Genomic DNA, 57,671 nt, shown 5'->3' on the forward strand with positions numbered 1-57,671 from the left:
GCATGTCGAAAAAGAATTCACTGACTGTTCGCCGTGTGTTAGCACTGTTCCTTACCTACATCACTTTGTGTGTTGCAGGAGGTATTGCAGCAAGTATTATGTTTGTTCCTGGCGTAATGAGCGTGAATAGTGTAGTGAAAACAGTAGTGCCTTCACTTCGCGTTGACGGCATCGATTTTGATGTTACCGCGTTGCCGCAAAAATCGCGACTTTACGCTTCTGATGGCAAAACTATTATTGCAACTTTTTATGCTCAAAATCGCACTGTAGTACCGCTTCGACGCATATCGCAATATATGCAGCGAGCAATGGTTGCTCGTGAAGACCGTCGATTCTTTGAGCATTCCGGCGTAGATATGCAAGGTGTTATTCGCGCATTCGTGCAAACATTCGTTAAAAAGGGAGATATGCAAGGTGGCTCTTCCTTAACTCAGCAATATGTAAAAAATGTGCTTATGATTAAAGCTCGCGAAAATAACGATCCTTTAGCTGAGTATCACGCTTCTGAAGGCACTATTGCACGTAAATTACGCGAAATGCTTATTGCAATTCAAATGGAGAAAAAATACTCTAAACTTGAGATTTTGCAGGGATATTTAAATATTGCGCAGTTCGGTAGCAATAATATTTACGGCGTAGAAACTGCAGCTCATCGCTACTTCAATACGAGCGCTGCAAAACTTAATCTTGTGCAATCAGCAACTATTGCTGCAATTACAAAGAATCCTTCGCGTTATGATCCTTCTATTGAAACAAATCAGCCTGAAGCGCAAAAGCAGCGCAATATTGTACTTGATTTAATGCTTCGTCAAGGTTTTATTACTAAGAGCGAGCATGATTCCGCTGTTGCTATTCCTCTTAAAAGCACTCTTAACATACAGAGGGAAGTTTCTAAAATTGGATGTCAAGCTGCAGGCGACGCAGCATTCTTCTGCGATTATGTGACGAAGAAAATTTTGCACTCTCGCGAGTTTGGTAAAACTGCTGCCATGCGCGAAAAGTTGCTTACTGAGGGTGGTCTTGATATTTACACAACTATGGATTTGCGTGCTAGTAAGGCTGCTATGAAAGCTGCTAGGGATACGATTCCTGTAAATGATAAGAGCGGTTTTGAGGTTTCAATTGCGGCAATTAAGCCTGGAACTGGTGAAGTTTTGGCGTTTGGTAGCAATCGTATTTATGATGCTACGGATGCTGCAAAATCAGATCCTACGCATACGGCTTTGAACTACGCTGTCGATGAACGAGATGGTGGCGGTCTCGGTTGGCAAATTGGTTCTACTTGGAAGCCAATTAATATGGTTGCGTGGATGCTTGCTGGAAAGTCAATTAATCAGCCTCTTCGCACTTCTATGCTTTATAATAATGCTGATTTTAATTGCAGCAAATTCCGCGGAGTTGGTAGTTGGTCAGTTCAAAACTCTGGTGGTGGCACAACTAATCCGGAAACTCCTTTGCAAGGTCTTGTGCGCTCGCATAACACCACTCAGGCTTCTATGGCTCAGCAAATTAAGCTGTGTTCAATCGCGGATGCTGCTCGCATACTTGGCTACCACAATTCGCCTCTTGGTCAGGAAAGCGTGTATTCTGCTAACTCGCTTAATCCGCCTATGACGATTGGTTCTGTGCAAGCTTCGCCTTTAACTGTGGCGAATGTGTATGCAACTATTGGTGCTGATGGCGTGGCATGTGATCCTATTGCTATTAAGCGAGTTGTTGACAAAAACGGTAAGCGTTTGAAAGTTCCTAGTGCGCATTGCCATCAAGCAATTCCAAAGGGAATCGCTCAAACTGCTGCTTATGCGCTGAATCAGGGTGTTGTGCAACCTGGTGGCGAGGCTTCAACTACACAACTTGATGGCGGTCGCAAGACTTTCGCAAAAACTGGTACTAACGAGCAGTACTACATGACTACAGCTGGTTTTGTGCCGTATCAAGTTGCTTCGTTTGTGGCAGTTGGTAACGCTGAATCACAGAAAAGCTTTAATGGCATGACTATTAACGGTCGCACAATGGCAGCTTGGTACGGTATGTATATTGCAACCCCAGCGTGGAAACAGTTTATGAACGACTATTTGAAAGCTGCTAACATTCCTGTTGACAACGATTATGGCAAGCCTGATCCAAAGTATACTGCCGGTGGAACTCTGCCCGGCACGCCTAAAAATACTGTTAAAACTGATCAGCAGAAGCGAGATGAAGACGCCAGAAAGCAGGCAGCACAAGAACAGCAGGAAGAAGCTAAGACGCAAAAGAACACGCAAGATCAGTACGGCACTGCTCGCCGCGACGACTATGGTGATTCAGAAACTGATAATTACTAAATGGTATTTGTTAACTCGTAATTGCTAGTTAACTTACTAAATACTAAGTTGTTTTGTGCTGTTCCTTATACAAATAAACCCTTACTTATGCTACTTGATTGTGAGCAAAGTAAGGGTCATTTTTAGCGCAAATACGCACTGTGCTAGTTCAAATCCGCACCAACTGCGTCTGCAACATGCTCAAAGCCGTCGCGCTTCAAAAGATCCGCAAGTCCGCGTTTCAGCGTCGTAATTTGTTGCGGTCCTCTGTACATAAGTGACGTAATAAACATAACCAAGTCAGCGCCTGAGCGAATCTTCTCATATGCTTGCTCTGGCGTAAATACTCCGCCAATGCCTGCAATAGCAAAACGTTCACCAAAAGCTTTGCGCGTGCGTCGAATAAGCTCGTTGCTTGCGCTGTAGGTAGGACCTCCAGAAAGTGCTCCTTGCCAATCTTCCGGAACATCAAGTCCTGCGCGATTCTTTTGCAAGTTTGCAATACTTACTCCGTCAACTTTATGTTCTGCAAGTACGTCAAGCAAAGACTTGAACTGTTCCCAACCGCCGTGTAAATTAAGCGGCATCTTAACTAACGTTGGCTGAGGTCGCTTAATAGTGTCAAGATCAGTGAATAATTTGTCAAGTGCTTCCGGCTGACTAAATGGTTCACCCACACGCGTGTTCGGGCATGAAATATTTACTTCAATTATTGAGCTTTTTCCGGCTGCACGTTCCATAGAAATATGGTAGTCTTCAATTCCTTCTTCCAAGTCGCCAACTAAGTCGTCGTTTGTGCGCGCAATAGAAATAGACATATTCATAGATTTTGCATGCGTCCAAGCTTTCTCGGCTCGTGCAACAACGGCTTCGCTGCCATCGTTTGCTAGTCCTGCGTGTACAAGAATAGAGTCATATTCTGGAAGGCGATGATACCAAGGTTTTTGATTTCCTTCGCATGGTCGGCTTGTGGTAGAGCCAACTGTTTCAAATCCAAAGCCGGCGTTGTCTAACACGGTTGCCATTTGGCAATTTTTATCTAGTCCTGCACTTAAGCCAAACGGGTTTGCAAAATCCACACCCATGACATTAGTTTCTAGCACCGGGTCTGTGTAGTTAAGCATTTCGCGAAGAAGCCACATTAACCCAGGAGTGCGTTCGCTAAATTTGCAAAAATTAATCATGCGATCATGCGCTTCGTCTGGAGGAATGTTAAAAACAAAATGCGGTTTAATAATGTGTTTGTATGAGAATGTAAAAAGGTCTGTCGTTGCTTTATTGACGACATTGTGCAATGAGTGTTCAGAAACGTAATACATACTTATATAGTAGGGCATTATTGTTATATGCGCTATTACTTAGTGTATTTTGTGCGTTTCCTTACTTAGCGTGCGTTCGTTTTTGTGCGATTTTTCATAAAACTTGCTTTGCTTGACAACAAAATGTGCGTTCTTTTCGTTTTAATGCCCTGAAACGCTCAATTACGTTTGTTTTTTGCGTTTACGTGTGCGATAATGTTCGTATGATTTCTTCACAGCGTCAACATTTGATTTTAAGCCGTCTCCGTACGCGCGGTGCTGTTCGCATTACTGCGCTTTCTAAAGAGCTGAACGTTTCTGCTATGACGGTTCGCAGGGATATTGCCGAGCTTTCGGATCGTGGGCTTTTAAAGCGCGTTCACGGCGGTGCTGTAACGACTAATACTCTGCTTTCGGAGCCGCTGTTTTCTGTAAAGTCGCAGATGGACATTGGTTTGAAGGATGCAATTGCGCGTTTGGCTGTGGACTATGTTTCTCCTGGGGATGTGATTGCTATTGGCGGCGGTACCACTGCTTATGTGTTTGCGCAGCATTTGCTCGAGTCTCGCAGGGCTTCTGGCATTACGATTTTGACTAATTCGATTCCTGTTGCGGAGCTTGTGCAAGCTTTAGAGTCGAAGGATGTCGAGGTTATTGTTACCGGCGGCGTGATTACGCGTTCCAATTCGCTTGTTGGGCCTATTGCAGATAAAGTTGTTGCTTCTCTTCGTGTGAATACCGTTTTTCTTGGCACGCATTCTGTGTCTCTTCCTCGCGGATTCCTTATGCCAAATTCTCTGGAAGCTGCTACGGATATGGCTTTAATGGATATTGCGGATCGCACGATTATTTTGACGGATCATACTAAATGGAGTTGTACGTCGCTTTCGCTGTTTGCTCGTTTTGATCAGGTTGATACTGTTATTACCGACGATGGTTTGGATGCTGATTCTCAGCTTCGCACGCGTGAGCTTGTAAAGGATTTGGTTTTGGCACCTGTTATTGATGAGCGAGATGTTCTTGATGCGTCTAATGCTGACGATTTAGTGAGTTCTGGAGATTCTGACGATTTGCTTGATTAGTATTTTTGCAAATATTTTTGCAAAGTTTAATTTTGCGCGCTGATGATTTTAATGCCCGAGTGAGTTGTTTACGCGGGCATTTTTGGTTTTTTCTGTTTGGTTTTGCTTCAAGTGTGTCGATGTTTAAACAAATTTCGCCGATAGTTAAATATTGCGTTTTTTGTTGTTTTATAAGGCAGTTAGAGAAATCACAAAACTCAAACCTTAAAGAAAGCTGAAAAAATGTTAAAAAAATCCAGTATATGGTGTGTCGTGTAATTTTTATCAAAAAATACAGAAAAATGCCGTAAATATTTCTGCTTTTTAATGAATATAACGAATATTTATCAAGATTTTTGTATTTTTGATGCTGAGAAACCTGAATTTTAGTGTTGAGTTTTCTGAGAGCTTGCGGTAAGTTTTAACTCAGTTACCTGTTGAATCCCTAGTTCACTGGTACGAGCGGGAAACCGCAAATGGCAAATTTTTCTTCGCATACCCTAGTGCGAAGGAGAAGAAGAAAGGAAAATGTTATGTTGAATAAGAAGACTATCGCCGCATTCGCTGCTGGCGCCACCCTCCTCTCCGGTTTCGCTTTTGCTGTCCCAGCAATGGCTGAGGCTCCTGCAGCTCCTGCAGCTCCTGCAGCTCCTGCAGCTCCTGCAGCTCCTGCAGCTCCTGCAGCTCCTGCAGCTCCTGCTGAACCTACTTATAATAAGTCATTCTATAAGACTGAGACCTTTGAAGAGCTTGATGCTCGTTTGGCTAAGGAGAAGGCAGAGAAGGAAGCTAAGGCTAAGGCTGAAGACGAGAATGATAAGTATGAGCATTCTCCATTTGGCAATAAGGACATGGATTACGCGAAGTGTGTGAAGCTTTACGGTAAGGATTCTCTCGAGTGCAAGGCTGTCGCTGACTACCTCAAGCGTCATGGTCAGAAGGTTGATGACAAGGCTAACGACAAGAAGTCTGATAAGAAGTCTGAAGCTAAGAAGGCTGCTCCATTGGCTAAGACCGGTGCTGCTGTAGCTTTGGCTGCTGTTGCTGCTTCTGTGCTTGCTGGCATGGGTGCTGCTCTTCGCAAGATCCGTCACTAAGCTGAAATCTGATTCAGTGATGAATCATTTGGGCTTTAGCTTATTGGTTGATTGTTGAGTCGGTTTTTCTGTGAATTACTTAGTCTAGTGTGCTAAAAGGTGCGCTAGACTAAGTTTTTTTTATGACAATTTTGTGCTCTGTACGCTCGTGTTCACGTCTTCGTCCTCTTTTTACGCAACTGTAAAGTTTCTGTCGTTATTTGCTGGTTTCGCGGCTTTTTCTTTACGCTGCTGTAAAGTTTCTGCCGCCTGACACCATCGTTTAAGCGCGTAACTCTCGTCGTCACGAGCGTGCTGTAAAATAGCAAAGTTGTGTGCGGTTTTGGTGCTTATCATCAAACATATCGCGCATATTTTGCAAACACACTCCTGCTGTGGAAGGTCCACAGCCGATAGTCCGAAGGAGGTGGGTGATGTCTGCACATAAGTATGAACTGATGTTCATTGCAAATCCTGAGCTGGATGAGCACGGTCTTAAGAAGTTGACCGAGCAGTATCTTGAGCTTGTCACCAACGAGGGCGGTTCCGTTGACGGCACCGATTACTGGGGTCGCCGCAAGTTTGCCTACGAAATTGAAGGCAAAACCGAAGGTAACTACGTTGTGGTGAACTACACTGCCGAGCCATCTGTAAGTGACGAACTTGACCGTGTTTTGAACCTTAATGAATCTGTAATCCGCACGAAGATTCTTCGCAAGGACGCTAAGTAAAAACTAGCAAAACTAAGTAAGCTCTAGTGAATTAAATAAAAACTAGTTAAGCTAAATAAATACGTAAACAACCGCGCATAAGTTGCGCACAAAATTGCCAGTAATCACTGATATGTGATTACGAGTAAAGCGAGAAAGAAAAGGCACGATATGGCAGGTGAAACAATTATTACCGTCGTGGGAAATCTCACTTCGGATCCTGAATTAAGGGCACTTTCCAACGGTGCTTCTGTTGCGAGCTTTACCATTGCATCCACACCTAGAACGTTTAATCGTAATACGAATCAGTTCGAGGATGGGCCTGCATTATTTATGCGTTGCTCAGCGTGGAGAGACTTGGCAGAACATTGTGCAAACAGCCTTTCTAAAGGCACGCGCGTGATTGCTCAAGGCAGGTTGTCGCAGCGTTCGTATCAAGCGCAAGACGGCTCGAATCGCACAGTTGTTGAACTTACGGTTGACGAAATTGGTCCATCTTTGCGTTATGCAACTGCGCAAGTTAACCGCCAAAGCTCTTCAACAGGTTTTGCTGGTGGCTCGCGCGCATCAAATGCTGCTGGCGCAGGTTATGCTGGCGGAGCAAATTATGCTGCTAGCCAGGCTGCTTCTCAGCATGCCGCAAATTCTTCAGCGGCTGATCCGTGGAGTGCTGCTGCGCCAACAAACGATAGTTTTTCAACTTTCGGTGCCAATTCTGATTTTGGCGGCGATTCTGAAGAACCTGAGTTCTAGCGTTTTAGTTGAGCTATAGATAGCGTATTTATTTGTTTATTTATGCACTTATTTACGCGCTTACTTAATCCTTATAAATACATCATCAGTTACATGTTATGCAAAAAGCATAACGGATTTGAGAGAGGACATCTTATGTCACGCAAAAGGCCGCAACCACCGGTCAAGCCTTTCAAGAAGAAGCCAAATCCTTTGAAGGCTGCCAAGATTACTGAAATTGATTATAAAGACGTTGCTTTGCTGCGCAAGTTCGTTTCTGACCGCGGCAAGATTCGTTCCCGTCGTATCACCGGCGTAACCGTGCAGGAACAGCGCAAGATCGCGAAGGCAGTGAAGAATGCTCGCGAAATGGCTTTGCTTCCTTACGCCACTACCGGTCGCTGATTGAGAGGATAGGAATATGGCTGAAACCAAGGTTATTCTTACCAAGACTGTTGCCAACCTCGGTCACTCTGGTGACGTTGTTGAAGTTAAGGCTGGCTATGCTCGCAACTACCTGATTCCTCAGGGTCTTGCTTTTGCATGGAACAAGGGTGCTGCTTCCCAGATTGAAGCAATGCGTCGCGCTCGTCTTGCCAAGGCTGTTGCCACTCGTGAAGAGGCAGTTGCAGCTAAGGCTCAGATTGAAGGCACCGTTGTGGAGCTTTCTGCTAAGGTTTCCGAATCCGGCAAGCTTTTCGGTGGCATTTCTGCCGAGAAGATTGCTGCCGCTTTGGCTTCCAAGGCTCAAGTTGAGGCTCGCGCAATTAAGGTTGCTACTATTAAGACCACTGGTGAGTTCCCAGCAACCGTAACATTGCATCCGGAAATCACCGCTTCCTTCACTGTTAAGGTTGTGGCTGAGTAAGTAGCTTTGTGAATTTTACAAAACATGTTGTAGCAAGCAGATTCTTGCTTTTAGTGGTTTTCTGCTTGTAATACATGTGGATTGAACTTAAGCATTAGCTCTGCGTTTGCGTTGTATTGAGTTTTCTCATTGCGATGCTGCGCAGAGTTTTTTTATGCTGCAATATTTTGAAAATGTGAATGTGTTGTAAGTGTCACGTGCGTAACGTAGTTTTTTAAGTTCTACTCGACTAAATTAGAACAGTTGGAAAATTACGAAATTATCAAGGAGATGCAAACTGTGCTGGAAAGCAAATATGAACTGGCCGACGAGTTTAGTATGAACGCAAAAGCGCAAGATGCCAGCATATCTGCTATTCGCAATGACGAAGAGTATGCTTGTAAAAATTCCGCAATTACACCTTCCGCAATTACGAATCTCGAAAACGCAATAAAATACAGCAATCACAAAGGATACGGCGAAACTTGCGCGAAGGTTATTCTTTTTGGCGAACATTCCGTGGTTTATGGTCATTCTGCAATAGCTTTGCCGCTTAAAAACTTGCGTATGCGCGCTGTCGTAACTAATTGCAATGAATCTTTAGTACCTGTATCGTGTAAATCTTTATCTTCTGCTTCGTGTGAATCTTTAGCATCTGCATCACGCGAATCTTTAGCATCTACGACGAATCTCGATTCACATATAACTCTTTCGTGCCTTGACTTTACTGGCAAACTTTCCGAAATTCCTACGCGCTTTAATAGCATACGAACAGCAATTCGCGCGTCGCTAGAGTTTGCAGGGTGGAGCGGTGAGAATTTGCACATTTTTACCGAGTCTGATTTTCCAGCAGAACGAGGTCTTGGCTCGTCTGCGGCTGCTGCTGGTGCTATAATTCGTGCGATTCTTGACTATTATGGCGTTTCAGCTAGCGATGATGAGATTTTTAAGTTGACGCAGACTGCTGAGTGCGTGGCTCACGGACGTTCTTCAGGCTTGGATGCCACTGCAACCGCTGCTTCCTGGCCTGTGCGTTTTAGTCGTGGCTGTTTTGATCGCATGGAAATTAACATGCGTGCGTGGCTTGTTTTGGCGGATTCTGGATGCAAAGGAATGACTCGCGAAACAGTTGAAGCTTTGCATTCTCGTTTAGAATCGAATCCTGTTGAAGTTGGAGCGCAGCTCAATAAATTGGGGGAGATTGCGGCTGTTGCAGAAGATGATTTGGTGTTTGGTCGTATTGAAAATATGGGTAAGCAAATGACTTTCGCACACCGTATTTTGGCGGATTTGGGCGTAAGTACTGCGAAACTTGACACTTTGGTAGATGCTGCTTGCAAACATGGCGCGTTGGGTGCAAAACTTACTGGCGGAGGTGGTGGAGGATGTGTCATTGCGCTGGCTGATAGTGAGGATGCTGCTAAGCGAGTGAGTGAAGCTTTTAAAAATGCAGGAGCTTGCGATACGTGGATTGTGAATATAGGTGATTCTGCAATAAATTGAATCTTATTTTTACTTGAAATGTAGCATAAACTTTACAGTTATTTAAAGAAAAGAAGCTTGTGCGCACTGTTTTGCTAAAACATTGACTAGCACATTAACAAACGAGAATTACGTATCTGCCGCAAAAGGAACAGTATGCAAAATGTTGAAATTCAGCCAAAAATAACGTTTGACGCTAGTCTTTCACCCAACTCAGCTTTTGCTAAAGCAAACGCGAATATTGCGCTGATTAAGTATTGGGGTAAGCGCGATGAAAAGCTGATTTTGCCTTATACTTCCTCGCTTTCGCTCACTCTTTCGGATTTGTCCACAACTACAAGCGTAAGTTTTGTGAATAATCTTGAACAAGATACTTTTACTTTAGATAATGAAAAGATTTCGTCATCTGCCAAAACTTTTCGTCGCGTAGTAGCTATGCTCGATTTGGTGCGTGAAATTGCAAGAATTTCAACGAAAGCAAGCGTTATTTCGCATAATATTGTGCCAACTGCTGCTGGTCTTGCGTCGAGTGCGTCTGGTTTTGCAGCTCTTGCGTCTGCTGCCTCGTACGCTGCTGGATTAAACCTAACTCCACGAGAACTTTCTAGACTTGCAAGACGTGGTTCTGGTTCAGCTTGTCGTTCGATTTTTGGAGGACTTTCAATTTGGCATGCAGGTTGCGACGACGAAACATCTTACGCAGAGCCTATTGAAAACGCACAAGTTGCGCTTAAAAATTTAAACCTTGCTATGATTGTTGTTACTTTGGACGATAGCAAAAAGCCGATTTCTAGCCGAGAAGCGATGCGCAGAACGGTTGAAACTTCGCCAACGTATATGCAATGGGTTGAGCAGTCGAAAGACGACCTTGAAATTGCTAAAAACGCAATTAAGCGAGCAGATATTGAGCAATTGGGTGAGGTTGTTGAACGCAATGCTTTTGGAATGCACGAAACTATGCATAATGCTGTTCCGTCGGTGAATTATTTAACTAGCAGCACGCATATTGTGCTTGAAGCGGTTAAAAATATGCGAAAAGATGGTTGGCTGGTGTGGTCTACGATGGATGCTGGTCCAAATGTGAAGGTGCTTACTTCTGGAGATGATGCTTATCGTGCGATGTGTCAGTTGCGCTCGCGAGTTGAGGATGGTTTACGTAATTCTAGCGTTTTTTGTAATACAGAATATTGCGAGCCGAAATTTGCAATTGCGCTGCCAGGTGACGCTGTGACGGTGAGTACGAGTTTAAAATAGGCGGATAATATGACTCAAGTGCGCTCTAGTGCCCCAGGAAAGCTTTATATTGCTGGCGAGTATGCTGTTGTTGACGGCTGTGCTGCAATTGTTGCTGCTGTTAGTCGTTATGTAACAGTTAGCATAAGTGATGAAACCTTAAACGAAGAGTTACGCGAAAATTTGCAGAAAAATGCCCCTAGTAGCAGAAATTATTGTGGTGCAATTACGTCAGATGCTGAAAAATATAAACCGCTTCTTTGGGCGCGTGCATCCGACGGAAGTATTGAAATACAAAACGACGGAAAATATGCTTATGTGCTCGCTGCAATGGGCGTAGTCGACGCTTATGCTAGTGAGAAATGTGCGCCAAATATTAACCGCAAAAGTTACAATGTGCATATTTCTAGCGAACTTGATGATGCAAAAACTGGTAGAAAATACGGTCTTGGATCTTCTGCTGCAGTAACTGTTGCAGTTATTCGCGCGTTGTGCAAATGGTATGGTTTGAATCTTTCGACTCCAGAAATTTGCAAGCTAGCGTTGATTGCGTCGTCGAGTGTTAAAAAATCCGGAAGCGGTGGAGATGTTGCTGCCAGCTCTTATGGCGGTTGGACTATGTATCGCGCGTATAGCCGAGAGTGGCTTGAAGCTGAGCTGACGCTAGTAAAATCCGGATGCTCTGATTTCGGTGAGTTGTTGCACAAAAAGTGGCCACGACTGGAAGTTAAGCGTTTAAATGTAGATAAGTCGCTAAAACTTTTAGTCGGGTGGACTGGTTCTCCTGCGTCTAGCGCAAAGCTAGTAAGTAGCGTAGAAAGTAGCGTTAAAACTAGTGCTGAAGGTAGTACGGAAAGTAGCGTCGAAACTAGTGCTTTTGACAATAAAAATCAACTTTTTACTTACGAAGATTTTTGCAAACAAAGTGAGATTTGCGTGCAAAAACTTGCGCGCGCAATTGAAAAGTTTGAAATAAGCGAAATTTCTAGCGGTTTTGCTCAAAATCGTGCGTTGTTACAAAAATTAAGTGCTCTTACTGGAACTGTTATCGAAACGCATGAACTTACAAAATTTATTGAAATTGCGACTTGTGCCGGTGTTCCTGCAAAAACTAGCGGTGCAGGCGGGGGAGATTGTGCAATTGCGCTGTCGACAATTTATGACAATAATGTAATTGAAACTATGAAATCTACTTGGGAAGCCAATGGAATAAAGCCATTGAATATTGATGTTACGGAAATTTTTGGAACTGGTAAGCCTTCTGAAAATATTGTATTAGACGCGTTTGCTAAGAGTCGCGAACCTAATGCACAATCTGTTCAATCTTGCACAATACAAAACCGCAAAGACGCGCATATTGCGCTTGCGGACAAGCAGTATAAAACTCGTGCAGATTCAGATTTTGACAAAGTGCGTTTTGTGCCGAATGCTTTGCCGCAAGTTGCGCTTGAAGAAATTGACGCTAGCGTGAACGTGCTAGGAAGCGAAGTATGCGATTCTGTGCATTGGTGCTCGCCGATATATATTAACGCAATGACCGGCGGAAGTGATGCTGCTAAAAAAGTGAATGCAAGTCTTGCTAGAGTTGCTGCAAAAAATTCTGTTGCTATGGCGAGTGGATCTTTGAGTGCTGCTCTTCGAGACGAAACTTTACTCAGCACTTTCAGTGTCATAAGAAGCGAAAATCCACATGGATTTGTGATGGCAAATGTTAGCGCTGGAACTAGTGCGTCTGATGCATTGCGTGCTGTAAACATGATTCATGCGAATGCGTTACAAGTGCATTTAAATGCTGCACAAGAGTTGGTTATGCAAGAAGGAGATCGCGATTTTCGAAATTGGTTGTGCAATATTGAGTCTATTGTCAGTGCGTGCGAAGCACTAAGCGTGCCTGTGATTGTGAAGGAAACTGGATGCGGAATTTCTGCTAAAGATGTTCATCGTCTTAAAGATGTTGGAGTGCGCACTGTAGATGTGTCTGGTCGTGGCGGAACTAATTTTGTAACAATAGAGAATGCTCGCAGGAACTTAGGCGACTGTGATTATTTGGCTGATTGGGGTCTTACTACTGTTGAGTCGCTGGTTGACATACGCAAGTGTGATTCGTTAAAAAATATGGAAGTTTTCGCAAGTGGAGGAGTTCGCACGCCTTTGGATGTTGTGCGTGCGTTGGCTTTGGGTGCTTCTGCAGTTGGTGTCGCTGGCGAGTTTTTGCATACGCTTATGCATGAAGGTGAGGATGCGCTTTCTTTGCAAATTGATAACTGGAAGAAGCAAATTAGGGTGATTATGGCTCTTCTTGGATGCAAGACAGTCAAGGATTTACAAGAAAAGACTGAGTTTGTGCGCGCGGATTGTCTTGGTAAGTGATATACTTGTGTAGTTGTGCGTTCAAGCGTGCTTATTTGTTTATGCAATGTGCGTAAGTAATTTGCGTAAGTAGTTCGTGTGTTTGAATGACGCAAGACTTGCAAGTCAAAGAAAATAGGAGTCCAATTATGGCAGCTCGTTGCGCAGTATGTGGCAAGGGACCTCAGACTGGTTTCACTGTTTCACATTCGCATATCCGCAATAAGCGCACCTTCCGCCCGAACCTTCAGCCGGTTCGCACCACCATTGATGGCGAGAACGTTCGCCTTCGTGTGTGCGTGAAATGCATTAAGGCTGGCAAGGTTCAGCGCGTTGAGGCGTGATTCGCGCATTGTATTGCGTTTAAATTGTAAGGCCCTGAGTGTTGCTCGGGGCTTTTTTGTATTTGCGTATTTTTTCGTGCGCACGTTATATTCCTGATTGCGAATGATTTATAATCGAAATATGCTAAATACGCCCACGAACTCAGCCAAAATGCATACTTCGCTTTGTGCAATAATCAGCAATAAGCGACGCGTTTCTGCATTAAAATCTTTGGGCATAGTCACAGTCGAAGACGCATTGACTTACTACCCGTTTAGAGTCACAAGTCCATTGAGAATTGCGAACTTAAAAGATATAAAAATTGGCGAAGAAGTGGCTTTCTATGCGCAAGTTCAGTCAATTAACGTTGTGCCTATGAACGCTCGTCGCGGTTTTAGAATCGAAATTAACGTTTTGCAAGATATGCAAGCGGTAGCTCAACTTATTTATTTTTCTAAAAATCGTCAATACGCTCAGTGGCTTTCCGCAAAGATGCATGTTGGTGAAATGGTTGTTGTTGGCGGTACGTCTAGCGCTTTTAATGGTAAATTGCAATTTACGCATCCTCAAATTCTTACTGTATCTGCTGTAGAAGAAAGTGATAGCTTGCATCAATCTCGCGATACTGTAAGAAGTGTGGAAGATGGTTTGGCGCGTATGAGCGCGCCTATGCCCGTGTATCATGCAAATTCTAGGATTTCCAGCGAGCATATTCACGAAACTATACTTTCTATACTTTCTGCACTTTCTAAAGATTCTGAAGATTCCGCAGCTTCTAAAAATTCCGCAGCTTGCACTAGTGAATTCCTGCAAATCCCAGATATTACGCCTGAATCAGTGCTAAAAAAACGTAACCTCATGACTAGAGCGTCAGCAATATACTCAATTCATAATCCGCAATCAGTTGACGAATTTTATAAAGCTGTTGACTCGTCGCGCTATGAAGAAGCTTTTATTTCCCAAGTAGCTGTATTGCGATCTCGTGAAGATTCTAAAGATAATCAAGCAAAATCTTGTAATAATTCTCTTATAAGAAATGAATTTGTGGAAAGTTTGCCGTTTGAGCTTACTGCAGGTCAAAAAGATGTAATTGATGAGATTGTACGTGACATGCGTGAGCACCATCCGATGCGTCGCTTGCTTCAAGGTGAAGTTGGTTCCGGAAAAACAGTTGTTGCGCTCGCTGCAATGCTCGAGGCAGTTGGATCAGGCTATCAGGCTGTGCTTGTGGCTCCTACTCAAGTTCTGGCGTCTCAACATGCCGAAAATTTGCGCCAAATGATTGCGCGCGCGAATCTAAAGGTGCCTGTAATCGTCGTAACTGGAGGCATGAGACTTGCGGATCGCAGACGTGCGCTAGCGAGTGTGGCAAGTGGAGAGCCTTCGCTTATTGTTGCAACTCATGCAGCGTTCTCGTCGACTTTTAAGCCGACTAATTTAGCTTTGGTAATTATTGACGAGCAACATCGTTTTGGTGTTGAGCAGCGCGATGTTTTGTTGCGCAAAATGAGCGTAGATTCGCATAATAGTGCTGAAAAGTCTTTTACACCGCATCTTTTAGTAATGACTGCAACGCCTATTCCGCGCTCTGCTGCTATGACGTGGTTCGGTGATTTGGATGCTTCGTATTTAACTGAACTGCCTGGAGGTAGAAAACCTATTCGCACTTTTGTTGTGCAAGAATCGGATGCGAATACTATGGCGAGAATGTTTGCGCATATTCGTGCTCGCATTGATGCAGGTGAGCGTGCGTATGTTGTTTGCGCGCATATTGATGATGATTTTAATGAGGATTCTGGTAGGGATTCTGGTAGTGCTTCTGTTAGTAATTTTGGTAGGGATTTTGATAGCGATGAATCTGAAGGTTTTGAAGATGTTTCGCAATCTGTGCAATCTAATCAATCTGAAGAAAATAACGCAGATTCTTTGCGCAAACTTCATACAGTTAACGGCATTTTGAAGCGGCTTTCAGCTTTGCCGCAATTTAAAGGCGTTACTTTTGCTAAGCTTACTGGTCGCGACGATGATGCTACGAAACGCGAAACGATGGAACGTTTTGCGCGCGGAGATGTGCAAGTTCTTGTAGCTACAACGGTTATTGAGGTCGGTGTTGATGTGCCTCAAGCGAGTTGCATTGTGATTTTTGACGCGGATCGTTTTGGTCTTGCGCAATTGCATCAGTTGCGTGGACGTGTTGGGCGTGGTGGCACGAATTCTTGGGCATTTTTGGTTGCGCAAACTGAGGATGGAAGTCTTGCTCAAGAACGTTTGCAAGTTGTTGAAAATTCGCTAGATGGTGCCGTAATTGCTAAGAAAGATTTGGAATTGCGCAATGTTGGCGATGTTCTTGGCGATAAGCAGTCGGGTGGTCGCTCGAGTTTGAAGATTTTGCGAGTTGTTAAGGATGCAAAGATTATCGCTATGGCTCGTGAAGATGCGTTGGAGACTTTGCAAAAAGACACTCATCTTGTTTCGTTGCCGTATCTTGCAGGTGCAGTGCTTGATTTTACGAGAGGTGGAAGTGCGCAAATCGTAAGCAATTAAAATTCTAAAGTTCTGAATTTGCGCGCAAAATATCTTATAAAGATTACAATATTGTATGAATAAATTATCCTATAAAAAAAGTATAAAGAAAAAATTATTGCATATTTATGCACTTAATTTAGTAAAAAATACGGTAAGAAACTATTTTTAATTGATAATTAATATCAACTTTTGTTGGATATAATATAAAAAAACAACAAAATTACATAAATTTACGTGCATATTATGAGAATTGTGAATATCCTAGATAGTAGGCATCATTTGTAATCACAATAGAGATGAGGCGACAATGACCGAACGCGAACAACAAATCTTGACTTGGATTCAACAAAACCCGATGATTAGCCAACAGGAACTTGCAAATCTCGCAGGAATTACTCGTTCAGGTGTGGCTGCTCATATTTCCAATTTAATTCGCAAAGGATATTTACGAGGTAAGGGATATATTGTTACTCCTCCAAGTTATGTGACTGTTGTTGGCGGAATTAGCATGGATGTTCTTGGCATTGCTTGCGGAGATTTGATGGATTACACGTCTAATGCTTCCCGTGTGCGCTATATGCTAGGCGGTGTTGGAAGGAATATTGCAGTCGCGTTGGAACGTCTTAATATTCGCACAAGCATGGTTTCTGTCTACGGTGGCGATCACAACGGAGAGCTTTTCCGCATTGATGCTGCTGCAAACGGCTTAGATATTGGTTATGCGAAGCAACTTCCTGAGTCAATGACTGCTTCGTACATGTATGTTGGTGACGCTTCTGGTCAGCGTTTGCTTGCTTTAGACGATATGAGTATTTACGACCACATGACTCCTGATTTTTTGCGTGAGCGCATGTCCATTATTGAAAATGCTGATATTTTGGTGTTGGATACTAATATTCCGCAAAAGTCAATTGAGTGGCTATGTGACCGTTATCGCCGTCCTATTATTGTTCGTGCAATTACGGATGCAAAAGCTCCTCGAGTGCTTTCTAGATTGTCTCGTATTGACACCCTTATTTTAGATACTGCTGAATCGCAGGCTTTAACTGGCGTTAATGCTGTTGACGAGCGTTCTGCAATTCGCTGTGCGAATGTGCTTCTCAAGCGTGGAGTAAAACGTGTATTTGTAAATGCCGGTCGCGCAGGAGTTGCTTATGGTGTTGCAGATGAGGGAGTGTCGTTCTATCCTGTCCCAGTTAAGCGCGTCCAGAGAATGATGCTAACTCGCGGAAATAGCAATGTTGGTGTTGAAGCAGTCGGCAACGACAACGGCTCTAGCGATGCTGCTACTGCGGCGCTTATTTACGCGCGATATAACGAATTTGATTCTTCAAAAACTGGCAGATTTGCGGTTGCTGCTGCAGCTTTGAATACTGAATCTATGCAGCCTGTACATGAGTTGTTTAATCCAGAACTTATTTCTCAACGCATGACGAATATTCATGAGCGCATTTAATTAGTGCTTTTTGCGCTGATTTTATTTCTTTTATTTAATTTACGAATTAATCTTGTAAATTTTTCTTGCATACAATAGTAGGTCTGCTATACTTGTTATTAGTCATTTGTTTAGTTATATAAACAAATGTTAGGTAATTAGTGTTGTATGATGCAATGGAGCGTATGTGCAGCGAAATGCGTAGTGGCGTACGAGCATGGATCATAGAGCAATTTACGCATAAATTAACAGCAGTTAGTAGCAAACGTAATAGCAAAAATAACTGAAAACTATTTACGTAAGTTATTAACAAGAAGTTAGTTATCTACGAAGGAGTAATGATGACTTCAATCATCCTAGATTGCGATCCTGGCCATGATGACGCCATGGCTATTCTGTTGGCACTTGGTAACCCAAATATTGAGTTGCTCGGCGTAACTACAGTTGGCGGCAACCAAAGCCTTGAAAAAGTCACGTATAATGCGCGTGCAACTCTCGAAATGGCTCGTGCAACTCACATTCCAGTTCACGCAGGCTGCGACCGACCAATGGTCCGCCCTCTGGAAGTTGCGGCTTCCGTGCACGGCGAAAGCGGCTTAGACGGCGTAACGCTTCCAGAACCAACGCGACCATTGGACGAAGGCCACGCTGTAAATTGGATTATTGATACGATTATGAGCAACGAACCTGGCACGATTACGCTTGTACCAACTGGTCCGCTCACCAATATTGCTATGGCAGTGCGCCTTGAGCCACGAATCGTAAGACGTGTGAAGGAAGTTGTGCTCATGGGCGGCGGATATCACGTTGGTAATTGGAGCGCGGTTGCTGAGTTTAATATTAAGGTTGATCCAGAATCTGCGCATGTTGTGTTTAATGAGGATTGGCCTATTACTATGGTCGGCCTTGATTTGACGCATCAGGCACTTTGCACTCCTGAAGTGCAAGCAAAGATTAATGCTATTGGCACGCCTCTTTCTGCGTTTGCTAGCGGTTTGATGGACTTCTTCCGTAAAGCGTATAAGGATAATCAAGACTTTATTGATCCGCCAGTTCATGATCCTTGCACGATTGCTTATTTGATTGACCACAGTGTGGTGGCTACTCGTCGCTGCCCTGTAGACGTTGAAATTAAGGGCGAATTAACAGTTGGTATGACCGTTGCAGATTTGCGCGGACCAGAACCATCCGCAGAAGAATGCCATACGCAAGTTGCAACCAAACTTGATTTCGATAAATTCTGGGATTTGATTATTGACGCGCTGAAGCGTATCGGCTGATTTGTACTAGAATTATTCACGATATTTTGCGCAACAATACTGCAAATTTACCGAAAGAAAATAAAGCGGTAAAGTTGCGCAAAAATAAAATTTATACGAAATTTGATATGAGGCTATTATGACTGAAGTTTCATCTCCAACGCCTTCCATGCTAGACAAGGGTGGGCGATCAATTGTTGCGCTAATGACGGCGCTACTCGTTGCTATTTTTGCTTTCCAGCTCAACGCTTCAATGCTTTCTCCAGCATTAGCAACAATGACAAAAGAGCTTCACGCAACCGATACGCAAATCGGCTTAACTCAAACAGTGTTCTTTACTGCTGCTGCTTTATTCTCACTGTTTTTGCCGCGTTTATCTGATTTAGTCGGTCGTAAGAAGGTGCTTATTGGCATTTTGATTTCAACGATTGCGGGCTGCGTAGTGTCTGCGCTTGCTCCAGATGTGAATATTTTGATGCTTGGACGTATTTTGCAGGGTGCTTCTGGTCCTGTAGTGCCGATGTGCTTGATTATGCTTCGCGTGCGCGTAACTGAAGAAAAGCGTTACGCAAAGCTAATGGCAATTTTGACATCTGTAAACGGTGGTATTGCTGGCGTTGATGCGTTGCTTGGCGGTTGGCTTGCTGGAAAGTTTGGTTTCCGTTCGGTGTTCTGGACTATGGCAGGTATTGCTGTAGCGGCAGTGATTATGGTGATTGTTGCTGCTGAAGAATCTTATGCGGAGGAAACTTCAAAGATGGATTGGTTGGGCGTTGTGACGCTTGGTATTGCGTTCCTTGCAGCATATCTTGCTATTAATGAAATTGATAAGCTTGCAAATGCTAACTTGACTATGGTTGCAGGCCTTGTGGTAGTGGCTGTAATCTTCTTCGCGATTTTCTGGAGAATTGAAGGAAAGATTGCTGCTCCTTTGGTTTCGACGCATTACATGAAGCAGCGTCGCACGTGGGGCTTGCTTTCTTGCACGCTGCTTACCATGACTGGCGTTTTTGCTTTGATGAATGGTGTAGTGCCGCAGCTTGCTCAGGATGCTAAGTTTGGTGCTGGCTTGGGTGCTGACGTGGTGAGCTTTGCAACGTTGACGCCTTACGCAATTATTGGCTTCTTGTTTGGGCCTGTGGCTGGTATGCTGGCTGCCAAGTTTGGTTACCGTTTGGTACTTCGTGCTGGCATTATTGTCAGTGTGATTGGCGTTGTGTTTGGTATGTATGTTGCTAATAATCCATCGGTGTGGTCTTTGGTTGCGCTTTCGCTGGCTTTGGGCGTAAGCTACGCAGGTGTTGCAAACATTATGCTTAACGGACTTGGTATTGTGCTTTCTCCAAAGGATAATCCAGGATACTTGCCAGGCATGAACGCTGGTGCTTTTAACTTGGGTGCTGGCTTAAGCTTTGCAATTCTTTACGCTGTGATGACGAATGTTGCAGGAACTAATGGTGCAACAGGCGGATACATGGCTTCGATGGTTGCGGGCATTGTGTTACTTGCGCTTGCGTTTGCTTGCTCCTTCTTAATCCCGAATCCTGAAGAAGTAAATAAGTAAGATTGACGCGTGAGTTTGCGTAATCTTAAGTGAATAAAATTAAGCGGTAAAGCTAGGATTTCCTATGCTTTGCCGCTTTTTGCTTTCTGCGCGCGACACTTCCTTTACACAGCTGTAAAGCGAGTATCGAAACCGAAAACAAATGCCAGTAAATTCTCCAACAAATGTGTTTAAAACTCATAGACAATACTAAATAATCACAAAATCGCATTGAGTAACAATGACTGTCGGGAGGGGGAGGATAAGCTAGAAGAATGCACATTATTGCTGGACGTTTTAAATCTTTGCCGCTTACTTCAGCGCAGTCGTGTACAAGACCTACTACAGATCGCACGAAAGAAGCGATATTTTCTAGGCTCGATTCGTGGGATGTTATGCACAATGCTCGCGTTCTTGATTTATTCGCCGGCACAGGTGCGTTAGGAGTTGAGGCGCTATCTCGTGGCGCGCGTGAGCTTGTTTCTGTTGAAGCAAATTCGCAAGCGGCTGCGCTGATACTTCGTACGTCGAAAGCGTTGCAGAGTTCAAAGGCTTGGGATTCTGCGCTTTCTATGAGGGTTCTTCGAAAGCGCGCGGAGCAGTTCGTTGCGGATTATAGTGGGGAAGCGTTTGACTTGGTTTTTATTGATCCGCCTTATGCTTACGAAACTGCGGATTGCGAAAGTTTATTGGCTTCGATGATTGCGAGCGGAGTTGCGAGCGTTTCTGCGGATACGTTGATTGTGTTGGAGCGTAGCGCGCGAAGTGTTTTGCCGACTATGCCTGAGGGCTGGGAGCTGTTTGATACGCGTAATTACGGAGAAACTTCCGTGCTGTTCATTCAGCCTAAGCGCGATTGATTTGATTTTCTGCGTTTGTTTCTAAAATGATTCGAAACTATTGACAGTTTTTGCGCGGATGTTCGCCGGAAACTTCCCATCCGAGCGACATAAGCGTTTTTCGATCCGCTTTATCTATCTTGTGGCAGTCCAATTTTTCAATCAAATCAGGTCGAATTTCGCTTGTGCGAGATATAGCTTCATCTCGACGAAAACGATCAACTTTGGCGTGATTTCCGGAAGTGAGTATTTCCGGAACGCTTATACCTCGCCAAGTAGTTGGACGCGTGTATTGATGGTGTTCCAAGAGTGCGTCCGATCCTGTGTACGACTCTTCAACAATCGACTCAGGATTTCCCATAAACCCAGGGATTAAGCGTGTAATTGCCTCAAGCATAACGCTTACTGCAACTTCTCCGCCATTTAGCACGTAATCGCCAATTGAATACTCGCGTACGTCAATTCCTTGCGCGCGGTAATATTCTGGAATCCTAGCGTCGTAGCCTTCGTATCTGCCGCATCCAAATACCAAATGATTTGCGTTGCTTAATTCCGTTGCGTCTTTTTGCGTAAATAGTGGGGCAGAAGGGTTCGGGAATATAAGAATTGGTTTAGTTGAGTCTATTTTATTAGTCACGATTTTTGCTTCTTCGCAACTATCGCACGTATCGCACGTATTTTTTACTTCAGATTTTGGCAAGCTAAGCAGCTCGTCTAAGCATTCCGCCCAAACCTCAGGCTTCATAACCATGCCAGCACCACCGCCAACCGGCGTGTCATCAACAGATTGATGCACATCGTGAGTCCATTTGCGTAAATTGTATGCGCGAATTTGCAATAAACCATTATTTTGCGCTTTGCCTAACAAACTTAGGTCTAGCATGCGAAAATATTCTGGGAATACGGAAATAATATCGATGTCCATCATAAGGCACTCTACTACGAAAACTGATAAAACTATGAAAACTACGAAAGCCCCGGAATTAGACCGCCCGGAGGATCAATAGTCAAATACCCGTTTGCAACGTCAACTTCCGGCACAAGTGCCTCAACAAATGGCACAAGCGCAGTCTTATTATCGTCGTCAATCGGATTATTCAAGCGGATTTTTAGCAAAGATTGCGCACCGTCGAGCACATCCACAACTTTTCCAATAGTGCAAGCCGGCAGCCCAAGCTGATTTTCTTCGCACAAGCGCGCTTGTAAACCGACTAAATCCTTAATATACCAAGCATTTTCGGCAGCAAGTTCTTGCGCATCTTCCGCATGTACATACAATTCAGTGCCATTAAGTGCTTCCGCATCGTTGCGATTTTGTGATTCTTCGAATAGTAAAATCCAACGATTTTTGAATGTTCTTGCGTTCTCAATAACGAACTCGCGCTCGCCGTCTGCAGTGCACAATACATTTCCTGGCTCAAAACGTTCGTAAGGCTCATCTGTAAAAATTTGTACAGTAACTTCGCCTTTTAAACCTTGGGCTTTACCGATACGACAAACCCTCAGCAGGTCATTACGACTTTGCTGAGGGTTGTCAAAAGATTGTTGGTCTAATGCCACGTTCATCTCACTTACGTACGTCCATAATGTCAACGCGCACATTGTGGTTGCTCAAAGCTTGCACAACAATGCGAATTGCATTAGCGGTACGACCATTGCGTCCAATAACGCGACCAATATCTTCAGGATTCACGCGTACTCGAAGCAATTCGCCGCGAGCATTTTCGTGAGAACGTACCGACACGTCATCTGGAAAATCCACGATGTTCTTAATGAGATGTTCAACAGCTTGAGCCAGCATGATTACTCAGCCTTTTCCTCGGCTTCGGCAGCTTCCGCAGCTTCAGCTGGGACTTCTTCGGCTTCGTTTGCAGCGGCTTCAGCTGCAGCCTGAGCCTTAGCAGCGGCTTCAGACTTAGCGGCCTTCAGCTTCTGAGCTTCAGCTTCAACAGCTTCAACGCGAGCCTGTGCGTCTGGACCAGCTTCAGAAGTCTTCAACGTGCCTTCGGCACCGTCGAGACCCTTGAACTTCTGCCAGTCACCAGTGATCTTCAAGAGTTTCAACACTGGTTCGGTTGGCTGTGCGCCAACGCCAAGCCAGTACTGTGCGCGCTCAGAATCAATCTGAATCATAGATGGCTGCTTGTTTGGATCGTAAACGCCGATCTCTTCGATGGACTGACCGTTGCGCTTGTTGCGTGAATCAGAAATGACTACACGGTAAAAGGCATAGAACTTCTTGCCCAATCGCTTAAGACGAATCTTGGTTGCCAAAATGGCTCTCCTTATAACTAGAGTCGTGGAATTTCGTTCGGGTGTGGGGCACTCCTTGCGAGCTTCCACATGTTCCTCACGTGGTCGGGAAGAGGGCGCCGATTCACGCGAATAACTTATCTATTATGCCTGCGCGCTTGGACGTTTTTATCTAGGGATTGTAGGTCGATTGCTGCGATGTATGCTAAGTGATCAGTGCCGTCGACAACTACATTCTTTTGCCATAGTGCGTTAGATTTACAGTTTTTTGCGCAAAATAGCACATGGTCAAGTGTAAGATTTGGCCACTTAAGCCATGTAGGCCATGTGCGTAGACGCTTTCCAAGCGAAAGCGCAACGTCTGTAAATCCGTATTTCAAAAGCGAGCGAAAGCTTGGGTGGTCGACTGTGGAATTAAGATCGCCAGTAACAATAGTAAGAGTTGCTAAATCGCAAGTTTTCGAAGTAGATTCGTCAGCGCATTCGTTAGTGCAATCGGCGAAAGAATCAGTAGTAGAATCAATAGTCGCAAGTGCGCGAATTCCATTACTCCAAGCAGCACACCCACGCATCGGTGACTTTGGATGTGCAGAAGCAAATTTCACCAAAACTTTTTCATTTGCACCAAAATCTAAGCAAGTTGTAACGCTTGGTACGCTTGCAGCTTCAATTTTTACAGAATTATTGCAAGTAGAAATCGCGGAATATTGCGTAAAAATAGCGTTGAATCCGCCGTTATTATGCTCACTTTGCGCACCTACGCACGAAGTTGGAAAAATTTCGTATATTCCAAGTTTTTCAAGATTTTTTACTAAAGACTTGCTTAATTCTTGTAAAAGTAACGTATTTACGTGATATTTTTTCGTTATTTCTATTATTTCAGATGCGCTCGCTTTTCCGTATCTGCAGTTAAGAGTCATCACGCGTATTTCTTGATGCTGTTCCTTGCAGCTTTTGCGCGACGACCTGCTTTCGTGCAACCTACGCAATCTTTCAAACCAGTACGGCGTATGCGACTTAAGCGAAATCAAAAATAGCGCAGCGTAAGCAACGCATAAATATCCGTAAGATTTCGCGTAAGATTGTGCTAAATTAAGCGATTTCGTTACTTTCTCTGCGCAGCATGTATACAGCAAAAAAGCGCCAAAATTACACAAAAACAGTGCTCCCACAACGTAAGTTGCAAGTGGAAGCAACGCAATAACATACGGAAGTGGGTTATATTTATCCGCACCTGCTGGCAGCCAACGCAGCAGCTGCCACAAAAGAAGCGGCACAAATATAACCCACAAAAACGCCAATACTAAAATCATCGACCGAATAAGCCAGCTAATCCGCCGCCAAAGTTAGGTGGCAGTTGATTATCTTGATTTGCATCTTCGGAATTCATAAGTTCCTTAAGTCCTTCAGGAAGATTCTGAAGATTTGGTTGCTGTGGCTTTGCAAAAGCAGAACCTGCAACATCGTCGCTAGTAGATTCGCCAGAAAGACGCTCACGCAACGCGCGCTCTTCAGCTTCCCTGCGCATTGGATTTCCGGACTTTCCGCCCTTCTTCTTGCCTTTCTTGTCTTTGCGCTTCGACTTACTGCCGGCTCCACCGAATCCAGGAATGCCGCCCATGCCAGGCATTCCAGCGCCTCCGCTCATTCGCTTCATCATTTTTGCAGCCTGCTCGAAACGTTGCAAAAGTGCATTAACTTGCGAAACGCTCACACCTGAACCAGCAGCAATTCTCGCGCGGCGAGATCCGTCAATAATCTTTGTATTTCTACGCTCTTGAGGAGTCATAGAGCGAATAATCGCCTCAGTGCGGTCAATTTCCTTATCGTCAAACTGCTCAAGCTCTTGACGGTGGGCAGCCATTCCAGGCATCATACCCAAAAGCTTCTTCATTGAGCCAAGCTTACGAACTTGCTGAAGCTGCTCCAAAAAATCATCCAAACCAAAGCTGCCTTCAGCTATTTTTGCAGCAGCCTTGCGTGATTCTTCTTCGTCGAACTGCTTCTGTGCGTGCTCAATAAGCGTTAAAATATCGCCCATATCGAGTATGCGTGAAGCCATTCGATCAGGATGGAAGATTTCAAAATCTTTCAAACCTTCACCTGTAGAGGCAAACAAAATCGGTTTTCCAGTAACGCTTGCAACCGAAAGTGCAGCACCTCCTCGAGCGTCGCCATCAAGTTTAGAAAGCACAACGCCAGTAAAGTTCACGCCATCGTTAAAAGCTTGAGCAGTGCGAACAGCATCTTGACCAATCATTGCGTCAATAACAAACAGCACTTCTTGCGGTTGCACGGCATCGCGAATATTGCGTGCCTGCTTCATGAGCTCTTCGTCAACACCCAAACGACCTGCGGTATCAATAATCACAGTGTCATACATTTTTTCGCGCGCATAATTAATAGAATCGCGCGCAACCTTAACCGGGTCGCCTTTAGTGAACCATGGCAAAGAAATCGCACTTCCGCCTGTTTGTACGCCCTTTTCTGGAGCAAATACAGGAACTCCTGCGCGCTCGCCAACAACTTGCAGCTGCGTGACTGCATTAGGTCGTTGCAAATCTGCTGCTACAAGCAAAGGAGTATGGCCTGCATCCTTCAGCCAGTAGCCTAGCTTTCCAGCAAGCGTAGTTTTACCCGCACCTTGCAAACCTGCAAGCATAATTACAGTTGGAGGATACTTCGCAAAATTAAGCTGCCTATCTACACCTGCGCCCAATACTTGCGTAAGCTCGTCGTTTACAATTTTCACAACTTGCTGAGCTGGGTTTAAAGCGTGCGAAACTTCCTCACCAAGAGCGCGCTCGCGAATTTGAGCAGTGAATGAGCGGACTACTTCCAACGCAACGTCTGCGTCGAGAAGTGCGCGGCGAATCTCGCGAATTGTGCCGTCAATATCGGATTCTGATAGCTTGCCTTTGCTGCGCAAATGCTTAAAAGCATTGGAAAGGCGGTCTGTTAACGAACTAAATGCTGCCATAGTTTTCCATTCTACCTGTTGTTGCTAACGTAACTTTAGTGCAATTGCTAACTTGATTTGCTAATTAATACTTTCGCGTTTTCTTTTGCTTTTGCGTTACTTTCGTTTATTGCAAATGCCAAGATGATCCTTGCGAAGTATCGACAATTACAATTCCTGCGTTATTTAACGCGTCGCGAATAGCATCTGCAGTAGCAAAATCCTTTGCTTTTCTAGCATCTGCTCTAGCTTTAAGTTGCAAAGTAATTAAAGAGTCCAAAGCTGAGTGTTCTTTGTTTTCCTTGCCGTTTGAGCCTTCTGCAGGCGATTGATTATCGTTCGAAGCCCACGTTTGTGCGTAAGGATCCAAGCCCAAAGTATCTAACATAGCTCGCACTTGCAAAACAGCGAGATATATGAGCTTTTGTACGCTTTCGCTTTGTGCTTGTGAAGAATCTTTGCTGCAGTCGTCAATAAGAGTATTTCCTTGACGAATTGTAGTAAATATTTCTGCGATTGCGCCAGAAACGTTAATGTCATCGTTCATAGCGCGAGTGAAATCTTCCGGAAGCTCGTCTGCGTTAACAGAGCGCACTTCTTCGCAAGTTGGCTTCTTGTCAAGCAATCTGTCAGCTCTCTCGAGGAAGTTCATAATGCGATCATAAGCCGATTTTGACTCCACCAAAGCTTGGTCAGACCACTCCAACATTGCGCGATATTGCACTGCTCCCAAAGCATATCGCACAACCCAAGCCGAATTATTTGCCAAAACTACTGGTACGGAAAGACCATTTCCCAACGATTTTGACATTTTTTCACCTTTGGCGGTAACCCATGCTGAATGCATCCACACATTGGCGCTTTCCCATCCAGCAGCACGCGTTTGTGCCATTTCGTTTTCGTGGTGAGGGAAACGCAAATCCAGGCCGCCTCCGTGAATATCGAAATCATTTCCAAGATAACGATGACTCATAGCAGAGCATTCAATATGCCAACCAGGGCGTCCCTCGCCAAAAGGAGTTTTCCAGCGCGCATCCGGCTGATCGAAATCGCAAGGTGCTTTCCAAAGTGCGAAATCCCTAGGATCGTGTTTGTCTGGTGAAGCATCTGCAGGATCTGTTGGATTGTAAATATCGTTTTCGGCAGCGTCTACGCTTGGACCTTTCGCGTCTGCGATAGCTGCGGCTTCATCTGCGCAAGTTTCATTTTGGTTCTGATTTTGGTGCGTTAATTCGCCGTAATGCTCCCAACTTGGCACGTCAAAATAGACATTTCCAGTAGGATTTCCGTCATTGTCTTTAATAACATATGCGTGACCGCGTTCGATTAAGCGTTCAATCAGCTCAACCATGTCTGTAATATGACCTGTTGCGCGTGGCTCAACTGTTGGCGCAAGCACTCCTAAAGTATTGTAGGATTTTGTAAATTCGCGCTCGTAAATATATGCTCGTTCCCACCAATTTTGCCCTGATTCGTTGGCTTTTTTCATAATTTTGTCGTCAATATCTGTGACGTTTCTAACAAACGTGACTTTGTATCCTAAACGCAGCATCCAGCGACGGATTATATCGAATGCGATCGCTGCGCGAATATGACCAATATGCGGAGAACTTTGCACTGTTGCGCCGCACACGTACATGCCTACTTGACCATGCTTTTTAGGTACGAAAGTGTTCGTTGAATGTGAAGCCGTGTTGTATAAGTGCAGGTTTTCTGCGGCTTTAGTAACTTTTGCAGTCTCTTCGTTCAAACTCTTATTAAGCATAATTGCTATTATAAATGCTTCTTTATACTGCGATTTGGCATTGCTTTGTCTATTACTCCAAACGTGCGCAACTTTTCTCGCGTTGGCGCGACGGCCTGCTTGAGCGTAGCACAGCGCGCGCGAAAGCAACTCGGAGCGGAAACTCGCTTAGGTTGGAAGTCCAGTGGACTTCCAACGCGAGTTTCGTAAGCGAGCGCTTATAGTGCGAGCTTGTGGTTTGGCACTCCAAATGTGGGGAACTTATCTCGCATTTGGAGCGTTATCCGTTGCGCAGTGCTCAGGTATATCGTCGCGCTCGCTGTTTCCCACACAGCCCAAGTATCAGCCAAGTAACAAGCTCAGTAGATAGAGCTAATATGATTCCAGTGTTACGTTGCGAATACTTATTAACTACTCGCGCGAATACGCCACTCCCAAAGAATTGGTAATTAGTAACTAGTTTTTATTTTGTTCGTTACTGAAAGGAATATCATGGCTGAGATTTCATCTGCTCTTATGACGGACATGTATGAATACACTATGCTCGACGCTGCTCTTAAAGACGGCACTGCAAATCGCAAGTGCGTTTTTGAAATTTTTACGCGCCACTTGCCTCAAGGTCGTCGTTACGGAGTCGTTGCCGGCATGGGTCGCATTTTGGAAGAGCTGCAAAAATTCCATCTTTCGGAAGATGATTTGCGTTTCTTAAGTGATCGTAAAATTGTTAGCGCAGAAACCATTGAATGGCTGGAAAATTTCCGATTCCACGGTAAAATTTCCGGTTATCGCGAAGGTGAGATGTTCTTCCCTAACTCGCCAATTTTGCAAGTAGAAGGCACTTTTGGTGAGTGCACTTTGCTTGAAACTGTGCTTCTTTCTGTGCTTAATTATGATTGCGCGGTTGCGTCTGCCGCAGCACGTATGGTTTCTGCCTCCGCAGGTCGTCCTTGCATGGATATGGGCGGCCGTCGCACAAACGAATATTCTGCAGTTGCTGCATCTCGCGCAGCGGTTATTGGCGGTTTTAAGGGAACCGCAAACTTGCTTGCTGCAAAACTTTACGGATTGAAGGCAATCGGAACCGCAGCTCACTGCTTTACTCTTGTTCACGACACTGAGCGTGACGCTTTCACTTCTCAAATTGCCGCTCTTGGCAAAGGCACTACGCTTCTTGTTGACACTTATAATATTGAGGAAGCTGTAAAGACAGCTGTGGAAGTTGCAGGCCCTGATCTTGGTGGAATTCGTATTGATTCTGGAGATTTGTGCGCTTTGGCTCGTCGCGTAAGAAATCAGCTCGACGAGTTGGGTGCTAAAAACACAAAGATTACAGTTACTAATGATTTGGACGAGTATGCTCTTGCTTCCTTACAAAATGCGCCTGTGGATTCTTACGGCATCGGCACAATGCTTGTAACCGGCTCCGGTGCTCCAACTTGCGCAATGGTTTATAAGCTTACTGAGCGCGAGGGAGCAGATGGTGTAATGCAACCTGTTGCTAAGCGTTCTAAGAATAAAGCGACTGTGCCTGGACGTAAGTTGGCGTATCGTTCATACGATTACAGCAACGATTCTTGCGGTGTAGCTGATTGCGAACGCGTGATTTCTGGTTCGGAAGTTGCGCTCGCTCAGTTTAAGCCTAAGGATTCGTGGGAAAATCTGCTAGTTGATTACATGGTCGACGGTGAAGCTGACGAACAGTTTATGGGTCACGATGCGATTATGCGCGCACAGGATTATTGCGCTTCTGCTTTGAAGCGACTGCCTTTGGCTGCGCAAAGTTTGATGCGCGGAGACCCTGCAATACCAACAGAAATTCAAGTACTGTAAAAGTACTATAAATTAATCTTTTTAAAACTAAACTTTACTAAATAACTAAATAAGATTCGCAAATAATTTTCGCGAATAATTCGTAAATAATTCATGCGTAAAGACTAACGTTTCTGACAGCTTTTTTGAGCGTTTGTTGCGATAATGCTTTATGCTTGATTTTGCTAATAAAATTCAATTAAATTTTAGTGCGCTACGAAATTCGTTACACAATGCGTTACGAAAGGATGCGATATGTTTTCATCTTTAGAAGCAGATAATGCGTTAGATGCTGTTATGGAATCTGGTTCGCAATCCGCAGATCCAGATTCTGGTTCCGGCACAAGCACTTCTGTTCTAGAACGTCCAGAAGTTGACGAAGATGCTCGTCTAGATGATGGTGGTAATGCAGATCGTTTTGCGCACTATGTGTCAAAAGACAGAATTGAAGAGTCGCGCTTAACTGGTCGACCAGTGGTAGCTTTATGCGGTAAAGTGTGGATTCCTCGACACGAAGCAAATGACTACCCAGTTTGCCCTGAATGCAAGCGCATATACGAGGAATTAGGAAAGTTTAATTTTTAAGTAATTATGCTGCGTATTTAAGTAGTTTATATTGCGTATTAGCGTTACTTCTATCTTTAACGATAAAAGTAACGCTATTTTTTAATATATTTTTGTTCTGAGCGCAATGGGTGATAATCTAAAAGCATGACTATAGCTGTGTGCCCCGGCTCGTATGATCCAGTCACTGCCGGCCATTTAGACGTAATACAACGTTGTACGCATCTATTTGATGAAGTACATGTGCTAGTTGCGGTAAATGCCGCAAAGACTCCGTTATTTTCTGAATCTGAGCGCGTAAAAATTATTCAAGAAGCAATAAATAATTTGCCGCAATCTCAAAATAGCTTCAATCGCGATTGCAAAATAGTAGTAACTTCAACAGCTGGTTTGATTACTGACTACTGTACAAAAGTTGGTGCTACAGTAATCGTAAAAGGCTTACGTCAAAACGGTGATTATGAGGCAGAACTTGGAATGGCACTAGTGAACCGCAAATTAGCAGGTATCGAAACGCTTTTCCTACCTGCTGATCCTGTGCTTGAGCATGTTTCAAGCTCTGTGGTTAAAGATGTTGCTCGTCATGGGGGAAATGTTACTGGCATGGTTCCAGATAACGTAATACCCTTATTAAAAAAGCTTTTTAGTGAGCAATCATTAGGCGTAGATAATAATTCATCTATGCTGAACAATTGAACAGGAGAGTAGAAGATGACAAATAAAAATGAACTTACTGACGTGACTTCTGGATTATCTAGTGAAGGAGACGACACGATGGAGCGTGAAGTGCAAGTTGATCGCAATCAAAAGCTTCCATTACATCCGGTTCTCGCAGATGAAGAAGATGCTCAAGACGGCGTTGTAAATACAACACATTCCGACGTGCGAAGTGCGCGTGAAGGCGACCTATTAGTTGATGCAGATGCTGACAATACAGAAACGTCATCTGTTGCGGCAGTTGGAAGTGTTTCTGCTGCGGAAGATGTGCAGGATAATGGTGCTGATGGTGCAAATAAGAACAAGAAAAATAGCAAAGCAGCTTCTTCGCCAGCATCATTTTCTCCTTTCCCTCTTCCAGATTTACGAGAGCGAGAAGATGGTGGCGTTATCGACTTTGAGGAAAATGAATCTGAAACTTCAAAAGTAGCTGCAGAAACAATAAGCGATGAAGCGCGTTCAAAGAGCCGCGCTGAATTTACTACAGTTTACGACATTATTGACGCAATGGAAGCAACTCTTTCGGAAGCCAAGAATGTTTTGTTTGCTGCAGGAATGGTAAAAATTGATCGCGATGAGTTCGTTGACCAGTTAGCGCGTTTGAAAGATATGCTTCCTGTGCAATTGGAGCGAGCTTCTGCGTTAATGCGAGAAGCAGAGCGACGTTTGCGTACAGCGCAAGCACAAGCAAGCTCTATTGTTTCTTCAGCGCAATCTCAATCTGCAGAAATAATTGAAGAAGCGCAAGAGCGTGCTCAATTTTTAGCAGGTCAAGAAAACGTAACGGCTTTAGCAAAACAGAAAGCTCGCGATATTCTCGCTACTGCGCAAGCAAAATCAGACAAGCTTACGCAAGGTGCGGATCAGTATTGCGCGACTGTTATGGAAGGCTTAAAGCAGCAGCTAGATAAATTAGAACAAGATGTGCAAGCGGGTCAGCGAGTGTTGGAAGATCGTCGTCGAGCTGCAGCGCACGTACAAAATGACATTAGCTCATCATTGTATGACGATGATGAAGAGGAAAGGAATTAGTAATGGCTTCGCATCCATCCCAATCACCATGGGCTGTTCCAGTAGCGCAAATGGCTGCGCGCGCTGGTAGTAGCATGTCGTTGCATCGCGTATTTCCGGCGCCGGAAGGTATTGGAGATTACGTTATTGGCGTAAAGCCAGACAGTGATGTTATGGTTGATGGCGATTTTGATGCTGTGGCTGACGGCTTAATGTTTCAGGGCAGTATTACTGCTCCGGTGCATGCAGAATGTACTCGATGCTTGATGCCGCTTCGTCGCGATTGGAAAGTGGATGTGTGCGTATTCTTTCCATATGCTGACTCGCGTTCTAATCGTTCGGATAATCGCAATACTCGTGGCGATGCGGATGAAGCTGAATCGCAAATTTGGGATGAAAATGACGAGTCGGGCAATGTGTATCCGCTAGTTGCGGGTGGTGATTTTGCGGATATTGAGGCTCTTATTCGCGACACGATGGTAAGTGAGCTGCCGTTGCAACCGTTGTGCGAGCCGGATTGTCGCGGACTTTGCTCTCAGTGTGGCGAAAACTTAAACGAGCATCCAGATCATCATCATGACGTTACGGATATTCGTTTTGCTGCTTTAGAGGATTTGAAAGCTCAGCTTGAGCAGAATGAAAAGCGCGACGACCTGCCTGAGCGCTGCGATTTAGCGCGCGAAGGCAACTCGGAGCGGAAACTCGCTTAGGTTGGAAGTCCAGTGGACTTCCAACGCGAGTTTCGTAGCGAGCGCTTAGAGCGCGAGCTTTTGCGCAAAACAGATTTCGCTTAAATCTCACTCAAGTTCACGTAAATTAGTAATTTGTACGGCGCTTGCTGTAATATACAGAACGCTTAAGCTCAATCGATTGAACGAAATAGAGGAAAGAATTATGGCACTGCCTAAGTATAAGACCTCGCGTGCTAATACGCATTCGCGTCGCGCTAATTGGAAGGCGTCTGCCGTGCAGACTGTGACTTGCCCGAACTGCGGTTCTCAGGCATTCCCACACATGGCTTGCCCATCTTGCGGAACCTTCCGTGGTCGTGTTTATCGTGAAGCTATTCGCTCCGAGCACACCAAGTAGGTTTTATTAATAGAAACCCTGCCATCGACGGGTGGCAGGGTTTTTCTTTTTATTTACGCGCGTCGAGTGCGTGCCAAGCGATTTCGGCGGCTGCGAGTTGCGCTTTTCGTTTGCTAGAGCCACTTCCGACTCCCAACACTTCGTCGCCATCCTTATGTGCCAAAACCGCGCGAGCTTCAAATACTGGAGCGTATTCTGGCCCAGAAACAGCCATTCGATACTCTGGATCTTCCAAACCCATATCGTGAGCTTTGACAGTAAGCGAAGTCTTCCAATCGAGAGCTGGTCCTTCAGTTAGCACTTCCGCCAAAGTGTCGTCAATCAAACGATGCACAACTCTGCGAGCTTCATCAATTCCATGTTCAACAAAAGTTGCACCAATAAGTGCTTCAACAATATCGCACAAAATTGAATCTTTATTATTTCCGCCCTGCTCCATTTCTCCGCGACCGAGAAGAATATACGCGCCAACATGCAGCTTTTCGCGCGCAACAGCAGAAAGCGCCCATTCAGACACAGCTTTCGCTCGCATCTTCGCAAGCTGACCTTCAGTCATGTCTGGGTGTGCAGAAAACAGCGTTTCTGTAGAAACTAACTCAAGCACAGCATCGCCCAAAAACTCAAGTCGCTCATAATTTCGTGTGCCAGGATGCTCGTGCGAGAACGAGCGGTGGGTGAGTGCTTCTACCAAAAGATCCGGCGAAATAGTTGTGCCTAAAGCGTTTAAAAGTTCCTGTGTTGGGTCTCCAGGACGTGTTTCACCGCCATCTAATCTCAAAACTCCATCTTCGTTGTGTTGCACATGCGAGTTGTTTTGATTATTTTGATTGTGTTTGCTCTGCATATTCTGTTGATTCTGTTGATTCTGTTGATTGTTCTGAGTTTTCATAGCACGTATTATTATAGTCCTACTACCAACACAAGCGCTTTTAAGCTTCGCGTTCGCATTTGCGATCGCATTTTTCCATATTCCTTCTATATCCTTTCGTATAAGTGTTCAGCTATATTTGTGGATTATGCCTACGTATGATTTGGGATTAGAACGAGTTTCGCTAGAATTTGCTACAAAAACGATTTTTAAAGACGTTACTATTGGAGTTTTTGAAGGTGACAGAATCGGTATTGTTGGAAAAAATGGCGACGGAAAGTCAACGCTACTTCGACTACTTGCCGGTAAAATGCAGCCTGATTCTGGTCGCGTTACGAAGCGCGGAGGGCTTACTTTTGGCATGTTGGACCAGCGCGATCCATTGGACGATAACGCAACTGTGCGCGAGGCTGCTCTTGAAAATCGCGAAGATTACGAGTGGGCTGCAGATCAGTGTTCGCGCGAAATTGTAGAAGCGCTTCTTGGCGGCATAAATTTGGAAGCGAAAGTTGGAACGCTTTCTGGAGGTCAGCGCAGGCGCGCAGATTTAGCAAGATTATTGTTGCACGACTGGGATATTTTGGCTTTGGATGAGCCTACGAATCATTTGGACGTTGTGACGATTCATTGGCTTGCAGAGCATCTTCTTCACCGTTGGCAGGACGGTCAAGGTGCGCTTTTGATTGTGACGCACGACCGCTGGTTCTTGGACGAGGTTTGCACTTCGATGTGGGAAGTGCACGACGGCGTAATTGATCCTTTCGAGGGTGGTTACAGCGCTTATATGATGCAACGTGTGGAGCGCGAACGCCAAGCGGATGTGCGCGAAGAGCGTCGCAGGAATTTGGCGAGAAAAGAGTTAGCTTGGCTTTCCAGGGGTGCTCGTGCGCGTTCTACTAAGCAAAAGTTCCACGTAAAGCAAGCGCGCGAGCTTATTGCAGATGTGCCGCCGCTAAGAGACACTCTTGAATTGAAGAAAATGGCAACTTCGCGTCTTGGTAAGCAAGTTGTTGATTTAATTGACGTTACGCAAATTTTCGGTAACGCTCAGCAGTTAAAAAATATCGATCCGGATATTGCAGAAAGCGCATCTTCGTCTGAATCGAATGCAGAAAAATCAAATAAAGTCGATATTGTAGAATCTGCTTTTGCGCAACCAACTCACGTAGGAAGCGTTACTATTGCCGTTGACGAAAATCAAGAAAATTCTCTTGAAAATTCTGCGGAAAATACTTCGGAAAGTACTGCTACGAGCGCAGAAAACATTGCAGAAACTTCAGCTGCATCGCGCAAAACTATTACTGGACGCATGATTTTAGACGATGCAACTTGGCTTATAGGTCCAGGCGATCGTTTTGGAATTGTGGGTGCGAATGGAGCAGGAAAATCAACATTATTAAGCATTATTGACGGATCTCTAAAGCCTACGCTTGGACACGTAAATATTGGCAAGACTGTAAAATTTGCCGTGCTTTCGCAGCGGCTAGAAGAGCTTGAAAAGCTTGGAAAATATAAAGTAAAAGAAGTTTTAAGTCGCTATAAGCCTAGCTATATTATTGATGGCAAAGAAGTGACCCCAGGTCAGCTTATGGAAAGGCTTGGTTTTAAGCCCGAGCAGCTTATGACACCAATTGCGGATCTTTCGGGCGGTCAAAAGCGACGTATGCAGCTGCTGCTGATTTTGCTAAACGAGCCAAACGTGCTGATTATGGATGAGCCTGGAAACGATCTCGACACTGACATGCTTGCAGTTATGGAAGATTTGCTCGATACTTGGCCTGGCACTTTGATTGTTGTTTCGCACGATCGCTACTTGCTTGAGCGCGTAACAGACCAGCAATTTGCGCTTATTGACGGCAAAATTCGTCACCTTCCAGGCGGTATAGATGAGTATTTGCAAATTGTAGAAAAGCTGCAACGCAATCACGAAAATAGTAGTGGTACTACTGGTACTGTTGGCGCTTCAAGTACTGCGAATGCTTCGAGTGCTGCAAATTCTACAACTAAAGAAAGTTCAGAAAGTACAGTAATTGAGCCCAAACTTACCGGCAAAGCCTATCACGATGCTGCAAGGCGAGTTTCAGCAATCGAGCGAAAACTTACAAAGCTTGAAGAAGAAAAGTCGCAAATTGAAGCGCAAATGGCTGCGCATAACCCAAGTGACTTTGTTGGACTTCAATCTCTTAACGAAGATCTTCAAAAAAACGAGCAAGAAGCAAGTGCTCTTGAGGATGAGTGGATGGAGCTTTCTGAGCAGCTTTAGTACAAAATTGCTGCGTGCTAAGAAGATGAAATAGAAGATAACAGCCACGTGCTAAATTTGTGAGGTATGACTCAAATCAAGGATATGTTGGAATCTGTAAAACCAATTCGCGTTGACGGTCGTGATGTTGACGAGCTCCGACCTGTGCACATAACACGTAAATTTACTGATGTTCCTGAAGGCTCTGTGCTTATTGAGTGTGGCAATACGCGCGTAATGTGCACCGCAACTTTTACGGTTGGTGTGCCTCGTTGGCGTAGAGATTCCGGTTTGGGTTGGGTAACTGCCGAATATTCTATGCTTCCTAGAGCAACAGCTGAGCGAACTGATCGCGAATCTGTGCGTGGAAAAATTGGTGGTCGCACTCACGAAATTAGTCGTCTTATTGGTCGCTGCTTGCGCGGTGTAGTCGATATGAAAGCGATGGGTGAGTGCCAGATTCAAATTGATTGCGACGTGTTGCAAGCGGATGGTGGAACTCGTACTGCTTCCGTAACTGGAGCTTATGTAGCTTTGGTAGATGCGCTTCATTGGGCAGAAAAGAATGGTCATATTCGCTCTGCTGCAAATGTTATTAAGGATTCTATTTCCGCTGTTTCTGTAGGCGTTATTAACGGCACTCCTATGCTGGATTTGCCTTATGTTGAAGACAGTCAAGCTATGACAGATATGAATGTAGCTATGACAGGTTCCGGTACTTTCATTGAAATTCAGGGCACTGCAGAACATCGTCCATTTAATCGCGACGAATTAAATACGTTACTTGATTTGGCAACTAAAGGTAATCGCGAATTGCAAGCTGCTCAAAAAGCCGCTTTAGCAAAATAGAAGAGATTGAAGGAGAACGGGCGTGAAGCTTATTGTGGCAACACATAATGAGGGAAAACTCGTTGAAATCAAGCAAATTTTAGAGGAGCAATTGTCGAAACTTGCAGACAGTTTCGAGTTAGTAACTGCGGGTTCTCTTGGCTTGCCTGATCCTGTGGAAACTGGCGTGACTTTTGAACAGAATGCTTTGCTCAAAGCGCGTGATGTTGCTGCAAGAACAGGTTATCCCGCTATTGCAGACGATTCGGGTCTTATCGTTGATGTGCTTGGTGCTGCCCCTGGTATTCTTTCTGCTAGGTGGAGTGGTGTGCATGGAGATGATAAAGCTAATAATGAGCTTCTTTTGCGCCAACTTTCTGATATCCCAGATCAATGTCGTACTGCTCGTTTTCGTTGTGCTGCAGCTCTTGCTATTCCGGATGGGTGCAGTGAGGTTCCTGAAGGCAGTGTTATGTCGCATTCTCACGGCTTTGAGACTGTTCGAGTTGGAGAAATGGTTGGTCACTTGTTGCGCGAGGCGCGCGGAACTAACGGTTTCGGCTATGATCCGCTATTTGTGCCAGATTTTCAGCCTATTCGCGATGGTGTGCAAATGAAAGGTTTGACTAGTGCAGAGCTGACTCAAGAAGAAAAGAATGCTATTTCGCACAGAGGTAATGCTTTGCGCGCACTTTTGCCGGAGTTGCAGGCATTATTTATTACTGAATAAGCGAAAAATTTCGTGCGCGAGATGGGACTTGAACCCACACGTCGTAAGACACAGGAACCTAAATCCTGCGCGTCTACCATTCCGCCACTCGCGCATAGACTCATATAAACAATCGAGCGAATAAAAACAAATCAAAAGTATTAATACACTCGAGTGAGTCAGAGAGCCACTTGACAGAATCGAACTGTCGACCTTCTCATTACGAGGGAGACGCTCTACCGACTGAGCTAAAGTGGCATGTTGCCCGAGACGCATTCGCGACTCGCGCACAAATCAAACACTATATATCATATTTTTGAATTTGTCCAATTTGGCGCGTCGTGCAACAGATAATGCTCCAAATGTGAGATAATTTCCTCGCGTTTGGAGTGATAAACCACAGATAACCCTCCAAATGCAGGGTAGGTTGCGCGCGTTTGGAGCACTGCACATCCTCAAACTACAAATTTTTATGTGTAAATTATCAGTGTGATTGTGTTCATTTTTGTGTTAAGCTTCGCGTGTTTCTGTCTGCTTTTGTGAGTATCTTGTGAATTGGACTATAGTGACGGTTGCTGTCACGTCAGTTGAAGAAATGAAAGGACCTTACAATGGCCATCAATCCGCCAGTTGACGCCGTAAAAACCCCAGAGTGGGCTGCATTGCAGAAGCATTACGACGAGTTGCAATCAGAAGGCGTTTGCCTGAAGAAGTGGTTTGCCGAGGACGCAAATCGCGTGGATAAGTTGAGCTTCGAAGCTGGAGATCTCCACTTCGATCTTTCTAAGAATTTAATTAAGCCTGAAACTCTTAAGCTTTTCGCAAACCTTGCAAAGGCAGTCAAGCTTGACGAGCGCACTAAGGCAATGTACACCGGCGTGCACATTAACAATACTGAAGATCGTGCAGTTTTGCACACTGCTTTGCGTCGTCCTGCAGAGGATGCTGGCAAGTTCATTGTTGACGGTCAAGATACCGTTGCAGACGTGCGTGAAGTGTTAGGTCGCATTTACGATTTTGCTAACGAAGTTCGTTCTGGCGCTTGGAAGGGCGTTACCGGCAAGAACATCAAGACTGTTGTAAACATTGGTATTGGCGGTTCTGATTTGGGTCCAGTCATGGTTTACGAAGCCTTGAAGCCATACGCTGACGCCGGCATCAGCGCTCGCTACGTTTCTAACATTGATCCAAACGATATGGCAGAAAAGACCAAGGATTTGGATCCAGAAACCACTTTGTTCATCATTGTTTCCAAGACCTTCACCACTTTGGAGACTTTGACCAATGCTCGTACCGCTCGCACTTGGTTGCTGAACAAGCTTCAGGAGTGCGGTGCTATTGACGGAAGCGACGCAAAGAAGGCTGAAGCTGTTGCTAAGCACTTCGTGGCTGTTTCCACCAACCTTGAGAAGGTTGAAGAGTTCGGCATCAACCCAACCAACGCTTTTGGCTTCTGGAGCTGGGTTGGCGGCCGCTACTCTGTGGATTCCGCTGTCGGCACTTCTTTGGCTGTTGTCCTCGGTCCAGAGCGCTTCGAAGAGTTCTTGAAGGGCTTCCACGCAATCGACACCTACTTCGCTGAGACTCCATTCGAGAAGAACGTTGTTGTGCTTCTTGGTATGCTCAACGTTTGGTACCGCAACTTCTACAAGGTTGCTTCTCACGCTGTGCTTCCATACGATCAGTACTTGCACCGCTTCCCAGCTTATTTGCAGCAGCTCACCATGGAATCCAACGGTAAGTCTGTGCGCTGGGACGGCACTCCTGTAACAAGCGAAACCGGCGAAATCTTCTGGGGCGAGCCAGGCACCAACGGTCAGCACGCTTTCTACCAGTTGATTCACCAGGGCACTCAGCTTATTCCAGCTGATTTCATTGCTTTCGTGAACACGCCAAATCCTACTAAGGATGGCGATCAGGATGTGCACGAGCTCTTCTTGGGCAACTATCTTGCACAGACTAAGGCTCTTGCTTTCGGCAAGACTGCTGATGAAGTTCGCGCTGAAGGCACTCCAGAGGAGATTGTGCCAGCTCGCGTGTTCAAGGGCAACCGTCCAACCACGTCCATTTTCGGCGATGCTTTGACTCCATTTAGCTTGGGTGAGTTGATTGCTCTCTACGAGCACATCACCTTCGTTGAAGGTACCGTGTGGGGCTTGGATTCCTACGATCAGTGGGGTGTGGAGCTTGGAAAGCAGCTTGCAAAGCAGATTACTCCTGCAATTTCTAAGGATGATGAAGCTTTGGCAGCTCAGGATGCTTCTACGCAGAGCTTGATTCGCTTCTATCGCGCTCATCGCAAGTAAGATAGTAGTCATATAGGCAATCGTTTTTAGTGATTGTTGGTTTATAAGTCTCTTGGCGTTAATTCGTCAAGAGACTTTTTGTTTAGCATCTGTCGCTGAGTTTTATAGGTCTCAAGTGCATTGCAATGTGTTTTGCTGCATATTGACACAACTGCAACAATAATTTATAATGAGCACGGTCGGTAGGTAAGGCTACCACGGGGATAAGGGTTGCTGCCGCAACACAGTGGAGACACTGCACGCTGGTTAACAGTCGTTGTCGAATTTAAGGCTTCGACTAATGCAACGCCACCGCCCTGCGAAGCTGAAGCTTGAACGACGTGGCACGCTTAACATGCATTTGTGTGTTTTGGTGCGTCTCTGTTCTCTTGTAAACCTCCGATTCAATGATGAAGATTTGCGCCGGCAGCGCACTAACTTAAGGAGGTGATTTGCCGTGAAACATGACAGTAAAAGCCATAATTCTAGTACTCGTACTGATGAAGGCTCCGACACTATTGGCAGTAGTAGTTCGGATGTTCCTCCTGAATATATGAAGCCGGCAATCATCGAATTTAGGTTGCAAAACTTGCGAAATATATAACTTACGAATACAACTTGCGAAATATAATTTACGAAGTTAAAACGTGAGTTCTAGTTATTTGCGCCTGTAACGTAATCAATGGTGATACGGCTACGCAAGAATTTACACAAGAAAAGTTACGCAGATCTTTACGCAAGAATTTACGAAAATCTAAATAGAAATCCGCATAGAAATCTCAATAGATATCTGCGTAATAAATGAATAGAAATAAAAAATACACGAAGGTGAACCCACTTATTGCCTATTCGAGGACTTTATTATGACCGTATTTACAACTTCGCGCAAAGAAAGCGCAGGTGTGCAAGTCGACGAGAACACTCGTTTCTGGTCGGATATTATTGTGTGCGTTGGCATTATTGCCGTTTTTGGCGTAACTGCCTTCCTTATTCAGCGCATAAATCAGCCGATTGGTCCAAGTGGCATACCATCTAAGGTATCCACGGACTTAATCAATCTGCCTTACTACACTTTGCGCTCAGTATTTCGCATGCTGATCGCATTAGTTGCATCTCTTATATTTACTATTGTTTATGGCTCTCTTGCAGCTCGCAGTCGTAGGCTTGGCAAGGTGCTTATTCCTCTTCTAGATATTTTGCAATCAGTTCCAATTCTTGGCTTCCTTTCGGCAACTGTCACTATTTGGTTGGTAATTTTTCCTGGATCAATGCTTGGTGTTGAAGCCGCTTCGATTTTTGCTATTTTTACGAGTCAAGCATGGAATATGACTTTTTCGTTCCACCGTTCGCTGCTCAGCGAGCCAAAGGAACTGGATGAGGCAGTTCGTAGTTTGCAACTCACGCATTGGCAACGTTTCTGGGTGCTAGACATGCCTAACGCAATGATTCCGCTGCTTTGGAATTGCATGATGTCTGTTGGAGGCGGATGGTTCTTCCTTACAGCTTCGGAAATGATTTCCGTAAATAATCACACTTACGCTCTTCCTGGCATCGGTAGTTTTGTGGCACAAGCTGCTGCCGAAAATAAGCTTGGTCTTATTTGGTGGGCTATTGTGTCGATGGTGATTGTTGTTTTGGCACTTGACTTCTTCTTGTGGAAACCGCTTACAGCTTGGGCTGAGCGTTTCCGCATTACGCAAAGCGCATCTGATAATGAGCGTCACAGTGCTATTTTGACTCTTATTCGTCACTCTCATGCAGATGAAGTTATTAGTAAGCTGTTTTTGCCAATTCGCGAGTGGCTTGAAAAAGTAACGCGCCCATTCGGTCGCACAGGCTCCAAGTGGCCTCATAAGGCTGCTCAGCATAAGCTTGGTGATTGGGTATTCAACGTTATTATGCTAATTATTGTGGCTGCTGGCGCCGCCCATATGCTTTACTTTGTGTATACAACTGCAGGTTTGCATGAGTTCATTACTGCAGGCATGCTTGGTGGCATCACTTTTATGCGCGTTGCTGCGTTGATTTTAATAAGCTCGCTTATTTGGGTTCCTGTTGGTGTTGTAATCGGCATGAATCCTAAGATTTCGCGTATTATGCAGCCTATAGTGCAAATTCTTGCTAGCTTCCCAGCAAACTTCATCTTCCCGTTTGCTATGGCTTGGTTTATGTCTTGGCATATTGATCTTGGTTGGGGAAGTATTATTTTGATGGCTCTTGGTACGCAATGGTACATTCTGTTCAATGTTATTGCAGGTGCTAGTGCTATTCCGGATGATTTGCGTGAAATGACGCGCAGCTTCCGCTTGGATCGTACTTTGCGATGGAAGACGCTTATTTTGCCGTCTATTTTCGGTTCATGGTGCACTGGCGGTATTACAGCTGCAGGCGGTGCTTGGAATGCTTCGATTGTGTCTGAGATTGTGGAATATGGAAAGAACCACATGGAAACTCAGGGTTTGGGTGCATATATTACTAATGCAACTACTTTAGGAGATTCTGCGCGCACTTTAGTTGGCGTAACTGTTATGAGCTTGATTGTTGTTTTAAGCAACCGATTATTCTGGTCGCCAATGCAACGTATTTCCGAAAAACGTTACGTATTGAATTAGATCGACTAACAAATCGACTAATAAATTTACTAATAAATCGCTTAAAATAACAAAATTTTATGGAAAAGATTGGCAAAATTATGAATACTTTAAAGAGCAATGCAAAAAAAGTGCAATCCTCAATTACAAGCGATATTATCGACGCAAAGCACATCAGTCAAAGCTTCACTTCTGACAGTGGCACTACTCAGCACGTTTTGCACGATATTTCTTTCACTCTTCGCGAGGGTGAAATCGTGGCAATATTGGGACGTTCTGGTGCTGGAAAATCAACTTTTCTACGCACAATGGCTGGTCTTGTGCAGCCAACAGAAGGCACAGTAACATATCGCGGACGCGAGCTGACAGGCCCAAACCCAGGAGTTGCAATCGTATTTCAAACCTTCGCTCTTATGCCGTGGCTTACAGTACAAGACAATGTGGAACTTGGCTTGCGTGCTAGAGGTGTTAGTAAAGAAAAGCGTACTGAGCTTGCTTTAGCTGCAATTGATGCAATCGGTTTGGATGGCTTTGAAACAGCGTATCCTAAGGAACTTTCCGGCGGTATGCGTCAGCGAGTTGGTATTGCGCGCGCGTTGGTGCTGAGACCAGATGCATTGTTTATGGACGAGCCGTTCTCTGCTCTCGATGTGCTTACTGCTGAAAACTTGCGTCAGGAAGTTCTTAAGTTGTGGTCTAGCGAGGAGCGAGATATTAAGTCTGTGCTTATTGTGACGCACAATATTGAAGAAGCTGTGCAAATGGCTGATCGCGTTGTGGTTCTTGGATCTCATCCAGGTCACTTAATTGCTGATGTGAATGTTGATTTGCCTCGTCCTCGAGATAAGCACAGTGCTGAATTTGAAGCGATGGTTGATAATTTGTATGCTATTTTGACTGGTTCTGCTCCAGAAAGCACTGCAGAGCAAGACGCTTCCGAAGATGCTGATTCTCAAGATCAAGCAAATAATGCAACTAATGAAGATGCTGAAGATAACGAAGCTGCAGCAATTGCAGATATGCTTATTCAGCGCCACCATGACGATGAAGATGAAGATAAGCAAAGTGAGGATGAAGCTGAAGCAGGTGAGGCAAAGGCAGAGCCTGTGGCTGTTCGTTTGCTTCCAAACGCTACACCAGGTGGTATGGCTGGTTTGCTTGACGTGATTTCTGAAAGCCCAGATGGTATTGATTTGGCTGATTTGGCAGCTGATTTGTCGTTTGAGATTGATGATTTGTTCCCACTTGTTGATGCTGGCACGATGCTTAATTTGCTTACTGCAGAAAATGGTCATATTACTATCACTTCTGAGGGTGAAGAGTGGCATAATGCCGATATTTTGCACAGTAAGCAAGTTTTTGCTCGTCTTGCGATTGAACATGCGTCTCTTGTGCACGCAATTGATCAAGCTTTGAGTAGGAATCGTAACGGAAAGCTTCGTGGCGAGCTGATTTTGGATTTGTTGCGCAGTAAGCACACGGATGCTTTGGCGCGTCAACAGTTTGATATTGCAATTAGCTGGGGTCGTTACGGCGAGTTGTTTGATTATGACGCTGATGATGACGAGTTGACTCGTACAGTTGAAACTGCTCCTCTCGATGGAGTTGTGCGCTGAAATAGTGCGGAATAGTGCGGAATTATGCTCAATAATGTCCATTATTGAGCATAAATTTGGTACTTGTATGCTTTCGATAAAGGGATGCCGCATAGTTCTTTTATCTTTTAGGTCTAGTCGCTTCTTATTTAAGATTGCGCGGATCGGAAGCCCCCTAAAAAGCGAACTTTTTGGGGAAAGATTTGCGTAGCACATTTGTTGCTAACGCTTACTATGCGTCGATATGCGGCGGCGATGGAGGAATATTATGGTAAATGCTGTAGAAGCATTTGATGCTAAGCATCTTAAGGCTGCTGAAGAAATTCCAGCTTTCCGTCCTGGCGATACCGTTGACGTCAACGTTAAGATTCAGGAAGGCAACAACACTCGTATTCAGACTTTCACCGGCGTTGTGATTGCTCGTAAGGGTGCTGGCGTGCGTGAAACTTTCGTTGTTCGTAAGGTGAGCTTCGGCACTGGTGTTGAGCGTCGTTTCCCACTTCATTCTCCAGCTATCGATTCGATTAAGCTGGTTCGTAGCGGTCGCGTTCGTCGCGCTAAGCTGTACTACTTGCGCGCTTTGCGTGGTAAGGCTGCTCGTATTGCTGAGCGTCGCGATAACTCTGCTAAGTAAAATAGAACTTATGTGAAGGGTATTTGTTATGACTGATGACACGCAAATTAGCGATACTCATATCGTTTCAGTAGCGGGTCATGGTATAGATCCTTCACCGGTTCCGCCAGAGCCGGAAGGAGATTTACCTTCCGGCTCTCGCATGTTTAAGCGCAAAAATAGAAAAGGTAAGCATTTTGCACATTCTAAGCGTGCTAAAAATGACCGCCTAACTTTGCGCGATGCTATAACATGGTTCGGTATTCCAGTATTAGTAGTGATACTTATTCGTGTGTTCCTATTTGGAGCTTACACAATTCCTTCTGGCTCTATGCTAGATACTATTCATATTGGCGATTATGTTATTACGACTAAGCTAACTCCGCGCTTATTCCCATTAAAGCGTGGAGATATTGTTGTTTTTGAGGATCCTGCACATTGGTTGAGTGGTGAAAATTCTTCCGGTGTTGTTGGCAAGGATTTAATTAAGCGTCTTATTGGTTTGCCTGGGGATACTGTTGAGTGTAAAGGCGCTGGACAGCCTATTGTTGTAAACGGTGTTCCAATACGAGAATCTTCCTATATTCGTCCTGGTGTTGACCCGAGTGCTTTTCCGTTTAAAGTAAAAGTTAAAGCTGGTCACGTGTTTGTTTTGGGCGATAATCGTTCTAATTCTGCGGATTCACGATATCATCGCAATGATGGCGATGATGGCTTAGTTCCGATTTCCAAAATCGAGGGCGTTGCTGTGTTTAGATCGTGGCCGCTTGATCGAATTGGTCTTTTAGACGAACACCATGATGATTTTAAAGATGTGCCTGATCGTCCTGCAAAATAAAAGTATTAACGCAATGTTGTTAACGCAATGTTATTAACACAATCGTATTAGAGCAATTGTATTAGCAAAACTTATACAAACTAATTTTAATTATGTCAAATAAATCATCCAATATACCGCTTGTTCCATCATTTAAATATGAGCAAGATTTGCTTTGCGAAGGCTATGATTGGGTTATTGGTCTTGATGAAGTAGGAAGAGGCTCTCTTGCAGGTCCTGTGATGGTAGGAGCTGCAGTTATTGGAATTAAGCAAGTAAAAGAAAACTATATGCCTGAAGGCTTAGCTGATTCTAAATTGCTGAGTGAAAAGCGTCGAGGAGAGCTTTATGAACCGTTGCAAAAATGGTGTACTTCTTGGGCTGTTGGATCTTGTACTAATAAAGAAATAGATGAGTGGGGTATTAGTTATACGCTTGGCGTTGCGGCTTTGAAAGCAATCGCAAAAGTCGAGGAAGATATTCAAATAAGTAAAAAAGAAAACACTCGTATTGCAGCAATATTGGATGGACCTTGCGATTATATTGACAAAGTCGCAAATACTTTTGACGCTCCTTACATTCCTGAGCCTGTAAAAGTCCATACTTTAGTAAAAGCAGACAGACAGTGTGCGAGCGTAGCTGCAGCTGCAGTTTTGGCAAAAGTTACTAGGGATAATCTTATGGTATCTCTTGCTAAAAATCCGAAATATGCAGCCTACGATTGGGCAAGTAATAAGGGTTACGGCTCTTTAGCTCATCGCAATGCCATTAAAAAAGTAGGACCTAGCGATTTGCATAGATTGTCTTGGCATTTATAAGCGAGGGGTATATATGGCAGAAAATGAAGCAAAACGCGTGTCAATGATCGATGTTGCGCATGCTGCTGGCGTAAGTCATCAAACTGTTTCTCGCGTTATTAATAATTCTCCTGATGTTTCTGCTAACACGCGAATTAAAGTTCTGCGAGTTATTGAGCAACTTGGGTATTATCCAAGTAATTCAGCGCGCGCATTAGCGACTAAGAGGTCGCGTACTTTAGGGCTTATCGTTGGTGCAGAAAATAGAACATCTCGAAACATCATTGCTCCTATAGAAGCGCAAGCAAAATCTCGTGGTCTTTTTCTTTCTATTAGCATGGTCAACGAAACGTTATGTGAACAAAGTGATATTCAAGATTTATGCGAGAGTTTTGAAGAGCAAAATGTCGACGGATTAATAATTGACGCTCCAACAGACGCAATATTTACGTCACTGTGTCGTACGCGTATTCTTAAGCCGTGCGTATGTGTTACTGCTACTCATGGTGCAATAAGCGCGCATGAAGGCATGAATATGTTGCGTTCTCATAGCAACGTTGAGTATTCAATGATTGGGATTAATCAATCTCGCGCAATGAACGATATTGTGTCACTTATTGCGCATTATGGACATCGAAATGCCATTTATATAGCAGGTCCTTCACAATGGAGAGGTGCTGCAACGCGACTCATTGCATGGCGTTCACTTTCAACTGCTCAAGGTATTCATTCGCATATTGTGCAATGTACTTCGTGGAAGTCTTCTGAAAGTTACGCGCGAATGAATCATATGATTGAGAAATTTGGTATAGATGGCATTGCATTGCCGACTGTTATTGTTGCTTCAAGCGATGAGCAGGCAGTAGGAGTTGTGCGTTCCTTGTATGAGCACGGTTTGAAAATTCCGAGTGATATTAGTGTTGTTGGTTTCGGCGATATTCCGGCAATAAGTGATTTTTTCCCACCTCTTACAACTGTGAGTCTCGATATGCAGCAATTAGGGTCGTTGGCAGTGCGTGAAGCTTTGAGATTAATGAATCATGGGCCTGAACCAGCATTCCCAGATATGTCTCATGGAGTTGGACAAATACCTGCTAGCTTAAAATTGCGTTCTTCTATTGGTGCAGTATTGAGATAATTTTGCGATCGTGAAAAATTGTATTAAAAAATTATTGAGAATAGAATTAAAAATGGTATTTTTAATTATTTTTTTTGATTATTTAAATATTGCGTGAAACAGTTGTGAAACAACTTTATTTTCTTAATGCTAATATCTGGCAAAATGGCTTAAAATCAGCATAATTACGCGGCTGTCGGCGTGTTGATGGTGTGTGTGAAGCGTAATCTTAACATCTGTTGGGAGTGTGTGGTTTTTGAATAAATATGGAATAAAGAAAAGGATCAGGAGATGATAAATCGCTGCTTTGCGTTCGTGCCAGGAATTAAGCATCTAGTTGTTTTAAGGTCGGCGTGTCTTGCGATTTCTTATCTTGTAAACATAGCTTTTGTCTACGTTTGCGTTGGGATGTTGTCTCCAGTATTAAGACCTGTTCGTTCTACTGGAACTTCTTTAATGAGTTCTGTTGAATTTACGTCTTACATTATTGTTTTAGCTGCTATTATTTTGCTGAAATATGCAGTTTTTTACTGGTCGTGTACTGTTTGTGCAGAAATTGAGTCGCGAATAGCTATGCGTTTGCGCCCTAAAATGTTGCGCGCAATATTATCTCTACGCTCTGTGGATGTTGAAGATTCTCATGACATTACTTCTTTGCGCGTAAATGAAGATATTTTTGCAATACAAAGTTTTGTTGCTTCTTTAGTTCCACAAATTATTGCATCTATTCCTGTTCCTGTAGTCGTTTCTGCAGCACTATTTACAGTTAACCCTGCTATAGCTGGGATTTGCACATTAGCTGCATTGTTTAATGTTGCTTCTCTTATATTCTCGTTGGCACTAAGCCCAGTATCGTGGCGTTGTGTAAGTGCATTATTTGCCTATGTTATTGCTGGACTCGCAATTGTTGCAACTGTTTGGTTATCTTCCGTTAAAGGTGTAGGTCTTGCTGCAGCTCTGTTAACAATGCCTTTGTTAATGTTAAGCGTCCAGCCACTGAGAATTGTTGGTAAGAATATGCATGTAGTTAAACATGCTGTTCATGGTTTGAATCATGTTGAAGCATTGTTGCAAATGGTTACTGATTCTCCTGCTCCAATAGCATTTAGTGACGATGGTTCAACATTATCTTTGCCTGATGGCTCAACCAATATTGCTTTGCGTATGCGATGCAATATTTCGGAAAATAATGCGAATACTAATGAAGCTCAGCGTTTATCGATAATTGCAAAATCTGGTGAATTGCAAGTTATTCCAAGTAAATATCATCATGTTATGCGTGAGAAAATACTTTCTGGAACAGGTTTTAATAAATCTGCTGACATATTGCTTTCTTATAGCGACCGTTATGATATTCATGAAGACGACGTTTCTCCATTTGTAGTTTCTGAAGTATTTGACGCAAACGATAGTGCATCTTACTTGTCGTTGAACGATGCAAGTTCTGCAGCTTTAGCAGATATTGTTACTATAGTTAGCGAGCGAAGTCATCTATTTTCCACAACATTGCGAGAAAACTTACTTTTGGCTGCTCCAACAGCTACGACTACTGCGATGTGGGATGCATTGCGAGCTGTGCGAATAGATGGTGTTGTTTATGCCGATTACGACGGTCTAGATATGCCAATAGATAGACTTTTTAATAATCCTGAAGCATCCTATAATTCTGAAGATTTAAAGCGTCGCGTTATTCTTGCTAGAGCAATTTTAAGACACACTAAAGTGTACGTTTTTGATTATTCCCAATGTGATATTAGCAATCATGAGGCTGAAGAAATTGTTAAAATATTGCGTCGCATAGCGCGTTATGCAAATGTAATAGTATTAATGCCAAATGATGATGGCATTAGCTCAACGGACGAAATAGCAACTGTAGAATCGTATCGTCATGTTGCTAATGATAGTTCTAAAAATATTACGCAACTAAATCAATTAAACGAATCTCAAAACTCGCAAAACTCGCATAATGTTGAGCAAGCTCAGCAAGATTCTAATAAAAACAAGCATATTTCTTCTATTGCAAGTATTGCTTACACTTATGAAGTGAGAACAATCTCAAAGTTCAAACGTGCTATTTTTGCTTTTATATCAATGTTTAGTACTGCTCTCAATCTTGTTTCTGCAGTATGTATTCCTGTTGCTATTGTTTCAGCAATGTTTGCTGTTGCAGGACGTCCAATATTTGGTTTTGTAATGCAACAGTGCGTGCTTGTTGCTGTTGCTTGTATGGCAGTTCGTGCATTAACTCTTGTTACAACATTTGCAGGTGTAGATATGCATCACGAACATTGGCATAAAGCTCATATCAGCATGAATGTTGGAATGATATTTGCAGTTGTACCTCTTATGGTTGTTTTGTACTATTTCGATGCGAATTTGTCTTATGTAGCTATTGTTTCGTGCGTGTTTATTATGTTTATTGTTCCTCGATACTTACTTATACGCTCCAAGCATATTGCAAATAAAGTGCGCATTGAACAGCATGAAGTTGAGAATGAAGTAAGTGATATTGAGCTTGGTATCGATGAAGTACTTGCATTTAGGCAAGGTGAGCATTGCGTTAATCGAATGGTTACTTCAATGCATAAAGTTTCTCAACAAAGAATGCGTCTGGCTCGTAAAAGTGGAGGCATGTCGGCACTTGTTCTTGCTATATCGTTAATTAGCATTTCTGTAGCCGCACTAGTAGTTTCTCACACCATTCATCCGGTGCCAGCTAATATTCCAGCATGGAGTACGGTTTATGCTGTTATGGCAATGGTTTTGCTGGTAATTATGATTCAGCAAGTTGTAGATGTTGTTTTACAAAGAATACCGTCTGTTATGAGAGTTAAGAGCAGTAACTAACTTTAATTTAAAAAACATTGAATATGCATAAGTTGAGTTGGGGGACTGAGCATGCGTAATCGTTGTAACAAGAGGCAGTTTCTTGCGCTGTTCTGGATGCTGCTGTTTGCTGTTTTATGTGGGATTGTTATTGGCTTGTTGCTTCCTAAAATAAACAGTAGCGTTGGGAAGATTACAGGAGAATATGAAGCAAGCGGAGAAGCTGCGCAAGCATTGGAAAAATTGCGTATATCTAAGCCTTATCATTACGGGTACGAGCGTCAAGTATTTGGATATCGTACTACTGACGATGACGGTAACGGATGTGACGTTAGGGAAGACGTTTTAGCGCGTGATTTACAAAATGTGAAATACAAGTACGCAGGATCCTGCCAAGTGCGTTTCGGCTTGTTGCATGATCCGTATACTGGCAAAGATATTCACTTCGTGCGTGGGCGAAAAACCAGTGCATTAGTTCAAATAGATCATGTTGTTGCATTACAAAATGCGTGGGAATCTGGAGCGTGGAAATGGAATCGTGCAAAACGATTAAAATTTGGCAACGATATGATGAACCTACTCGCGGTTGAAGGAGCTGCTAATCAAGAAAAAGGTTCCGCGTCCGCAGCTTACTGGCTTCCTTCAAACAAAACCTTCAGGTGCGAATATGTTGCTAGGCAAATAGCTGTTAAGTATAAATATGGTTTAACTGTAACTCGCGAAGAAAAGCAGAGTATGGAAAGCGTATTGCATAACTGTTCTGCACAAAAATTGCCAAAGTAAGGATTTCTCAGTTTGGTATTCGTAAAGCGACTTAGTAAGCGTTTAATAAGCGTTTAGTAATGATTATGAGTGTGATCGTGCATTACGTCGTGATGCTCTGCTGAATGAGGAATATGCAACACGCGCATGCGATCAATAGCTCTACGCGCAAGATTGTGAGCAGAACCCGTGCCTTCGCCCTTGACTCCAAAAATAACGATAAGAGCCATAATTCCTGTAATAATAGCACTAATGCGCAAAGTCCATTGAACTCCGAAAATACTAGCAGCAACATCGGCAGCGTGACCTGTGCCAGAATGGTGAAGAGTTGTCAATACTGTCATTGTAACTACTAAAACAGGTGCTCCAATAGCTCCCCAAAGCTGACGCATAGTATTAGTTACAGCCGAACCATCGCCAAGTTCTTCCTTATGCAAACAATTAAGCGACCACGTAGTTATTGGCATAAGCAAGAATCCCATGCCAATTTGGCGAGTAAACTGCCAAATGGAAATCCACCAAATCCACGTATCCATGTCAATAAGACTCATCATTACAGTGCCAAAAAACAGAATAATAGAGCCTGCCATAGCAACTGGGCGCACTCCAAAGCGATCTAGCATACGACCACCAAAATACTGCGAAATAGCCATGCCGAACGCTCCAGGAAGCAGAATTAAGCCGCTCATAGTTGCTGAAAAACCACGATCAGACTGAATATAAAGCGGAATAAGTACCATAATTGAGCTGAAAGCAAAAAATGTAAGGCAAGCGCAAATAGTACCTACCATAAAGTAGCGGTTTTTAAGCACATTAAGACCAAGAAGAGGAGTGTGACCGCGTTTTTGCGCTCGCAACTGCCTTGTAACAAACCAAGCAATTCCAAAAGCGCCAATAATCATAGGAGCCCAAGATAATGGGTGTGAAATTCCGCATCCTTCAATATTAGTGAATCCAAACATGAGCCCGCCGAAGCCAATAACCGAAAGGCCAACCGAGAAGAAATCAGCATGCGCGTTAAGATCGTGTTCTCCAAAATTATGCAAGAAAAATACTGCCAAAACGACGGATATTGCTCCGATAATAGTAAGAGAGCAGAAAATAGAACGCCATCCATTAATATCAGTTTGCAAACCGCCAATAGTAGGACCGATTGCTGGAGCAATACTCATAGCCATGCCAACGCTTCCCATTGCCATACCTCTGCGAGTAACAGGGTAGACGGAGAATACGGTAATTTGTAAAACAGGCCACATTACGCCAGTGCCAATAGCTTCAAGAGTTCGACCAACAAGTGCCATCATAAAGTCGTTACTAAGCCATGCAAGTACAGATCCAAAAGTAAAAAGCGACATGGAAGTAATAACAATTTGGCGAGTAGAAAAGCGTCTTGTTAAAAATGCTGTAAGTGGAACCATAATTGCCATAATCAGCTGGAAAATAGAAGTAAGCCACTGACCAGTTGTGACGCTTATACCAAATTCTTGAACTATTGTTGGCAATGCTGCAGTAAGTTGTAATTGTGCGAAATTGCCGATAAATGTAATAAACGTAAGAATAGCGAGAGAAATTAAAGCAGGACGTGTAAGACGATTGTTATTGTATGCTTCTTCGCCTGTTAGTGCATGACTGAGATTTTGGCTTTTATGAGACAGCCATGTTGAGTGCGTTAAAATAAAACATCCTTTTTTGTTCTTAAACATAGTTTTTCTTAAGCGTATTTTTAAGCATAGGTGGCAAAAGTCAATCGACTTAAGTCTATTCTCTTATCTATTACAACAAAAATTGCAAAACTTAATTTACGCAAAACAAAAGTTATTTAAAAATTTATTTTGCGCAAAACAATGATATTTAGACTGATTCTAATCAGTAGCTGTGGTAGGAAAGCCAATGATTGTAAGCGCCTTGAATGGAGCCATAACGACCATTGCAATAATTCCAGAACCAGCGGAGCTGCGTTTGATAGTTAGTTGCCCAATCAGCGCCAGCAGAAGCCATTTTTCCGCCTGGCAAAGCTTGAGGTAAACCGTAGGCCCCAGAAGGATTCATTGCGTTTACGCGCCAACCGGACTCATGAGAAATAATAAATACTGTTGCAGTAAAATCAGCTTCACTATAACCGTTAGAGATAAGCCAGTCGTGAGCCCATTGTTGCATCTCGCCAGCAGGAACAGTCGTACCGATAGAAGCAGTTAAGCCAATTCCGGCAGAAGAGCCGCCAGTTCCAACAAGAATAACCTTATCTTTTGGAGCTTTTTTAACATAAGAAGCAAAAATATTAGAGGAAACTATTTTTCCCTTAGCTCGAGTAACTATTTTTGCTGTTTCCATTACGCCGTTAGCGCCTTCACTTTGCACCTTCTCAGTACCTTTTGGAAGTGCAGCAGTTTCCTTTTTGACGACGTTAAACGCGATTGGGTCGTCGGAATTTTCTAATTTTGCGCCTGCGCGATTAATCGTAATAACAGTTGATTCGCTGACTTTAGTTGTAAGAGATGGAGTAACAACATCGTGTGGCTCAAGAGTGATATCTCCAGCATCAAGAACGGATTTTACATCAGTGAAATTAGTGCCCAAAACAGTACGATGATGACCATTTATAACAACGTTAATATATGAAGTCGCGCCATTATGCAACATACTACGGCTAGCACTACGAGAAACTTGCGAAGAATCGGTTGCTGAATAAGAAGTAACCTGAACAGCGTGACCTTTAGACGAAGCGTAAAAATCTCGCGAGGCAAAACCAAGTATCACCAAAGCAACGAAGCCCAAAATAACCGCGCTAACTCTAGCCCACTGTCGTAAACTGAGTGAACCAAGCGTAACAGTATGCTTACGGTGACTGGTCATAACCCTCCTTATTTCTGCAATTACTCTATTGATACTTGCAAACGCTCGCAACGTAGACTAATAAAACATGAGAAACATGCGTTAAAGTGTATGTGCAAAACGTATATGCAAAACCTCACGTATTATATCTCATGGCATAGTCTATAAATCAGGATTCAGAATCATCAGATTCGTAAGATTTAGCTTGTTCAACCAAATCTTCCAAATCAGAAGCTAGTAATGCTCCAGCTTGTCTATAAATAACTTCGCCGCGCTTAATAACCATTACTGTTGGAACAGCTTGGATTTGAGCAGCTGCAGCAATCTCGTTGCTTTTGTCAATATCAACTTTTACGAAAGGAATTTCGGGATATTTTTCACTGACCTTCTCAAAAATAGGACCAAAAGATCTGCATGGACCGCACCATGTTGCCCAAAAATCAACAACAACTATTTCATTTGTCGAAGCAATCTTCTCAAAATTTTCTGTAGTAGCATGTATTGCTGCCATATTACCCCCTCGATATTTTGCGTATTTGCTTTATTGTACGTGCCGCCTTGCATAAAGTTGCCGATAGTGCGCTTATCTGTCGTCTTGCGGCACTAGGCTAGGAGTCATGCTTGATATCCAATTTATTCGTGAACATGCCGACGTAGTTAAGGAATCGCAGCGCAAGCGCGGTGAATCCGTTGAGCTCGTCGATGAAGTATTGCGCAGCGATGATTTGCGCCGAACCGCTCTTAAGGCTTTTGAAGAAGCTCGCGCCGAGCAGAAAGCTATTGGTAAGAAGGTTGCAACAGCTAGCGCGGAGGAAAAGGCTGCGCTTATTGCCGAAACTAAAGAATTAGCTTCGAAAGTTGCGGAATACAAAGCTGAATCCGAAAAAGCTACTGCCGACTACACTACGGCAATGTGGCAGCTTTCTAACATCGTTGAAGATGAAGCTCCAGAAGGCGGAGAAGACGACTATGTTGTAGTTAAGAAGGTTGGTACGCCTCGCGATTTTGCAGCTGAAGGTTTTGAGCCAAAGGATCATTTGACTCTTGGAACTGGCGTTGCTGGAATTGATATGCGTCGCGGCGTGAAGGTTGCAGGATCTCGCTTCTACTTCTTGCGCGGTGCTGTGGCTCGCTTGCAAATCGCAATGCTTACTATGGCTGTTGATCAAGCCGAAGAGCACGGTTTTACGCTTGCGATTACGCCAACGCTTGTTCGTCCAGAAGTAATGCGCGGAACTGGCTTCTTGAATTCTCACGCGGACGAGATTTACCGTTTGCGCGAACCAGATGATCAGTATTTGGTCGGTACTTCCGAGGTTGCTTTGGCTGGCATGCACGAGGATGAGATTCTTGACTTAAGCAATGGTGCTTTGCGTTATTGCGGTTGGTCGAGCTGCTACCGTCGTGAGGCTGGTGCTGCTGGAAAGGATACTTCCGGTATTATTCGTGTGCATCAGTTCGATAAGGTTGAGATGTTCGTTTATTGCAAGCAGGAAGATTCTCGCGCTGAGCATCAAAAGTTGCTCGGTATGGAGCAGGAAATGCTTGCTAAGGTGGAAGTGCCTTACCGCATTATTGATACTGCTGCAGGTGACCTTGGTTCTTCTGCCGCTCGTAAGTTTGATTGTGAAGCTTGGGTTCCAACGCAAGGACGTTACCGTGAGCTTACTTCTACTTCTAACTGCACTGAGTATCAGGCTCGCCGATTGAATGTGCGCGAACGTATGGAAGATGGCGGAACTCGCCCAGTTAGTACGCTTAACGGCACTTTGGCTACTACTCGCTGGCTTGTGGCTATTTTGGAAAATCATCAGCATGAAGATGGTTCGATTGATATTCCAAAGGCAATGCAGGCTTATATGGGTGGCAAGGAAGTGATTGAGCCGACGAAGTGGGAAGCATGAGTTTACTCGTGCACAAACACGGCGTTTGTTTCAAAAAACCGTTTAATTAGCTACAAAGCCCGGGAAATTGCCTGGGCTTTATTTTTTAGTTGATAAGCTTTTTGAATCTGGGTGTTGTGTGTTGTGTTCTATACGTGATGATATGCTTACCACTTGTGCGTTGAAAGCGGCAATTTGATTGCTTTCGTGCGCAAATGGATGGGTGTCCGAGCGGTCTAAGGAGACGGTCTTGAAAACCGTTGTAGGGAAACCTACCGCGAGTTCGAATCTCGCCTCATCCGCGAATTAACTAAGCCTAAAGCATGTGAAATTGCTTTAGGCTTTTTTAATTCGCTGAGCTTGCTCAGGGTTGGAAGCACAGTGTGCTTCCAACGCAAGCGAGGTCTTTCTGTGTCAATAAAGACGCAGAAAGTGTGGGCTAGTGTGTTTAACGCAGTGTGTCAGGTTTGTGTTGCTGCATTTCGCGCTTGAAGCTTTTTTATTCTGCCGAGCTTTCACTGAAAGTGCGCTGCACTTTTAGTGAAAGCTCGGTCTGTCTTCGTCTCGATTGACGGGAAAGGGCGTGAAGGTGGCGGAAAGTTTGCAGTCGTGTAAAGGAAGGGTCGTTTGCGAGCGAGAATCCGATCGAAACGTGCGCTCGCTAGATTTTAGCGCGCGGAGTAGTGACGCTCTTGCGATGTGATGTCATCCAGGAAGAAGCTTGCACCTTCGCGGCAAGACGTGCTGCTTTCGAAATCTTCCGGAGCGTAAGGCGCAACGCTTTCAAACATCTCCTCGTAATCAGCAACGCTTAAATGCACGCGCGAATCAAGCATATCCGCATGCTCGCGCGCAAACAGCGCATCTCTAAATCTTGGCGCAATCGTGCCGCTGAAAAATTCACCAACAGCGCCGGAACCATAAGAAAATAGTCCAATCTTATCGCCGCTTTTAAGTGCAGTAAGATCACTATTTTCGCAAGTAAATTCGTCTAACTCAAGTAAAGACAGCAATCCCAAATACAGGGAACCCGTATAGATGTTGCCTACACGACGGCTGTACTTCGTGCTGGTTTCGTAGCGCGAAAGTAAGCGATTGCGCGACGACTCGCTTAGGTTGCTATTATCGCAAGAATCAGAGCAAGAATTTGCGCAAGAATCCATCGCAGCCTTAAGTGCTTTCAAACCCATTTTCGTATATGGCAAATGGAAGCACAATCCGGCGAAATCGTTGAAATTGCAATCGTTTTGCGCGCAATACTTTTGCCAAACTTCGCAGAAAAATTGTATGTATTGCTCGGTTGAAAACTTGCCGCGAGCAAGAGCGGTGTCTTGGTAAACAGGTCGCCAAAAGTCCTGAATATCCGCGGATTTTACAACGCTGTCGTCGTTAATTTTAAGCACGTGCGGATTCGCGCTCACAAGCATTGCCACAGCCCCAGCGCCTTGCGTAACTTCGCCAGGGGTAGCAAGCCCGTAGCGCGCAATATCGGCTGCAATAACAAGCACTTGCGGATTTTTTTCTGCGTGCGCGCGAACGTAATCGCATGCCATCATCAAAGCTGCCGTTCCGCCGTAGCAAGCCTCTTTTACTTCAATAGAGCGCACCCACGGCGTGAGTTTTAGCAAATTTTGAACGTATAGCGCGCTGGATTTACTTGCGTCGACGCCGCTTTCTGTGCCGACGATGAGCATTTTGAGGCGATTGCTATCGATGTATGGTAGTAGTGGGAGTGCGGCTTGC

The 57,671-nt window shown here is 44.2% G+C and carries 49 protein-coding genes, 3 tRNA genes and 1 riboswitch (1 of these 53 running past the window's edge); of the genes, 37 read left to right on the forward strand and 15 right to left on the reverse strand.

Annotated elements, in window-relative coordinates:
- Positions 1-2 precede the first annotated feature (2 nt).
- Positions 3-2,324 (forward strand): transglycosylase domain-containing protein, encoded by a 2,322-nt coding sequence (locus HXT44_RS01345; RefSeq protein WP_012913847.1) that lies wholly within the window; start codon positions 3-5, stop codon positions 2,322-2,324.
- Between the two features lie 143 nt (positions 2,325-2,467).
- Here HXT44_RS01345 and HXT44_RS01350 read toward each other — a convergent pair whose 3' ends face one another.
- Positions 2,468-3,622 (reverse strand): quinone-dependent dihydroorotate dehydrogenase, encoded by a 1,155-nt coding sequence (locus tag HXT44_RS01350; protein WP_033888573.1) that lies wholly within the window; start codon positions 3,620-3,622, stop codon positions 2,468-2,470.
- 203 nt (positions 3,623-3,825) lie between these two features.
- On the opposite strand from HXT44_RS01350, the gene HXT44_RS01355 reads away from it, so the two are divergent.
- From HXT44_RS01355 to rsmD, 15 genes are all read left to right on the forward strand, one after another.
- Positions 3,826-4,683 carry a DeoR/GlpR family DNA-binding transcription regulator gene (locus tag HXT44_RS01355; protein WP_004105415.1) on the forward strand — a complete coding sequence of 286 codons (858 nt, stop codon included), beginning with the start codon at positions 3,826-3,828 and terminating at the stop codon, positions 4,681-4,683.
- Between the two features lie 512 nt (positions 4,684-5,195).
- Complete coding sequence (locus HXT44_RS01360) at positions 5,196-5,759, forward strand: hypothetical protein (RefSeq protein ID WP_012913849.1); 564 nt, start codon at positions 5,196-5,198, stop codon at positions 5,757-5,759.
- A 413-nt stretch (positions 5,760-6,172) separates the two neighbouring features.
- Complete coding sequence (rpsF, locus tag HXT44_RS01365; RefSeq protein ID WP_004574062.1) at positions 6,173-6,469, forward strand: 30S ribosomal protein S6; 297 nt, start codon at positions 6,173-6,175, stop codon at positions 6,467-6,469.
- Positions 6,470-6,619: 150 nt separating this feature from the next.
- Positions 6,620-7,201, forward strand: a complete 582-nt coding sequence (locus tag HXT44_RS01370; RefSeq protein ID WP_004110230.1) for a single-stranded DNA-binding protein — start codon at positions 6,620-6,622, stop codon at positions 7,199-7,201.
- Between the two features lie 135 nt (positions 7,202-7,336).
- Positions 7,337-7,585, forward strand: a complete 249-nt coding sequence (rpsR, locus tag HXT44_RS01375; RefSeq protein WP_004105399.1) for a 30S ribosomal protein S18 — start codon at positions 7,337-7,339, stop codon at positions 7,583-7,585.
- Between the two features lie 16 nt (positions 7,586-7,601).
- Positions 7,602-8,048 (forward strand): 50S ribosomal protein L9, encoded by a 447-nt coding sequence (gene rplI, locus HXT44_RS01380; RefSeq protein ID WP_004110231.1) that lies wholly within the window; start codon positions 7,602-7,604, stop codon positions 8,046-8,048.
- Positions 8,049-8,327: 279 nt separating this feature from the next.
- Positions 8,328-9,530, forward strand: coding sequence for a mevalonate kinase (gene mvk / locus HXT44_RS01385; RefSeq protein ID WP_012913850.1), 1,203 nt, complete (start codon positions 8,328-8,330; stop codon positions 9,528-9,530).
- 135 nt (positions 9,531-9,665) lie between these two features.
- Positions 9,666-10,763: a diphosphomevalonate decarboxylase gene (gene mvaD, locus HXT44_RS01390; RefSeq protein ID WP_012913851.1), complete on the forward strand. Its 1,098-nt coding sequence runs from the start codon at positions 9,666-9,668 to the stop codon at positions 10,761-10,763.
- A 9-nt stretch (positions 10,764-10,772) separates the two neighbouring features.
- Complete coding sequence (gene fni / locus HXT44_RS01395; RefSeq protein ID WP_076002631.1) at positions 10,773-13,112, forward strand: type 2 isopentenyl-diphosphate Delta-isomerase; 2,340 nt, start codon at positions 10,773-10,775, stop codon at positions 13,110-13,112.
- Between the two features lie 128 nt (positions 13,113-13,240).
- Positions 13,241-13,435 carry a 50S ribosomal protein L28 gene (rpmB, locus tag HXT44_RS01400; protein ID WP_012913853.1) on the forward strand — a complete coding sequence of 65 codons (195 nt, stop codon included), beginning with the start codon at positions 13,241-13,243 and terminating at the stop codon, positions 13,433-13,435.
- Positions 13,436-13,538: 103 nt separating this feature from the next.
- Positions 13,539-15,959, forward strand: a complete 2,421-nt coding sequence (locus HXT44_RS01405; RefSeq protein WP_102155428.1) for an ATP-dependent DNA helicase RecG — start codon at positions 13,539-13,541, stop codon at positions 15,957-15,959.
- A 289-nt stretch (positions 15,960-16,248) separates the two neighbouring features.
- The gene (locus HXT44_RS01410; RefSeq protein ID WP_076002633.1) at positions 16,249-17,397 is read left to right on the forward strand and encodes a PfkB family carbohydrate kinase; all 1,149 of its coding nucleotides are present in this window, start codon (positions 16,249-16,251) and stop codon (positions 17,395-17,397) included.
- Between the two features lie 320 nt (positions 17,398-17,717).
- A complete protein-coding gene (locus HXT44_RS01415) occupies positions 17,718-18,656 on the forward strand; it encodes a nucleoside hydrolase (protein ID WP_033888576.1) in 939 nt (312 codons plus the stop codon).
- 118 nt (positions 18,657-18,774) lie between these two features.
- Complete coding sequence (locus HXT44_RS01420) at positions 18,775-20,199, forward strand: MFS transporter (RefSeq protein ID WP_004110247.1); 1,425 nt, start codon at positions 18,775-18,777, stop codon at positions 20,197-20,199.
- 254 nt (positions 20,200-20,453) lie between these two features.
- Positions 20,454-21,038 carry a 16S rRNA (guanine(966)-N(2))-methyltransferase RsmD gene (rsmD, locus tag HXT44_RS01425; RefSeq protein WP_103013810.1) on the forward strand — a complete coding sequence of 195 codons (585 nt, stop codon included), beginning with the start codon at positions 20,454-20,456 and terminating at the stop codon, positions 21,036-21,038.
- A 37-nt stretch (positions 21,039-21,075) separates the two neighbouring features.
- Here the strand turns inward: rsmD and trmD are convergent, their stop codons facing one another.
- From trmD to cysS, 7 genes are all read right to left on the reverse strand, one after another.
- Positions 21,076-21,942 (reverse strand): tRNA (guanosine(37)-N1)-methyltransferase TrmD, encoded by an 867-nt coding sequence (trmD, locus tag HXT44_RS01430; protein ID WP_421783237.1) that lies wholly within the window; start codon positions 21,940-21,942, stop codon positions 21,076-21,078.
- 41 nt (positions 21,943-21,983) lie between these two features.
- A complete protein-coding gene (gene rimM, locus HXT44_RS01435) occupies positions 21,984-22,583 on the reverse strand; it encodes a ribosome maturation factor RimM (RefSeq protein ID WP_012913861.1) in 600 nt (199 codons plus the stop codon).
- Between the two features lies 1 nt (position 22,584).
- Positions 22,585-22,818, reverse strand: coding sequence for an RNA-binding protein (locus tag HXT44_RS01440; protein WP_004105376.1), 234 nt, complete (start codon positions 22,816-22,818; stop codon positions 22,585-22,587).
- 2 nt (positions 22,819-22,820) lie between these two features.
- Positions 22,821-23,291 (reverse strand): 30S ribosomal protein S16, encoded by a 471-nt coding sequence (rpsP, locus tag HXT44_RS01445; RefSeq protein ID WP_012913862.1) that lies wholly within the window; start codon positions 23,289-23,291, stop codon positions 22,821-22,823.
- A gap of 116 nt (positions 23,292-23,407) precedes the next feature.
- The gene (locus tag HXT44_RS01450) at positions 23,408-24,583 is read right to left on the reverse strand and encodes an endonuclease/exonuclease/phosphatase family protein (protein WP_421782981.1); all 1,176 of its coding nucleotides are present in this window, start codon (positions 24,581-24,583) and stop codon (positions 23,408-23,410) included.
- Positions 24,580-26,250 (reverse strand): signal recognition particle protein, encoded by a 1,671-nt coding sequence (ffh, locus tag HXT44_RS01455; protein ID WP_421782983.1) that lies wholly within the window; start codon positions 26,248-26,250, stop codon positions 24,580-24,582. Before ffh ends, HXT44_RS01450 begins: the two co-directional genes overlap by 4 nt.
- 106 nt (positions 26,251-26,356) lie before the next feature.
- A complete protein-coding gene (cysS, locus tag HXT44_RS01460; RefSeq protein ID WP_102155784.1) occupies positions 26,357-27,994 on the reverse strand; it encodes a cysteine--tRNA ligase in 1,638 nt (545 codons plus the stop codon).
- A 471-nt stretch (positions 27,995-28,465) separates the two neighbouring features.
- On the opposite strand from cysS, the gene HXT44_RS01465 reads away from it, so the two are divergent.
- From HXT44_RS01465 to rpmF, 6 genes are all read left to right on the forward strand, one after another.
- Positions 28,466-29,803 carry a nicotinate phosphoribosyltransferase gene (locus HXT44_RS01465; RefSeq protein ID WP_004110271.1) on the forward strand — a complete coding sequence of 446 codons (1,338 nt, stop codon included), beginning with the start codon at positions 28,466-28,468 and terminating at the stop codon, positions 29,801-29,803.
- A 234-nt stretch (positions 29,804-30,037) separates the two neighbouring features.
- Complete coding sequence (locus HXT44_RS01470) at positions 30,038-30,367, forward strand: DUF3039 domain-containing protein (RefSeq protein WP_004110275.1); 330 nt, start codon at positions 30,038-30,040, stop codon at positions 30,365-30,367.
- A gap of 126 nt (positions 30,368-30,493) precedes the next feature.
- Positions 30,494-31,042 carry a pantetheine-phosphate adenylyltransferase gene (coaD, locus tag HXT44_RS01475; RefSeq protein WP_012913867.1) on the forward strand — a complete coding sequence of 183 codons (549 nt, stop codon included), beginning with the start codon at positions 30,494-30,496 and terminating at the stop codon, positions 31,040-31,042.
- A 15-nt stretch (positions 31,043-31,057) separates the two neighbouring features.
- Positions 31,058-32,095, forward strand: a complete 1,038-nt coding sequence (locus tag HXT44_RS01480) for a hypothetical protein (RefSeq protein ID WP_102155420.1) — start codon at positions 31,058-31,060, stop codon at positions 32,093-32,095.
- 2 nt (positions 32,096-32,097) lie between these two features.
- Positions 32,098-32,784, forward strand: coding sequence for a YceD family protein (locus tag HXT44_RS01485; protein WP_076002641.1), 687 nt, complete (start codon positions 32,098-32,100; stop codon positions 32,782-32,784).
- Between the two features lie 184 nt (positions 32,785-32,968).
- Positions 32,969-33,163: a 50S ribosomal protein L32 gene (gene rpmF / locus HXT44_RS01490; RefSeq protein ID WP_004574042.1), complete on the forward strand. Its 195-nt coding sequence runs from the start codon at positions 32,969-32,971 to the stop codon at positions 33,161-33,163.
- Positions 33,164-33,212: 49 nt separating this feature from the next.
- Here rpmF and rnc read toward each other — a convergent pair whose 3' ends face one another.
- On the reverse strand, positions 33,213-34,052 hold the full coding sequence (gene rnc, locus HXT44_RS01495) for a ribonuclease III (protein WP_102155418.1): 840 nt from the start codon (positions 34,050-34,052) through the stop codon (positions 33,213-33,215).
- 127 nt (positions 34,053-34,179) lie between these two features.
- Between rnc and HXT44_RS01500 the strand changes: the two genes are divergently transcribed.
- The 3 genes from HXT44_RS01500 (at position 34,180) to HXT44_RS01510 (ending at position 37,831) form a co-directional block, all read left to right on the forward strand.
- Positions 34,180-36,294 (forward strand): ABC-F family ATP-binding cassette domain-containing protein, encoded by a 2,115-nt coding sequence (locus tag HXT44_RS01500; protein ID WP_421782986.1) that lies wholly within the window; start codon positions 34,180-34,182, stop codon positions 36,292-36,294.
- Between the two features lie 66 nt (positions 36,295-36,360).
- A complete protein-coding gene (rph, locus tag HXT44_RS01505; protein WP_012913873.1) occupies positions 36,361-37,122 on the forward strand; it encodes a ribonuclease PH in 762 nt (253 codons plus the stop codon).
- A gap of 22 nt (positions 37,123-37,144) precedes the next feature.
- Positions 37,145-37,831: a non-canonical purine NTP pyrophosphatase gene (locus tag HXT44_RS01510; RefSeq protein WP_421782988.1), complete on the forward strand. Its 687-nt coding sequence runs from the start codon at positions 37,145-37,147 to the stop codon at positions 37,829-37,831.
- Positions 37,832-37,844: 13 nt separating this feature from the next.
- On the opposite strand, the gene HXT44_RS01515 is transcribed toward HXT44_RS01510, so the two are convergent.
- Together HXT44_RS01515 and HXT44_RS01520 are read right to left on the reverse strand one after the other, a co-directional pair.
- Positions 37,845-37,925: transfer RNA gene (locus tag HXT44_RS01515), tRNA-Leu, on the reverse strand.
- Positions 37,926-37,995: 70 nt separating this feature from the next.
- Positions 37,996-38,068 (reverse strand) — tRNA-Thr (locus tag HXT44_RS01520).
- A 353-nt stretch (positions 38,069-38,421) separates the two neighbouring features.
- Between HXT44_RS01520 and pgi the strand changes: the two genes are divergently transcribed.
- The 10 genes from pgi to HXT44_RS01570 all read left to right on the forward strand — a co-directional run bounded on the left by pgi (position 38,422) and on the right by HXT44_RS01570 (position 51,234).
- On the forward strand, positions 38,422-40,116 hold the full coding sequence (gene pgi / locus HXT44_RS01525; protein ID WP_004110292.1) for a glucose-6-phosphate isomerase: 1,695 nt from the start codon (positions 38,422-38,424) through the stop codon (positions 40,114-40,116).
- A gap of 171 nt (positions 40,117-40,287) precedes the next feature.
- A riboswitch (M-box (ykoK) riboswitch) is annotated at positions 40,288-40,448 on the forward strand.
- A 104-nt stretch (positions 40,449-40,552) separates the two neighbouring features.
- Entirely contained in the window at positions 40,553-40,699 is a 147-nt protein-coding gene (locus tag HXT44_RS01530) for a hypothetical protein (RefSeq protein ID WP_004110294.1), read from the forward strand.
- 259 nt (positions 40,700-40,958) lie between these two features.
- Positions 40,959-42,707 carry an ABC transporter permease gene (locus HXT44_RS01535; protein ID WP_004110296.1) on the forward strand — a complete coding sequence of 583 codons (1,749 nt, stop codon included), beginning with the start codon at positions 40,959-40,961 and terminating at the stop codon, positions 42,705-42,707.
- A gap of 80 nt (positions 42,708-42,787) precedes the next feature.
- Entirely contained in the window at positions 42,788-44,302 is a 1,515-nt protein-coding gene (locus tag HXT44_RS01540) for a nitrate/sulfonate/bicarbonate ABC transporter ATP-binding protein (RefSeq protein WP_076003134.1), read from the forward strand.
- A gap of 247 nt (positions 44,303-44,549) precedes the next feature.
- Positions 44,550-44,915, forward strand: a complete 366-nt coding sequence (rplS, locus tag HXT44_RS01545) for a 50S ribosomal protein L19 (RefSeq protein WP_004105329.1) — start codon at positions 44,550-44,552, stop codon at positions 44,913-44,915.
- A 28-nt stretch (positions 44,916-44,943) separates the two neighbouring features.
- Positions 44,944-45,732 carry a signal peptidase I gene (gene lepB, locus HXT44_RS01550; RefSeq protein ID WP_004110299.1) on the forward strand — a complete coding sequence of 263 codons (789 nt, stop codon included), beginning with the start codon at positions 44,944-44,946 and terminating at the stop codon, positions 45,730-45,732.
- 92 nt (positions 45,733-45,824) lie between these two features.
- Complete coding sequence (locus tag HXT44_RS01555) at positions 45,825-46,529, forward strand: ribonuclease HII (protein WP_064621818.1); 705 nt, start codon at positions 45,825-45,827, stop codon at positions 46,527-46,529.
- A gap of 13 nt (positions 46,530-46,542) precedes the next feature.
- On the forward strand, positions 46,543-47,646 hold the full coding sequence (locus tag HXT44_RS01560) for a LacI family DNA-binding transcriptional regulator (protein ID WP_012913876.1): 1,104 nt from the start codon (positions 46,543-46,545) through the stop codon (positions 47,644-47,646).
- A gap of 270 nt (positions 47,647-47,916) precedes the next feature.
- The gene (locus tag HXT44_RS01565; protein WP_064621541.1) at positions 47,917-50,472 is read left to right on the forward strand and encodes an ABC transporter transmembrane domain-containing protein; all 2,556 of its coding nucleotides are present in this window, start codon (positions 47,917-47,919) and stop codon (positions 50,470-50,472) included.
- Positions 50,473-50,523: 51 nt separating this feature from the next.
- Positions 50,524-51,234: an HNH endonuclease family protein gene (locus tag HXT44_RS01570; RefSeq protein WP_064621542.1), complete on the forward strand. Its 711-nt coding sequence runs from the start codon at positions 50,524-50,526 to the stop codon at positions 51,232-51,234.
- Between the two features lie 53 nt (positions 51,235-51,287).
- Here HXT44_RS01570 and HXT44_RS01575 read toward each other — a convergent pair whose 3' ends face one another.
- From HXT44_RS01575 to trxA, 3 genes are all read right to left on the reverse strand, one after another.
- Positions 51,288-52,916 carry an MDR family MFS transporter gene (locus HXT44_RS01575; protein ID WP_076002644.1) on the reverse strand — a complete coding sequence of 543 codons (1,629 nt, stop codon included), beginning with the start codon at positions 52,914-52,916 and terminating at the stop codon, positions 51,288-51,290.
- Between the two features lie 163 nt (positions 52,917-53,079).
- Positions 53,080-54,066, reverse strand: coding sequence for a G5 domain-containing protein (locus tag HXT44_RS01580; protein WP_064621543.1), 987 nt, complete (start codon positions 54,064-54,066; stop codon positions 53,080-53,082).
- 148 nt (positions 54,067-54,214) lie between these two features.
- Positions 54,215-54,556: a thioredoxin gene (gene trxA, locus HXT44_RS01585; protein ID WP_012913881.1), complete on the reverse strand. Its 342-nt coding sequence runs from the start codon at positions 54,554-54,556 to the stop codon at positions 54,215-54,217.
- A gap of 106 nt (positions 54,557-54,662) precedes the next feature.
- Between trxA and serS the strand changes: the two genes are divergently transcribed.
- Together serS and HXT44_RS01595 are read left to right on the forward strand one after the other, a co-directional pair.
- Positions 54,663-55,949, forward strand: coding sequence for a serine--tRNA ligase (gene serS, locus HXT44_RS01590; protein ID WP_174182657.1), 1,287 nt, complete (start codon positions 54,663-54,665; stop codon positions 55,947-55,949).
- 196 nt (positions 55,950-56,145) lie between these two features.
- Positions 56,146-56,230, forward strand: a tRNA-Ser gene (locus HXT44_RS01595).
- 366 nt (positions 56,231-56,596) lie between these two features.
- Here HXT44_RS01595 and HXT44_RS01600 read toward each other — a convergent pair.
- Positions 56,597-57,671 carry the 3' portion of a hydroxymethylglutaryl-CoA synthase gene (locus HXT44_RS01600; protein WP_421782993.1) on the reverse strand. It continues 239 nt past the right edge of the window, so only the last 1,075 of its 1,314 coding nucleotides appear in the window; the start codon falls outside the window, past its right edge; it ends in the stop codon at positions 56,597-56,599.

Origin of the sequence: Gardnerella sp. DNF01198P (assembly GCF_049244165.1) — a bacterium.
In the GTDB taxonomy this organism is placed as follows: domain Bacteria; phylum Actinomycetota; class Actinomycetes; order Actinomycetales; family Bifidobacteriaceae; genus Bifidobacterium; species Bifidobacterium swidsinskii.

Bases quoted from the DNA above. Each gene is read 5' to 3' on its own strand.
- HXT44_RS01345 (WP_012913847.1), top strand. From the start codon at position 3: ATGTCGAAAAAGAATTCACTGACTGTTCGCCGTGTGTTAGCACTGTTC.
- HXT44_RS01350 (WP_033888573.1), bottom strand. From the start codon at position 3,622: ATGTATTACGTTTCTGAACACTCATTGCACAATGTCGTCAATAAAGCA.
- HXT44_RS01355 (WP_004105415.1), top strand. From the start codon at position 3,826: ATGATTTCTTCACAGCGTCAACATTTGATTTTAAGCCGTCTCCGTACG.
- HXT44_RS01360 (WP_012913849.1), top strand. From the start codon at position 5,196: ATGTTGAATAAGAAGACTATCGCCGCATTCGCTGCTGGCGCCACCCTC.
- rpsF (WP_004574062.1), top strand. From the start codon at position 6,173: ATGTCTGCACATAAGTATGAACTGATGTTCATTGCAAATCCTGAGCTG.
- HXT44_RS01370 (WP_004110230.1), top strand. From the start codon at position 6,620: ATGGCAGGTGAAACAATTATTACCGTCGTGGGAAATCTCACTTCGGAT.
- rpsR (WP_004105399.1), top strand. From the start codon at position 7,337: ATGTCACGCAAAAGGCCGCAACCACCGGTCAAGCCTTTCAAGAAGAAG.
- rplI (WP_004110231.1), top strand. From the start codon at position 7,602: ATGGCTGAAACCAAGGTTATTCTTACCAAGACTGTTGCCAACCTCGGT.
- mvaD (WP_012913851.1), top strand. From the start codon at position 9,666: ATGCAAAATGTTGAAATTCAGCCAAAAATAACGTTTGACGCTAGTCTT.
- fni (WP_076002631.1), top strand. From the start codon at position 10,773: ATGACTCAAGTGCGCTCTAGTGCCCCAGGAAAGCTTTATATTGCTGGC.
- rpmB (WP_012913853.1), top strand. From the start codon at position 13,241: ATGGCAGCTCGTTGCGCAGTATGTGGCAAGGGACCTCAGACTGGTTTC.
- HXT44_RS01405 (WP_102155428.1), top strand. From the start codon at position 13,539: ATGATTTATAATCGAAATATGCTAAATACGCCCACGAACTCAGCCAAA.
- HXT44_RS01410 (WP_076002633.1), top strand. From the start codon at position 16,249: ATGACCGAACGCGAACAACAAATCTTGACTTGGATTCAACAAAACCCG.
- HXT44_RS01415 (WP_033888576.1), top strand. From the start codon at position 17,718: ATGACTTCAATCATCCTAGATTGCGATCCTGGCCATGATGACGCCATG.
- HXT44_RS01420 (WP_004110247.1), top strand. From the start codon at position 18,775: ATGACTGAAGTTTCATCTCCAACGCCTTCCATGCTAGACAAGGGTGGG.
- rsmD (WP_103013810.1), top strand. From the start codon at position 20,454: ATGCACATTATTGCTGGACGTTTTAAATCTTTGCCGCTTACTTCAGCG.
- trmD (WP_421783237.1), bottom strand. From the start codon at position 21,942: ATGGACATCGATATTATTTCCGTATTCCCAGAATATTTTCGCATGCTA.
- rimM (WP_012913861.1), bottom strand. From the start codon at position 22,583: ATGAACGTGGCATTAGACCAACAATCTTTTGACAACCCTCAGCAAAGT.
- HXT44_RS01440 (WP_004105376.1), bottom strand. From the start codon at position 22,818: ATGCTGGCTCAAGCTGTTGAACATCTCATTAAGAACATCGTGGATTTT.
- HXT44_RS01450 (WP_421782981.1), bottom strand. From the start codon at position 24,583: ATGATTTTAGTATTGGCGTTTTTGTGGGTTATATTTGTGCCGCTTCTT.
- ffh (WP_421782983.1), bottom strand. From the start codon at position 26,250: ATGGCAGCATTTAGTTCGTTAACAGACCGCCTTTCCAATGCTTTTAAG.
- cysS (WP_102155784.1), bottom strand. From the start codon at position 27,994: ATGCTTAATAAGAGTTTGAACGAAGAGACTGCAAAAGTTACTAAAGCC.
- HXT44_RS01465 (WP_004110271.1), top strand. From the start codon at position 28,466: ATGGCTGAGATTTCATCTGCTCTTATGACGGACATGTATGAATACACT.
- HXT44_RS01470 (WP_004110275.1), top strand. From the start codon at position 30,038: ATGTTTTCATCTTTAGAAGCAGATAATGCGTTAGATGCTGTTATGGAA.
- coaD (WP_012913867.1), top strand. From the start codon at position 30,494: ATGACTATAGCTGTGTGCCCCGGCTCGTATGATCCAGTCACTGCCGGC.
- HXT44_RS01480 (WP_102155420.1), top strand. From the start codon at position 31,058: ATGACAAATAAAAATGAACTTACTGACGTGACTTCTGGATTATCTAGT.
- HXT44_RS01485 (WP_076002641.1), top strand. From the start codon at position 32,098: ATGGCTTCGCATCCATCCCAATCACCATGGGCTGTTCCAGTAGCGCAA.
- rpmF (WP_004574042.1), top strand. From the start codon at position 32,969: ATGGCACTGCCTAAGTATAAGACCTCGCGTGCTAATACGCATTCGCGT.
- rnc (WP_102155418.1), bottom strand. From the start codon at position 34,052: ATGAAAACTCAGAACAATCAACAGAATCAACAGAATCAACAGAATATG.
- HXT44_RS01500 (WP_421782986.1), top strand. From the start codon at position 34,180: ATGCCTACGTATGATTTGGGATTAGAACGAGTTTCGCTAGAATTTGCT.
- rph (WP_012913873.1), top strand. From the start codon at position 36,361: ATGACTCAAATCAAGGATATGTTGGAATCTGTAAAACCAATTCGCGTT.
- pgi (WP_004110292.1), top strand. From the start codon at position 38,422: ATGGCCATCAATCCGCCAGTTGACGCCGTAAAAACCCCAGAGTGGGCT.
- HXT44_RS01535 (WP_004110296.1), top strand. From the start codon at position 40,959: ATGACCGTATTTACAACTTCGCGCAAAGAAAGCGCAGGTGTGCAAGTC.
- HXT44_RS01540 (WP_076003134.1), top strand. From the start codon at position 42,788: ATGAATACTTTAAAGAGCAATGCAAAAAAAGTGCAATCCTCAATTACA.
- rplS (WP_004105329.1), top strand. From the start codon at position 44,550: ATGGTAAATGCTGTAGAAGCATTTGATGCTAAGCATCTTAAGGCTGCT.
- lepB (WP_004110299.1), top strand. From the start codon at position 44,944: ATGACTGATGACACGCAAATTAGCGATACTCATATCGTTTCAGTAGCG.
- HXT44_RS01555 (WP_064621818.1), top strand. From the start codon at position 45,825: ATGTCAAATAAATCATCCAATATACCGCTTGTTCCATCATTTAAATAT.
- HXT44_RS01560 (WP_012913876.1), top strand. From the start codon at position 46,543: ATGGCAGAAAATGAAGCAAAACGCGTGTCAATGATCGATGTTGCGCAT.
- HXT44_RS01565 (WP_064621541.1), top strand. From the start codon at position 47,917: ATGATAAATCGCTGCTTTGCGTTCGTGCCAGGAATTAAGCATCTAGTT.
- HXT44_RS01570 (WP_064621542.1), top strand. From the start codon at position 50,524: ATGCGTAATCGTTGTAACAAGAGGCAGTTTCTTGCGCTGTTCTGGATG.
- HXT44_RS01575 (WP_076002644.1), bottom strand. From the start codon at position 52,916: ATGTTTAAGAACAAAAAAGGATGTTTTATTTTAACGCACTCAACATGG.
- HXT44_RS01580 (WP_064621543.1), bottom strand. From the start codon at position 54,066: ATGACCAGTCACCGTAAGCATACTGTTACGCTTGGTTCACTCAGTTTA.
- trxA (WP_012913881.1), bottom strand. From the start codon at position 54,556: ATGGCAGCAATACATGCTACTACAGAAAATTTTGAGAAGATTGCTTCG.
- serS (WP_174182657.1), top strand. From the start codon at position 54,663: ATGCTTGATATCCAATTTATTCGTGAACATGCCGACGTAGTTAAGGAA.